Consider the following 56,769-nt stretch of genomic DNA (forward strand, 5'->3'; position numbering starts at 1 on the left):
GTCGGCTCGTCCGCCGGCGCGACGGGCCGGAACGCCCGGACGGGCTCCGCCGGCGGCGGTGCCCCGCCGCCGGGACGCAGGGCCTGGGTGGGGTCCCCGGCGTCGACAGGGCCGGGACCCGGTGGGGTCACCTCCCCGGGCCGGAACGCCCGGGTGACCTCCTCGGCGGCGCCGGTACGCAGGGCCTGCGTCCGCTCTCCGGGCCCGACGTCCCCGGACCGGAATGCCCGGGTCACCTCCTCCGAGCCACCGCCGTCGGGGCGAAACGCCCGGGTGACCTCGTCGGGGCCGACGCCACCGGGACGAAACGGCTCGGGCTGCGGCGCGGGCGGGAACGCACCGGCGGGCGGGAACGCCACCGTCGACGGCTCAGCGGGTGCGGCCGGGTGGAAGGCATGCGGCGGTTGCTCGGTGGCCGGGTCCGAGGCCGGACGTCGCCGAGGGAAGGGCTGGCCACCCCCGGCGAACCGGGATGGCGGGGCGGCGCGCTCAGCGGGGCGACGGGGCTCCCCGATCGGCCGGGCAGCTCGGCTCCGGCCGGACGCCGGCTCGAAGAAGGAGGCGGGCGGGGTGGGCGGCGCCGGAGGCTCGGGGGCCCGGCCGTTCCCGCCCCCGCCCGCTGCCACCTCGCCGATGGGGGGCGCATCGGGCGTACGCCGCCGGGAGACGTTCAGCCACGCCGATCCGGACGGTGCGGCGTCGGCGCGGGTCGCCTCGGCGTCGTCCGGCCCTCCGGCCACGGCGGGACCCGGTCGGCCGGACACGCCCCCGGCCCGGTACGGCCCGCCGGCGGCGGGCTCGCCCGCGCTGCCCGGCGACCGGTACGACGGCCCGGGCGGGACCGGCGCGGGCGGGACCGAGTTGGGCAGTACCGGCTCCGGCGGGGCGGTGGTCAGCGGGGCGGTGGTCAGCGGGGCGGTGGGCGCCTCGGCGGCAGCGGACAGCTCGGCCGTGGGGCGGCCCGGTGGTGGTCCCGCGACCGACGGCTCCGGCAGGCTCGACGCCGGCGACGTGGGGGCGTCCCGGCCGGGCACCACCGCGGTGGCCCTGGTCCTGGCGACGTTCTCCGCGCGTTCCAGGCGGGCCCGGGCGCCCATGGTGCGGCCGGGCAGCCGCACGTCGCCCCGGGACAGCTGGGAGACGAACCAGGCGGGAAGATACCCCTCGATGGGCAGGCCCGGGTTGACCGCCAGCCACCACTCGTGGTTGGGCCAGTCGACGGCGAGATCGGCGTACGCACTGCGGCGGTTGGCCGCCGGGTTCCCGCCCAGGCAGGCCTGCAACGCGGCGGGCGAGGTGAACGCCAGCACGTGCGTACGCCCGCCCGTGGTCCAGGTCCCCCAGCCCATCGGGGCCTGCCCGGCCAGCGCCTGCGTGGAGACCGGCAGCAGCAGCTCGGTGCGGGCCAGCACGCGGAAGTAGAGCTCTTGGTCGTTGGCGCGGAGCGCATCCCGCATCGCCGCTTCGGCCTCGGTAGCCGGCTCCCAGTCGGTCACGGCCACCTCTCCTCCCGTGAACAGGCCATAGGCATCGCGTACAACCTACAAGGTGGTAACAAGATCACAATGGCTGGCCGGTGACGCCCCGCCGGACGATCCGGGTGGGACTAACATCCTGTTCCGGAGCCGACACGATACGGAGGCGATCGATGCCCCGGCCCACCGCGCGACCGGTCCTCGCCGCCGCGGCGGCGGCCCTGTTGGTCATGCTGCCCGCCACTCCCACGCGCGTGGCCGACCCGTGGCCCCCGATTAACCGGCCGGGCACGGTCGACCCGGTGGGCGAGGGAGGCGGACCGCGCGTGGCCGAGCCGGCGGGCGCGGCGAACAGGATCGACCTGGCGGGCCTCCGAGGAGCGGCGGTGCCGGGGTGTGCCACCCCGCTCGCGCCCGTCCGGCCCATCGCGGCCACCCCCTGGCCCCAGCGCCGGTACGCCCCCGAGCGGCTCGCCGCCCTGGCAACGGGGGCCGGGATCACCGTCGCCGTGATCGACTCCGGGGTGGACCGGGGGCACCCGCAACTGGCCGGCCGGGTCCTCGACGGAGCCGACTTCCTCGACCCGGGGGGCGACGGCAGCCGGGACTGCGCCGGGCACGGCACCGGCGTGGCGAGCGTCATCGCCGCCGTGCCGCGTGCCGGCGTCGCGTTCCAGGGGCTCGCCCCCCGCGCCCGGATCCTGCCGGTGCGGGTCAGCGAGCAGCAGGTCGTCGAGGGAGGCGAAGCGGGGCGGACGGTCGGCGCGACGGACTTCGCCCGGGCGATCCGCTGGGCGGCCGACCACGACGCCGACGTGCTCAATCTCTCCCTCGTGCTGTACGTCGACCACCCCGCCGTCCGGGCGGCGGTCCGCTACGCGGTGGACCGGGACGTGGTCGTGGTGGCCGCCGCCGGCAACCTGCACGACGGCGGGAACCCCCGCCCGTACCCGGCCGCGTACGACGGGGTGCTCGGCGTGGGCGCGATCGGCCCCGACGGTCGACGGGCCGACTTCTCGCAGGCCGGCCCGTACGTCGACTTGGTCGCCCCCGGCGGCGAGGTGCTGACGGCGGGGCCCGGGCAGGGCCACCGCCGGGCCGAGGGCACCAGCTACGCCGCCCCGTTCGTGGCGGCCACCGCGGCGCTCGTCCGGGAGTACCGGCCGGAACTGACCGCCGCCCAGGTGACGCAGCGGATCGTCGCGACGGCCGATCCGGCCCCCGGTGACGGCTCGGGCGACGGGTACGGCGCCGGGGTGCTCAACCCGTACCGGGCGGTGACCGAGACCGGCGCGGGCCCGGCGGGCCGGAAGCGTGGCGTCGGGGCGCTGCCGGCGGACCGGACCGATCCCGCCCTGCTCGCCCGGCAGGCCCGACGCGCGGCGGCCCGGGACCGGGCGCTGGCCGTCGTCGCCGTCACCGGCGCCGCCGGGGCGGGCGTGGTGCTGCTTGCCGTGGTGCTCCCCCGGGCCGCGCGCCGACGCTGGCGGCCGGCGCCCTGACCCCCGCCCGGCACCCCGTCGAACCGGAGCGCCGCAGGACAGCCCGGACATCCCCGGCGGCACCCGACTTCCGCCGGACGCCGCCGGGGACGGCTCACTGGAACAGGTTGACGTTCCGCTTCTCGGTGTCGAGGTAGTCGGACGCGGAGTCGTCGACGGCGAGCTTGATGTCGCGCAACATCGCCTGGAGGTCCTGCGAGGCGGACCGCCACCGGGTCTGGCGCTGCTCGTACGCCTGCCGGGCCTCGCCGTCCCAGCCCGCCACCAGCGGCGCGGCGTCCCGTTCGAGCTGCCCGAGTTGGTCGTCCAGCGTCTTCAGCGCCCGTTGGATGTCCGCGCCGGCCTGATGCAGGGCGGCGAAGTTGACGACCAGCACACCGTGGTCCATCGGATGATCCCCTTTCCGGGAAGGTGCTACAGCGGCAACTGGATGCCGCGGTTGGTGCCGGCGACCCGGCTGGCGGCCTCGTTGTCGGAGGCGTCGTACTGCTGGCCGGCGGTGCGGATGGCGGACGCGGTCTCCCGCAGCGCCCGCTGCAACGCCGCCTGGTCCTGCGACCACTGCCGCTTCACCTGCTCGAACGAGCGCCCACCGGCACCCCGCCAGGCCTGCTGCAACACCTCCAGCTCGGCCAGCAGGCCGGTCAGCATGGCCTGCAGGGACTGGTCCACCTGCTCGAACTTCGCGGCGGTCTGCTGCATCACCGCGGCTTCTGCCTGGGTCTGGGACACCCGGACGTCACCTCGTCTCCTCGATGGGTGGCTGGCCGTCGGCCGCGCCCGTGGCGGACGCGCCGCTCGCCCGCCGGCGGGCGGCGCCGGTGCGGGTGAGGACTCAGCGAACTCGTCGCTGACGGTAGCCGCACGGTGGCTGTTGTGCTACCCCGCCGCGCTCCCCTGTGGACAACCGCGGGTCTCCCGCGCCGGGCCGGAGTCATACGATGACGCTGCGGCACCGACCGCACCGACGCCGCGACTCCGCCCGGCGTCGCCGGGCGAGCGCTGGGGAGGCGCGGTGACGGCCAGCACGACCATGACCACCGCTGTGGACCAGCCGGCGCACCGGCAGCCGCTGCCCCCACAGTGGATACCTGCCCCGCGACCGTCGGCCGGGCGGCGGGCCGGCCAGGTGGTCGCCTCACAGGTGGCGGTGGCGCTGGTCGCCGCCGGGTTCGGCCGGGGCACGGCGGCGACCGGGGTCGCCGTGCTGCTGGCCGCGGCGCTGCTGGCGGGCTCGTGGGTGCGGATCCGGGGCCGCTGGCTGGTCAGCTGGTTCGGCGTCGCCGTCGGCCATCTCCGCCGACGACGCGCCCCGGCGCCCACCGCCGGCCCGGACGGCCTGCTGGCACTGCTCTCCCCCGGCGCGGCGGTGCGCGCGGCGGAGCTGGGCGGCGGCCCGGCCGCGGTAATCGACGACGCAGGCGGGCTGACCGCCGTGTTGGAGATCGGCGACCCGGGCGACCTGCTCGGCGACGGCCCCCGCGGCCTCCCCGCGCCGTCGACGCTGCTGCCGCCGGCCTCGCCGGAGCTGCCCCCGGTCCGGCTCCAGCTGCTGTTCACCGGCTCACCCGCGCCGGCCGCCACGTCCGGCGGCGGCACGGTGGCGACGTCGTACCGGCAGCTCACCGAGGGACGACTGGCGGGGCGGGACCGGGCACTGCTCGCGGTCCGGGTACTGCGCGTCGTCGGGTGGACCGACGAGGACCTCCGGATCGCCCTCTCCGGCGTGGTCCGGCGGATCGTCCGCCGGCTCGGGCCGGTGACCGTCCGCCCGCTCGGCGCGCACGCCACACTGCGCGTACTCGCGGACCTGGCCCACCGCGACGACGGCGACCCCGTGCTGGAGTCCTGGCCGGCGGTGCGCACCGGGGCGCTGTGGCAGACCACGTTCCGGGTGTGCCGCGTGCCGGACGTGCGCACCGACGGCGGGCGACGGCTGGTCCACCGGCTGCTCGTCCTGCCGGCGGCGGCGACCACGGTCTCGCTCTGCGTCGGCCCCCACACGGGCGTCGACGGCGCGGGGCCGCCGGCCGAGCTGACCGTACGGCTGGCAGCCTGGACGCTCGGCGAGCTGTCCGTGGCGGCGCAGGCCCTGCGGGGGCTGGTGGACTCGGCCGGCGGCGACGTGGACCGGCTCGACGGCCAACAGCTTCCGGCGCTGGCCGGCACGTTGCCGCTCGCCCCGGCGGTCCCGGGCAGCCCGGTCGACGCCGCCGCCGTGGACGCGCTGGAGCTGCCGGTCGGCGAGGCCGGGCTGATGGTGGGCGCCAACCGGCGCGGCGAGGCCGTGACGATCCGCCTGTTCCGGCCGGAGGGCACCCGGTTGATGCTGGTCGGCGGGGTCCGGGCCGCCCAGTTGGTGGCCCTGCGGGCGATGGCACTGGGCGCCCGGGTGGCGGTGCAGACGACCCGGCCGCGGGCGTGGGAGCGGTTCGTCCGGGGCGTCGGCACACCCGACGGGTCGATCCCGGTGCTGCCCACCGGCCGGCCGCTGGGCGGCGGCCCCGCCTCTGCGCTGCGGCCGTTGCTGCTCGTGGTGGACGCCGGGCCGGTGCCCCCGTCCGCCGGGCCGGTGCCGGCCTGGCAGTCCACCCTGGTGGTTCGGGACGACCTCACCCCGGCCGACGCCGACCCGTTGAGCCGGGCGGACCTGGTGGTGCTGCAACCGCTGAGCCCTGCCGAGGCCGCGCTCGCCGGGGCCGCGCTCGGCCTCGGCGGATCGGCGGACTGGCTGACCCGGATCCGGGAGGACATGGTGGCGGTGGTGAACCGGCGGGCGCTGCGTTGGGCGCTGCTCTCGCCCACCCCGATCGAGTCGCAACTGGTCGGCCGGCCGGGACGGGGCTGAACCGGCGTGGTCCACCCGGCCGGTCGCGGGTTCCGTCGGTGGCGGGTCCGTGGCACCATCCGTGGCCATGGGTTTCCTGAAGGGACTACTGATCCGGCTGGGCAGCACGGCACTGGCCTTCTGGCTGGCCACCCTGCTCATCCCGGGCATCACGCTCGACACGGGCTCGGCCACCGAGGCGGTCGTCACGCTGGTCCTCGTCGCCGTGATCTTCGGCGTCGTGAACGCCGTGCTCCAGCCGGTCATCAAGACCGTCGGCTGCGGCTTCTACCTGCTGACCCTCGGCCTGATCGCGCTGGTGGTGAACGGCCTGCTCTTCCTGCTGTCGAGCTGGATCGCGGGCGAGGCCGGGCTGCCGTTCCACGTGGACGGCTTCTGGCCGGCGGCGGTGCTCGGCGCGCTCCTCGTCGGCGTCGTCACCTGGCTCCTGGGCGTCCTGCTCGACCGCGACTGAGCGTCGCCGGTGAGGCCAGTCGGCGGGAATTGGCTGGCGAGGGGCCACAGCCGCGGGGTTAGCGTCGGGGCGTGATCACCTTGACCCGCGACGACGGTTACCTGCTCAGCACCGACCCGGCCCGGCTCGACCTCGACCTGGTGCACCGCTGGCTCTGCACCGACGCGTACTGGGCGCTCGGGCGGGACCGGGAGACCGTGGGGCGGGCGTTCGCCGGCTCGCTGCCGTTCGGTGTGTACCGCCCCGGGGACGGTCGCCAGGTCGCCGTGGCCCGGGTGGTCACCGACGGGGCGACTTTCGCCTGGCTCTGCGACGTGTACGTGGACCGGGTCGCCCGGGGGCACGGGCTGGGCACCTGGCTGGCCGGCGCGGTCCGCGACCACCTGGCCGAGCTCGGCGTACGACGGATCGTGCTGGCCACCGCCGACGCGCACGAGGTGTACGCGAAGGTCGGCTTCACCCCGGTCGACCCGGGCCGGTGGATGGAGTACGACGCGCGGGTGAGCCAGCTCACTGGAAAGGAACCCAGGGCCGGTTCACCCCTTACGGTGGACAGGTGACCCCGCTCCGCCTCGGATACCTCTACGGCCTCGGCGCGTACCTGCTCTGGGGATTCTTCCCGCTCTACTTCAAGCTGCTCCAGCCGGCCGGGCCGTTGGAGATCCTGGCGCACCGGATCGTCTGGTCGGTGGTGTTCGTGACGCTGCTGCTCGCCGCGTTGCGCAACGTCGGCTTCCTGCGCGCGCTGGCCCGCCGCCCCCGGGCCCTGGCCGGGATCGTCGCCGCAGCAGCGCTGATCGCCCTCAACTGGGGCACCTACATCTACCTGGTCAACTCCGAGCGGGTGGTGGAGACCGCGCTCGGCTACTTCATCAACCCGCTGGTGTCGGTGCTGCTCGGGGTGACCGTGCTGCGCGAGCGGCTGCGCCCCGCCCAGTGGCTGGCGCTGGGCATCGGCGCGGCGGCGGTGGGCGTGCTCACCGTCGACTACGGCCGGCTGCCCTGGCTGGCGCTCACCCTGGCGGTCAGCTTCGCCGCCTACGGGCTGGTCAAGAAGCGGCTCGGGCTGCCGGCGGCGGAGGGTCTATTCGTGGAGTCGGCGGTGCTGGCCCTGCCCGCCCTCGGCTACCTCGGCTGGCTCGCCGCCACCGGCGGCCCCGCGTTCGGGCACGTCTCCGCCGGGCACACCGCGCTGCTGGTGTCCGCCGGGGCGGCGACCGCCATCCCGCTGCTGTTCTTCGCCGGCGCGGCCAACCGGCTGCCGCTCACCGCGCTGGGCATGCTCCAGTACGTCGCGCCGATCCTCCAGCTCGGCTGCGGCGTGCTGATCTTCCACGAGCCGATGCCCCCGGCCCGTCTGGCCGGCTTCGCCCTGGTCTGGCTGGCCCTGGTGGTCTTCACCACGGACGCCCTCCGCCATGCCCGCCGTTCCCGCCGCGCCGCGACCCCCGCCGGTCTTGCACTTGCCGCCCCCGGTTCGCCGCGTTAGTCGGATTCGCCCCGGCCCCAACTGCAAAAGCGCGGGGGTGGGGTTGGGGGTCAGCGGGTGTCGTAGGCGAGGATCGGGGTGCCGTCGGCGCGGAGGAGTTCCAGGCGGACCAGTTCGCCGCCGGTGAAGTGGGTGGCACCGGTGAACCGCAGGTCGTCGCCGGGGGCGGCCAGCCAGGAGCCGATCTGCTCCGTCGCGCCGTCCGGGCCGTGCGCCACCAGCCGGAAGGTGTACGCCTCCCGGTGTCCGTCCCGCCGGTCGTACCCGCAGCGCATGGTGACCTCGGTGCCCCACGGGGTGCCGGTCAGCCCGATCTCGGCGTGCACCGGCACCGCGCCGGCGACCGTCCGCATGGCAGCCATCGGCACCCGCGGGGTCGGCGTCGGGGTGACCTCGGCGGCCGGCCGGGTGGTGGCCGAGCCGAGCCCGGCGAGCAGCGCCAGCACGGCGGCGGCCAGCGCGGTCACGACGTACCGGCGGCCGGCGGCCCGGCGATCGCGGCGGCGGCGGTCCCGCGCGGCGGCGAGCAGCCTGTCCACCCGGGAGGTTTCGGCCGCCGGCTCCAGCGACGGCACCATCCCCGCCGGATCGAGCCGGCCGAGCAGCCCGGGCAGCGCGGCGAGCTCGGCCACCGACTCCCGGCAGGCGGCGCAGCCGGCCAGGTGCCGCTCGTAGGCGGCCCGTTCGGCGGGGGCCAGCGCACCCAGCAGGTACGCGCCGTCGTCGTGGGCGAACTCGCAGCGGGTCAACGGGTCACCCCCATCTCGGCCAGCGCCGACCGTAGTGAGCGCAGCGCGTAGTGGGTGCGGGACTTGACCGTCCCGGGTGGCACGCCCAGCCGCGCCGCCGCCTCGGCCACCGAGCGTCCCTGGTAGAAGCACTCGATCAGCACCTCCCGGTGGGTCGGGCTGAGCCGGTTCAACGCCTCGGCCACCGTCCACGCCTCCACCGCCCGCTCCGCCTCGTCTACCGCCTCCGAGGGCTCCGGCAGCTCGTCGGTGTAGACCTCGCCGACCCGGGTGGAGCGCCGCCGCCAGGCGTCGATGGCCAGGTTCCGGGCGGTGGTGAACAGCCAGGCCCGCACCGAGCCGCGCGTCGGGTCGAGCGCTTCCGGGTGCCGCCAGGCCCGCAGCAGCGTCTCCTGCACCAGGTCCTCGGCCCGGGTCCGGTCGCCGTTGACCAGCCGCAGGGCGTGCGCGTGGAGCGCGTCGGCGTGCGCGTCGTGCAGGGCGCGCAGCAGTCGGGCGTCGTGGTCGCTGATGGCGGCCTCCTCGGGCGTCGGGGAGTCCAGCGGTCGCGCCGCCGGTGGCCCGGCGACGCCTTCGCCCGAAAGTACGTCCGGCGGCCCCGATCGGTTCATCCCGCAGGCCGACGGGCGCACCCGGCGCAGGTGTTCACGCCCGGTTCACGTTCGGGCCGGCCCGCGCTCACCGCGTCCTCCTAGCGTCCGCCGGGTACGCACGTCGGACGGTTGATCCCGGCGTGCCCCGCACTTCCCTCCAGGAGGCACTCCCGATGAGCGACCGTCCCCGGCTGCTTCCCCTGCTGGGCGCCGCGCGCCACGGCAGCCGTGACGCCATGACCTGTCTGTACCGGTGCGGCAACGCCTGTGACCACCCGGTGCCCAACTCCTCGGGCAACCCGTACTTCGGCGACGTGGTCGACGCCGAGGTGTCCCGCCGCGGCGTGGTCCGGGCCGGCGCGGTGGGTGCGCTCGTCCTCGGCTTCGGCGGCGCCGCCGCCGGTGCGCTGGCCGGGGCGGGCGCCGCGTCCGCCGCGCCGGCCGCCCCGGTCGTGCCGGAGGCCACCGGGTTCGGCCGCCCGCCGGGCGGCGTGGGCAGCGGCGCGCTGACCTTCAAGCCGATCCCGCCGAACAAGCTCGACACGCTGGTGGTCCCCAACGGGTACGACCACGCCGTGGTGATCCGCTGGGGCGACCCGGTGGTGCCGGGCGCGCCGGAGTTCGACCCGTACCGGCAGACCGCCGCCAAGCAGGCAAAGCAGTTCGGCTACAACAACGACTTCGTCGGCGTGCTGCCGCTGGACAAGCGGGGCCGGCGGGCGCTGCTCGTGGTCAACCACGAGTACACCAACGAGGACCTGATGTTCCCCGGCTTCACCGGCCTGGACGCGCTCACCGTCGAGCAGGTGAGGGTCGCCATGGCGGCGCACGGGATGAGCGTGGTCGAGCTGGAGCGGGTCGACGGCACCGGGCAGTGGCGGCCGGTCGGGGACGGTCGGCGGCCGTACAACCGGCGGGTCACCGCGCTGGCCACCAGGTTCGAGCTGACCGGCCCGGCCGCCGGCTCGGCGTGGCTGAGGACCGCCGCCGACCCGAAGGGCCGCACGGTCGTCGGCACGCTGAACAACTGCGCGGGCGGCGTCACCCCGTGGGGCACCGTGCTCTCCGGCGAGGAGAACTTCAACCAGTACTTCGTCGGCGGCGACGGCGTGCCGGAGGAGCTGAGGCCGAGGCTGGCCCGGTACGGCATCAACACCACCGACCGGTATCCGAGCGGCAACCGCAGGTGGGACCGCGCCGACGAACGCTTCGACCTGGCGAAGCACCCCAACGAGGCACACCGGTTCGGGTGGGTCGTCGAGATCGACCCGTTCGACCCGGAGAGCCGGCCGCGCAAGCACACCGCACTGGGCCGGTTCAAGCACGAGGGCGCGAACGTCATCGTGGCGCGCGACGGCCGGGTGGTCGCGTACATGGGCGACGACGAGCGGTTCGACTACCTGTACAAGTTCGTCTCGGACAGGAAGTTCATGGCCGGCGACTCGTCGGTGGCCCGCAGGCACAACCTGACCCTGCTGGAGTCCGGCACCCTGTACGTGGCCCAGCTCGAAGGCAACTCGGCCGCCGAGATCGACGGGTCGGGCGCGCTGCCCGCCGACGGGGCGTTCAACGGCCGGGGCCGCTGGATCAGGCTGGTCAGCGGCAACCGGTCGTACGTCGACGGAATGACCGCCGCAGACGTGCTCACCTTCACCCGGCTGGCCGGGGACAAGGTCGGTGCGACGAAGATGGACCGCCCGGAGGACGTCGAGCCGAGCCTGCTCACCGGCAAGGTGTACGTGGCGCTGACCAACAACACCGACCGCGGCAAGGCGGGCAAGGCTGCGGCCGACGAGGCCAACCCGCGCAACCTCAACAAGCACGGCCAGGTGCTGGAGCTGGTCGAGGACGGCAACAACAACGCGGCGGAGACGTTCGCCTGGTCGCTGCCGATCGTCTGCGGCGATCCGGCCGACCCGTCCACCCACTTCGCCGGGTACGACAAGGCGAAGGTCTCCCCGATCTCCTGCCCGGACAACGTCGCCTTCGACGCCACGGGCAACCTCTGGATCTCCACCGACGGCAACGCGCTGGGCAGCAACGACGGCCTGTTCGCCACTGCCGTCGAGGGCCCGGAGCGGGGGCACCTCAAGCAGTTCCTGACCGTGCCGCTCGGCGCGGAGACCTGCGGACCGTTCATCACCGGCGACAACCGGTCGGTGTTCGTGGCGGTGCAGCACCCGGGTGAGATCACCGGAGCCTCGGTGGAGAACCCGGCCTCCACCTGGCCGGACGGCGACTACGCCAAGCCCGGCGTGGTGGTCACCTGGCGGCTGGACGGCGGCCCGATCGGCAGCTGACCGGCGACGGCGCGCACGGCGGCCCCCTCCCACCCGGGAGGGGGTCCTGTCGTCTCAGCCCTCGGCGACGGCGGCGTCGGCGACGGCGCGGGCGACGGTGAGCAACTTGGCCCGGACCACCCGGGCGGAGGTCATCATCTCGCTGGCCGGCAGCGCACAGGCCAGCACCATCCGGCGTTCCAGGTCCTTGTCCGGGGTGACCAGCACCGCGGCGCACGCCACGCCCTGCCGGAACTGGCTCAGTTCGAGCTGCATCCCGCGCCGGTCGCCGGCCGCCAGGTCCGCCTCGAACGCCTCGGGGCTGGTCAGGGTGGCGTTGGTGAACGGGCGCATGCCGTACTCCCGCAGGTAGCGGAAGCGCTGCTCGGCCGTGAGGGTGGCCAGCAGGGCCTTGCCGAGCGCGGTGGCGTGCGCCCCCTCGTCGAAGCCCGGGACCATGTCCTCGAGGTACGGCGAGCGGTGCCCCTCGGCGACGGCGGTGATCGCCACCTGGCCGCCGACGAACCGGCCCAGGTAGTGGCTGTAGCCGGTGTCCAGGGCCGCCCGCCGCAGGCACTCGCCGACCGGCGCCGGCCCCCGGAACGCGGTGACCAGCTCGCGGTACCGGTCGGCGATCTCCAGCCCGACGATGTACGTGCCGTCCTCCCGGCGGATCACATAGCCCTCGTACGCCAGGGTGCGGACCAGGTGGTAGGTGGTGGCCACGGTCAGCTCGCAGCGCCGCGCGATCTGCTTGACGGTCAACCCCTTCGGGGCACGACCGACCGATTCGAGCACGCGTAGGGCGCGGGACACACTCCGGATGAGATCCGAAGGTTCCGCCAAGGGGTCGCGCACAACCACCTCCGCCACCGGGGAGTTACACCATATGAAATCCAGGCGTCCGGCGAAATGCCTGTTCGGATCGACGATGCCAGATCATCTTAAACGGTCAGTGCCCTGAGCGACACGGTGAGTTGTCCGAGGTGGGCTCGCGTAGGTTTGCGGGACCATGACCCGTACCGCCCTGCACCCCGCGTCACCGGCCGCCGCCCGCCGTCCCCTCCGGGCCGGCGCGGGGGCGGTCGCCACCACCGTCGCCTGCGTCCTGCCCGTCTTCCTGGTCGGCGGCCTTGCCGTGCAGATGGGTGCGGACCTGGGCTTCTCCCCGACCGGGCTGGGCCTGGTCGTGTCCGTGTACTTCGGCGTCAGCGCGCTCGCCTCGGTGCCCTCCGGTGCCCTCGTGGAGCGGCTCGGCCCGGCCGTGGTGGCCCGCGCCGGCATCCTGCTCTCCGCCGGGTCCATGCTGGCCGTGGCGGTGCTGGCCCGGTCGTACCCGATGCTGGTCGTGCTGCTGGCGCTCGGCGCCGCCGCCAACGCCCTGGGACAGCTCGCCAGCAACGCGGCGCTGGTCCGGCACGTACCGCCGCACCGGCAGGGGCTGTCGTTCGGGGTGAAGCAGGCGGCCGTCCCGCTCTCCACCCTGCTGGCCGGCCTGGCGGTGCCGGCCGTCGCGGTGACCGCCGGCTGGCGGTGGGCCTTCGTGGCGGGCACGGTCGCCGCGCTGTCCGCGCTGCCGCTCGTACCGGCGCGGGAGGCCCGCCCGGGACGGCCGACCGGCGACCGGCGGGCCGGTGGGGCGACGGGGGCCCTGATAGTGGTCGGGGTCGCCGCGACGCTGGCGGCGGCCGCCGCGAACGCGCTGGGCACCTTCCTGGTCGACTCGGCCGTCGGCCGTGGGCTCTCGCCGAGCCTGGCCGGGCTGACCCTGACCCTCGGCAGCGTGGTCTGCGTGGCCGCCCGGATCGGCCTCGGCGCCCTCGCCGACCGCCGGGACGGCGGCCACGTGGCGGTCATCGCCGGCATGCTCGTCGTCGGCGCACTGGGGCTGGTGCTGCTGGCGCTGACCGGGCCGGTGCCGCTCGTGGCGGGCGTGGTGCTCGGCTTCGGCCTGGGCTGGGCCTGGCCCGGGCTGATGACCTTCGCGGTGGCCCGGCTGCATCCGCAGGCCCCGGCCGCCGCCACCTCGATCACCCAGACCGGGGTGTACGCCGGTGGCTGCCTCGGCCCGCTGGCGCTCGGCGCGACCGCCACCGCCTTCGGCTACCCGTCGATGTGGCTCGCGGCGGCGACGGCCATGCTCGGTTCGGCCGCCCTGATGCTCACGGCGGCCCGCATGCTGCGCGCCCGCTGACGGGGGTCAGCTCGTGCGGTCGGCGATGAAGTCGCAGAGCGATTCGAGGGCCCGGCGGGTCGCCCCGCCCGGGAGCGGGGCGAGCTGCCCGCGCGCGTCCTCGGCGTAGCTGCGGACCGTCTCCCGGGCCCGCTTCAGGGCGGGGGACTCGCGGAGCAGACCGAGGGCCTCGGCGTGCAGGTCGTTGTCCACGAGCGGGCCGGTGGCCAGGATCTCCCGCAGCCGCACCGAGGCGGCGTCGGAGTCGTCCGAGGCGAGCGCGTAGAGCACCGGCAGCGTCGGCACCCCCTCGCGCAGGTCCGTGCCGGGGGTCTTGCCCGACTGCTCCGACTCGCTGGCGATGTCCAGCAGGTCGTCGGAGAGCTGGAAGGCCACGCCGATGGTCTCGCCGTACTTGGCCAGGGCCTCGGTGTGCGCAGCGGGAGCCTGGCCGAACATGCCGCCGAACCGGGCCGAGGTGGCGATCAGCGAGCCGGTCTTCCCCGCGATCACGTGCAGGTAGTGGTCGACCGGGTCCTGCCCGTCGCGGGGACCGACCGTCTCGGCGATCTGGCCGTGCACCAGCCGGGCGAACGTGCGGGCCTGGAGGCGCACCGCCTCGGTGCCGAGGTCGGCGGCGAGGTCCGCGGCGCGGGCGAACAGGTAGTCGCCGACCAGGATCGCCACCGAGTTCGTCCAGCGCGAGTTGGCGCTCGGCGCGCCCCGGCGCACGGCGGCCTCGTCCATCACGTCGTCGTGGTAAAGGGTCGCCAGGTGGGTGAGTTCCATCACCACGGCGGCGGGGACGACCTGCGGGCCCGTCGGGTCGCCGAACTGGGCGCCCAGGGCGACCAACAGCGGGCGGAACCGCTTCCCGCCGGCGTCCACCAGGTGCCGGGCGGCCTCGGTCACCAACGGGTCGGCGCTCGCCACCGAGGCCCGCAGCTCCGCCTCGACGGACTCCAGCAGGCCCAGCACGGACGCCTCGACGCAGGGATCGGCCAACTGCAGGCCGAGCGCGCCGAACTGACCAATGCTCGCCCGACTCCGCCGAGCGGAGCCGGTGGCACCTGAACGCTCGCCAGCCGAAATCACCACGCTATCCACCATGCCACACCCGTTCGACCTGCTCCGGACGGGGGATACGGCGACGGGGCCGGCACACGGTCGTGTGCCGGCCCCGTCGCCGGGAAAGGTCGGTCATCGTACGAATTCAGCCGCACCGTTTGCGAGATCGAGCAGCGGGCCCGGGACGACGCCCAGCACCAGGGTGGCCAGCACGCCGATCATGAGGGCCGCCGAGGTGAGCCCGCCCGGCGTGGTGACCGTCGGGGTGGACTCGCCCGGCTCGGACAGCCACATCATCACCACGACCCGCAGGTACGGGAACGCCAGCACCATGCTGGTCAGCACGCCGGCCACCACCAGCCACGCGTGGCCGGCGTCCAGCGCCGGGGCGAAGATGGCGAACTTGCTCATGAACCCGCTGGTCAGCGGGATGCCGGCGAAGGCCAGCAGGAGGAAGGTGAAGATCGCCGCGAAGAACGGCGAGCGCCGGCCCAGCCCGGCCCAGCGGGACAGGTGGGTGGCCTCCCCGTCGGCGTCCCGGACCAGGGTCACCACCGCGAACGCGGCGAGCACCGAGAACCCGTACGCGACCAGGTAGAACATCGTGCCGGAGAGCCCGTCCTTGCTCGGCGCGAGCACCCCGACGAGCAGGTACCCGGCGTTCGCGATCGACGAGTACGCCAGCAGCCGCTTGATGTCGGTCTGGGTCACCGCCAGCACCGCGCCGACCAGCATGGTCAGCACCGCGATCGCGCCGAGGACCGGGGTGAAGTCCCACGCCGCCCCGGAGAACGCCACGTGGAACACCCGCAGCAGGGCGCCGAACGCGGCGACCTTGGTGCAGGCCGCCATGAAGCCGGTGACCGGCGTCGGGGCGCCCTGGTACACGTCCGGGGTCCAGACGTGGAACGGCGCGGCGGCGGCCTTGAACAGCAGCCCGATGGCGAGCAGCGCCATGCCGGCGAAGAGCAGCACCTTGCTGGCCGGGGACCCGCTCACCGCGGCGTGGATGGTGGCGAAGTCGACGCCCGCCGGCCGGCCCGGGATGCCCGAGGTGAACCCGTACACCAGGGCCACGCCGAAGAGGAAGAACGCCGAGGCGTACGCGCCGAGCAGGAAGTACTTCATGGCCGCCTCCTGGCTCAGCAGCCGCCGGCGGCGGGCCAGCGCGCAGAGCAGGTAGAGCGGCAGCGAGAAGACCTCAAGGGCGATGAACATGGTCAGCAGGTCGTTCGCCGCCACGAAGATCAGCATGCCGCCGATCGCGAAGCTGGTCAGCGGGTAGACCTCGGTCGCCCCGTTGCTGCCCTCGGCCTGCCGCCGGTCATCGGGCGACTCGGCGGTGACCGCAGCCTGGGCGACGAACGCCCCGCCCCGCTCCACCGAACGCTCACCGATCAGCAGCAGCGCCATCGCGGCGAGGACCAGGATCGCGCCCTGGAGGAACAGCGTGGGCCCGTCCACGGCGATCGCCCCGCCCGCCGTGATCAGCCGCTCGTCGGCGTTCACCATCACCATCACCAGGGCGGCGAGCACCGCCAGCAGGCCCAGGGACAGTTGCACCAGGTGACGCTGCCTGCGGGGCACGAAGGCCTCGACCAGCACGCCCAGCAGGGCGGCACCGAGCATGATCAGGATCGGAGCGAGCGCCGTGTAGTCGATCGACGGCAACTTCAGCTCGGTCATTTCGCGGCCTCCTGGACGCTGCCGACCTCAGGGGCGGGATCGGTCCTGCCGACGTCCTCCATGGTGGCCCGGACGGCGGGGTTGATGACATCGGTGACCGGCTTGGGGTAGAAGCCGAGCAGCACGATCAGCGCGATCAGCGGCGCGACCACGAACTTCTCGCGCAGGCTGAGGTCGCGGCGCATCGGCTCGATCTCGACCAGGGCCGGATTGAGGGTGCCCTGGGTGGTGCGCTGCACCATCCACAGCACGTACGCGGCGGCCAGGATGATGCCGAGCGTGGAGATCACCGCCACCGGCTTGTTCACCGTGAAGGTACCGATCAGCACCAGGAACTCGGAGACGAACGGTGCGGTGCCGGGCAGCGCCAGCGAGGCCAGACCGGCGAAGAAGAGCACCCCGGCCAGCAGCGGCACCAGCTTGCCCGCGCCGCCGAAGTCGCTGATCAGTGCCGATCCGCGCCGGGCCACCAGCATCCCCACCACCAGGAAGAGCAGCCCGGTGGCGAGGCCGTGGTTGAGCATGTAGAGCACCGCGCCGGTGCCGGCCTGGGTGGTGAAGGCGAAGATGCCGACCCCGATGAACCCGAAGTGCGCGATCGAGGTGTACGACACCAGCCGCTTCAGGTCGTTCTGGCCGACCGCGAGCAGCGCCGCGTAGATGATGCCGATCACCCCGAGCGCCAGCGCCCAGGGGGCGAACCACTTCGACGCCTCCGGGAACAGCGGCAGGCAGTACCGCAGGATGCCGAAGGTGCCGACCTTGTCCAGCACGCCGACCAGCAGCGCGGCGGCCCCGGCCGGGGCCGCGCCACCGGCGTCCGGAAGCCAGGTGTGGAACGGGAAGAACGGCGCCTTGATCGCGAAGGCGAGGAAGAACCCGAGGAACAGCCAGCGCCCCGTGCCGGTGGAGATGTCCACCTGGGTCAGCGCCTGCCAGTCGAAGGTCTTCCCACCGACGACCCAGAGGCCGATCACCGCGGCCAGCATGAACAGGCCGCCGACCAGCGAGTAGAGGAAGAACTTCACGGCCGCGTACTGCCGCTGGTGCCCGCCGTAGCTGCCGATGAGGAAGTACATCGGCACGAGCATGACCTCGAAGAACACGTAGAACAGGAAGACGTCGGCGGCGGCGAAGACGCCGATCATCGTGCTCTCGAGGATGAGCAGCAGGGCGAAGTAGACCGGCACCGAGCGCTTCGACGACTCGGCGTCGTGCCAGGACGCCAGGATCACCAGCGGCACCAGCACCGCGATCAGCATCAGCATCACCAGCGCGATGCCGTCGGCGGCGAAGGTGAACCGGGCGTCCCACTGCGGGATCCAGGTGTACGACTCGCGGAACTGGAGCCGGTCACCGCCGGTCTTGAAGCTGACCCACATGACCACCGACAGCACCAGCACCAGCAGCGACCACCCGAGGGCCACCTGCTTGGCCAGGTCCGGCCGGCGGCGCGGCAGGACGGCCACGACCAGCGCGCCGACCAGCGGCGCCACGGTCAGCACCGAGAGGAACGGGAAGTTGGACATTATGCGGCCTTACCTCCGTCGTCACTGCGTGGTCCGCCGGCGGGGGCGGCCGTAGAGAGGTCGATCACGCCAGCCACCCCGCCTGCACGGCCATGAACGCCGCCACCACCAGCAGCGCGCCGGCCAGGATGGACGTCGCGTACGACCGGACGAATCCGGTCTGCAGCCGCCGGAGCCGGCCCGAGCCCCCGCCCACCGCGGCGGCCAGGCCGTTGACCAGCCCGTCGACGCCCCGGTTGTCGAGGAAGACCAGCGCCCGGGTGAGGAAGATCCCCGGCTTCTCGAAGACCGCCTCGTTGACGGCGTCCGTGTAGAGGTTGCGCCGGGCGGCGGTGACCAGCACACCCGCCGGCTGCGGCTCGGTGGCCGTGCCGTTGCGGAACAGGAACCAGGCCAGCCCCGCCCCGGCGACCGTGACCAGCAGCGAGAGCGCCGTGATCATCCAGTGCGCGAGGACGGCCTCGTGCTGGCCCGCCTCGTGGCCGCCCAGCCCGGCGGTCGCCTCCAGCCACTGTGGCACGGACGTGGAGAGCAGGAAGCCGGCGCCGACCGAGCCCAGGGCGAGCAGGATCAGCGGGATCGTCATCAGCTTGGGCGACTCGTGCGGGTGCTCGATGTCCTCGGTCCACCGCTTCGGGCCGTGGAAGGTGAGCACGAACAGCCGGGTCATGTAGAACGCGGTGAGCCCGGCCCCGAGCAGCGCGGCCCCGCCGAAGAGCCAGGCCGTCCAGTCCTCCCGCTCGAAGGCGGCCACGATGATCGGCTCCTTCGAGAAGAAGCCGGAGAACGGGAACATGCCGATGATGGCGAGCCAGCCCATCATGAACGTGAGCCAGGTGACCTTCATGTGCTTGGCCAGCCCGCCGAATCGGCGGATGTCCACCTGGTCGTTCATGCCGTGCATGACCGAGCCGGCGCCGAGGAACATGTTGGCCTTGAAGAAGCCGTGCGCCAGCAGGTGCACGATGGCCAGCGCGTACGCCCCGCCGCCGAGGCCGACGCCGACGAACATGTAGCCGATCTGGCTCACCGTCGACCAGGCCAGCACCCGCTTGATGTCGTCCTTGGCCGCGCCGATGATGCAGCCGATCAGCAGGGTCAGCGCGCCGACGCTGACCACCACGAGCTGGAGCGTCGAGTTGGCCGAGAAGATCGGGTTGGACCGGGCGATCAGGTAGACGCCCGCGGTGACCATGGTGGCGGCGTGGATGAGCGCCGACACCGGGGTCGGGCCCTCCATCGCGTCCGGCAGCCACGCCTGGAGCGGGAACTGGCCGGACTTGCCGGTCGCCCCGAGCAGCAGCAGCAGGCCGAGCACCAGCACGGTGGTCGCGGTCAGCGAGCCGACCCCGTTGAACACCTCGTCGTACTGGGTGGTGCCGAGGGTGGCGAACATGATGAAGATGCCGATGGCCAAGCCGGCGTCGCCGACCCGGTTCATCAGGAACGCCTTCTTGCCGGCGGTGGCCGCGCTCGGCCGGCCGTACCAGAAGGAGATCAGCAGGTACGACGCCAGGCCGACGCCCTCCCAGCCGAAGTACAGCATCACGTAGTTGTTGCCGAGCACCAGCAGGAGCATCGCGGCGACGAACAGGTTGAAGTAGGCGAAGAACCGCCGCCGGCCCTCGTCGTGCGCCATGTACTCGACCGCGTACAGGTGGATCAGGAAGCCCACCCCGGTGATGAGCAGGACGAACACTGCGGCCAGCGGGTCGAACAGCAGACCGAAGTCCACCTTGAAGTCACCGACGGCGATGAAGTCCCACAGGCTCCGCTCGACCGACTTGTTCTCCAGGCCACGTAGCTGGAAGAAGTAGGTCAGGCCGAGCACGAAGGACGCGCCGACCGCGGCCACTCCGAGCCAGTGTCCCCAGCGGTCGGCCCGCCGGCCCAGCAGCAGCAGGATCACCGCACTGGCCAGCGGGATCGCCACCAGCAGCCAGACGCTGCCGAGCAGCCCACTCGCCGAAGCGTAGGCGACGGCGCCTGCCGGCTCGGCCGGGGCGTTCATCAGAATCTCTCCCACTGCTGGCCCCTCTAGTACTTGAGCAGGTTGGCGTCGTCGACGCTCGCGGAGCGCCGGGTCCGGAAGATGGACATGATGATCGCGAGGCCGACCACGACCTCGGCCGCGGCCACCACCATGACGAAGAACGACATGATCTGGCCGTTCAGGTCACCGTTGATCCGGCTGAAGGTGACGAGGGTCAGGTTGGCCGCGTTCAACATCAGCTCGACGCACATGAACAGCACGATCGCGTTGCGCCGGATGAGCACCCCCGCCGCGCCGATGGTGAACAGCACCGCGGCGAGCACCAGGTAGAAGTCCGGGGTCATTTGTCCGTCCCCTTCAGCGAGGTGTCCTCGTCAGTCAGCTCCCGCACCGGCAGGATCGGCGAGATGCCGCGCTCGGTCAGCCGGCCGTCGGGCAGGCGGGCCGGGGTGGCCACCGAGGAGGAGGTGGCGAAGACGCCCGGGCCGGGCTTCGGTCCGGGGTAGTTACCCGGGGCGAATCGGGCCTTCATCGTGGCGACCTGGTCCATCTTGTCTTCCTTGCGCCGCTCGACGTGCGCCAGCACCATCGCGCCGACCGCGGCCGTGATCAGCAGCGCCGAGGTCAGCTCGAAGGCGAAGACGTACTTGGTGAACAGCAGCCGGGCGATGCCCTGCACGTTCCCCTCGGCGTTGGCCTGTTCCAGGCCCACCGCCTGGACGCCGTGCAGCGCCCGGTACAGGCCGCCGCCGACCAGGCCGGCGAAGCCGAGCCCGAGCAGTACCGCGGCGACCCGCTGGCCGCGCAGCGTCTCGATCAGTGAGTCCGAGGCGTCCCGGCCGACCAGCATCAGCACGAACAGGAAGAGCATCATGATCGCGCCGGTGTAGACGATGATCTGCACCATGCCGATGAACGGCCCGGCCTGCAGGACGTAGAACACGCCCAGGCAGAGCATGGTCAGCACCAGCCAGAGCGCCGAGTGCACGGCGTTGCGCGCGGCGACCATGCCGATCGCGCCGATCAGCGCCAGCGGGGCGAGGATCCAGAAGGTGACCTCCTCGCCGCCGGACACCCCGCCCGCCGCGGCGAGCACCGTCTGCGTGGTCATGCCTTGTCCCCCTTCCCCGCCGCCGCCCGCTGGGCGTGCTGCTCGGCGCCGGGGAAGGTCACCCCGGGGTGCTCCTGGACCTGGTACCGGCCCGGGCTGTTGGTCGCGTGCTCCGCACCGGCCGAGGTGCCCGGGTTGGTCAGCGCGCCGACGTAGTAGTCCTTCTCGCTGTCCCCGAGCCGCATCGGGTGCGGCGGCTGCTCCATGCCCGGCAGCAGCGGCGCGAGCAACTGCTCCTTCGTGAAGATGAGGTCCTGCCGGTTGTCCCGGGCCAGCTCGTACTCGTTGCTCATGGTGAGCGACCGGGTCGGGCAGGCCTCGATGCACAGCCCGCAGAAGATGCAGCGGGCATAGTTGATCTGGTAGACCGACGCGTTCCGCTCACCGGGCGAGAGACGGTTCTCCTCGGTGTTGTCCCCGCCCTCGACGTAGATCGCGTCGGCCGGGCAGGCCCAGGCGCACAGCTCGCAGCCGATGCACTTCTCCAGACCGTCCGGGTGCCGGTTCAGCACGTGCCGCCCGTGGTAGCGCGGCGCCGGGACCGGCGGCTTGAACGGGTAGTCGGTCGTGACGACCTTCTTGAACATGTGCGAGAAGGTGACTCCGAAGCCCTTGAACGTTCCGGTGATCGCGCCCACGTCACACCTCCCTGGAGTCCGAGCCGGCGGCGACGTTGGCCGGCTCCCGCTCGGCGACCACACGCTTGGTGCGCGGGCTCGGTGGCACTTGCAGGTCCATCGGTGGCAGCGGGAAGCTGCCGTGCGGACGGCTGTTGGCCTGCTCCTGGAGCGACGGCTTCGGCTTCGGCTTGCGGCTCGGCCAGAGCAGCGTCGCCAGCAGCAGCACGCCCGCGCCGATCGCGGTGGCGAGCAGCCGGTCCCTGGTCTGCCAGTCCTCGATCGACCGCAGGCCGGCCAGAACCAGGATCCAGACCAGGTTGATCGGCAGCAGCACCTTCCAGCCGAAGCGCATGAACTGGTCGTACCGGAGCCGGGGCAGGGTGCCGCGGAGCCAGACGAACACGAAGACCAGGGCGATCACCTTGCCGAAGAACCACAGCATCGGCCACCAACCGGAGTTGGCGCCCTCCCACAGCGTGATCGGCCACGGGGCCCGCCAGCCGCCGAGGAACAGCGTCGTGGTGACCGCGGACATGGTCACCATCGCGACGTACTCGCTGAGCATGAAGAGCGCGAACTTCAGCGAGCTGTACTCGGTCATGTAACCGGCGACCAGCTCCGACTCGGCCTCGGGGAGGTCGAACGGCGCCCGGTTGGTCTCACCGACGGTCGAGATGAAGAAGATGATGAAGCTCGGCAGCAGCAGGATCGCGTACCAGCCCGGGGCCGGGACCTCGGTGCCGAAGATGGTCAGCTGGGTGGCGTCCCCCTGGGCGGCGACGATCCCGCTGGTGGACATCGTGCCGGCGGTCATGAACACCGCCACGATGCTCAGCCCCATGGCGACCTCGTAGGAGATCATCTGGGCGGTGGAGCGCAGGCCGCCGAGCAGCGGGTACGTCGAGCCGGAGGCCCAACCGCCGAGCACGATGCCGTAGATGCCCATCGACGAGCAGGCCAGCAGCACCAGCACCGCCACCGGCACGTCGGTGACCTGGAGCGGCGTGTGGTGGCCGAAGATGCTCACCATCGGGCCGAACGGCACCACCGACAGGGCGGTGACCGCGCAGACCACCGAGATGGTCGGCGCGAAGAAGAAGACGACCTTGTCCGCCGCCTTGGGGAGGATGTCCTCCTTGAAGGCCATCTTCAGGCCGTCGGCCAGGGTCTGGAGCAGGCCGAACGGGCCGGCCTGGTTGGGGCCGGGCCGCACCGCCATGCGGCCGACGACCCGCCGTTCGAACCAGACACCGAGCAGCGTGGCCAGCACGGCGACGACGAAGGCGAAGGCGACCTTGATCAGGACCAGCCACCACGGGTCCTTGCCGAAGTCGGCCAGCGTCGGGTCCTGGGCCAGGTAGACCGCGTTCACTGGGAAACACCCCCGGTGTTGAGGAGCGGACCCGGGTGGCCGGCCGCGTCCGCGGCGACCGCCGGGGTGGCCTGCTCCGTGGCGGCGACCGCCGCGGAGATCCGTACCACCGTGCCGGACGTCGCGCCGAGGCCGCGCCGCACGGTGGAGCCGGGTGAGTTGGTCGGCAGCCAGACGACGCCGTCGGGCATCTCGGTGATCTCCGCCGGCAGGGTGATCGCCCCGCGGTCGGTGCCCACCGTGACCGGGTCACCGTCGGCGACGCCGAGCGCCTCCGCGGTGCCCTTGCCCACCCGCGCCACCGGCGGACGGGCGGTGCCGCTCAGGTGCTCGTCACCGTCGGTGAGGCTGCCCAGGTCGATGAGCTGGTGCCAGGTGGAGAGGACGGCCTCGCCGGCACCGGGCTGCGGCACCGGGGCCGGCTCCACCGACGGCGCGGACGGCCGGTCGGCCCGGGTCGGCGACAGGCTACCCAGCTCCCGCCGGACGCTGAGCACGTCGCCCGTGCCGATCTGCACGTCGAGCAGCGCGGCGAGCGCGTCCAGCACCCGCCCGTCGGTCATCGCGGCGGTGTGCAGCACCGCGTCGAAGGGACGCAGCCGGCCCTCCCAGTCCAGGAAGCTGCCGGCCTTCTCGACCACCGGGGCCACCGGAAGGACCACGTCGGCCCGGCGGGCCACCGCGCTGTTGCGCAGCTCCAGGCTGACCAGGAACGGCACCGCGTCGAGGGCCTGCTCGGCCAACCGGGGGTCGGCCAGGTCGGCCGGGTCGACCCCGGCCACCACCAGCGCGCCGAGCTGGCCGTTCGCGGCGGCGGCGACGATGCCGTCGGTGTCCCGGCCGGCCTGGCTCGGGATCACCCCGGCCGCGATGTCCCACGCCTCGCCCAGTTCGGCCCGGGCCGCCGGCTCGGTGACCGGACGGCCGCCGGGCAGCAGGTTGGGCAGGCAGCCCGCGTCGACGGCACCCCGGTCGCCCGCGCGCCGCGGCACCCAGGCCAGCTTCGCGCCGGTACGCCGGGCGACGTCCGCCGCCGCCGACAGGCCGCCGGGCACCTCGCCCAGCCGCTCGCCGACGATCAGGATCGCGCCCGGGGCGCTGAGCGCCTCGGCCACCGTCGCGTGCTCGGCGAGGACGCTCGCCTCCTCGCCCGGCACCACCCGGGCCAGCTTGGCCCCGAGCTTCTCCAGGCCGCGGGTGGCGAACGGGGCGAGGGCGTACACCGTGAGCTTCTTCTTCAGGTACGCCTTGCGCAGCCGCAGGAAGAGGATCGGGCACTCCTCCTCCGGCTCCAGGCCGACCAGCACCACGGCGGGCGCGTTCTCCACGTCGGCGTAGGTGACGTCGGTGCGCCCGGCGACCGTGCTGGCCAGGAAGTCGGACTCCTCGCGGGAGACCGGCCGGGCCCGGAAGTCGATGTCGTTGGTGTTCAGCGCGACCCGGGCGAACTTCGCGTACGCGTACGCGTCCTCGACGGTCAGTCGGCCGCCGGTCAGCACCGCCGTGCCCCGGCCGCCGTCCCGGGCGGCCCGCAGCCCCTCGGCGGCGACGGTCAGCGCCTCGCTCCACGACGCCTCGCGCAGCTCACCGGTTGCGGAGTCGCGGACCAGCGGGGTGGTGAGCCGGTCGAAGGCGCGGGCGTACTGGAAGCCCCAGCGCCCCTTGTCGCAGTTCCACTCCTCGTTGACCTGCGGGTCGTCGCCGGCCAGCCGGCGGGTCACCTTGCCGCGCCGCCAGTCCGTGCGCTGGGCGCAGCCGGCCGAGCAGTGCTCGCACACGCTCGGGCTGGAGACCAGGTCGAACGGGCGGGCCCGGAAGCGGTACTGCGCGCCGGTCAGCGCGCCCACCGGGCAGATCTGCACGGTGTTGCCGGAGAAGTACGAGTTGAACGGGACGTCGCCCGCGTCGCCCTCCTCGCCGTACGCCTCGTCCCGGTAGATGTTGATCTCCTCGGCGGACGACCGGCCCATCAGGTCGATGAACTTGTCGCCGGCGATCTCCTCGGAGAACCGGGTGCACCGCTGGCAGAGCACACAGCGCTCGCGGTCGAGCAGCACCTGGGTGCTGATCGCCATCGGCTTCTCGTACTCCCGCTTGTGCTCGTGGAACCGGGAGTCCGTGCGGCCGGTGGACATCGCCTGGTTCTGCAGCGGGCACTCGCCACCCTTGTCGCACATCGGGCAGTCGAGCGGGTGGTTGAGCAGCAGCAGCTCCATGACCCCCTCCTGCGCCTTCTTGGCGACGCCGGAGGTGAGCTGGGTGCGGACCACCATGCCCTCGGCGACGGTCTGGGTGCAGGAGGCCACCGGCTTGCGCTGGCCCTCCACCTCGACCAGGCACTGCCGGCACGCGCCGGCCGGGGCCAGCAGCGGATGGTCGCAGAAGCGCGGGATCTCGGTGCCCAACTGCTCGGCGACCCGGATCAGCAGCGCGCCCTTGGGCGCGGTGACCTCGATGCCGTCGATCGTGAGGGTGACGGTCTCGGTCTGCTTGGCTACGTCGGTCACAGTGCTTGCCTTTCGCTCGCGACTGCGGGGCTCGCTCCGCCCACTCCTCGCGCTCGCATCAGTGCGCTCCCACCAGCTGCTTGTCCGACAGCTTCGGCGCGATACGTCCCTCGATGTAGTCGAGGTAGTCCTGCTTGAAGTACTTCAGCGACGAGGTCACCGAACTGGTCGCACCGTCACCCAGGCCGCAGAACGAGCGGCCGAGGATGTTGTCGCAGGTGTCCAGCAGGGTGTCCAGGTCCTCGTGGGTGCCCTGGCCGGCGAGGATCCGCCGGTAGACCCGGACCATCCAGTAGTTGCCCTCGCGGCACGGGGTGCACTTGCCGCACGACTCGTGGTGGTAGAACTCCAGCCACCGGTACGTCGCGTACACCGGGCAGTCCTGGTCGGAGAAGATCTGGGTGGCCGTGGTGCCCAGGATCGAGCCGGCCGCCGCCACCCCCTCGAAGTCCAGCGGCACGTCCAGGTGCTCGGCGGTGAGCAGCGGGGTGGACGAGCCGCCCGGGGTCCAGAACCGCAGGTTGTGCCCCGGCTGCATCCCGCCGGCCAGCTCCAGGAGCTCGCGCAGCGTGACGCCCATCGTGCACTCGTACTGGCCCGGTTCGGCGACCCGGCCGGAGAGCGAGTAGATCATCGGCCCGGCGGACTTCTCCGTGCCCATGGACTTCCACCAGTCGGCCCCGCCCAGCACGATGTACGGCACGCTGGCGATGGTGCCGACGTTGTTGACCACCGTGGGGCTGGCGTACAGGCCGTGGGTCGCCGGAAACGGCGGGCGCAGCCGGGGCTGGCCCCGGAACCCTTCCAGCGAGTCCAGCAGCGCCGTCTCCTCGCCGCAGATGTACGCCCCGGCACCCGAGTGCACCACCAGCTCCAGGTCGAACCCGGAGCCGAGTATGTTCTTGCCGAGGTAGCCCTTGGCGTACGCCTCCCGTACGGCGTTGCGCAGCCGGCGGGCGGCGTGCACCGCCTCGCCGCGGATGTAGATGTAGGCCCGGCTGGCCCGGATCGCGTACGACCCGATGATCACGCCCTCGACCAGCGAGTGCGGGTCGTGGGTCATCAGCGGCAGGTCCTTGCAGGTGCCCGGCTCGCCCTCGTCGGCGTTCACCACCAGGTAGTGCGGCTTGCCGTCGCCCTGCGGGATGAACCCCCACTTCAGGCCGGTCGGGAAGCCCGCGCCGCCGCGACCGCGCAGCCCGGAGTCCTTGACGAGCTGGATCAGGTCGTCCGGGTGGGCCTTGAGCGCCTTGCGCAGGGCGGCGTAGCCGTCCAGCCTCTCGTACGTGCCGATCCGCCAGGCGTCCGGCGACAGCCAGCGCTTGGTGAGCACGGGGGTGAGCTTGGCCAGGGTCTCCGGCCGAGGAGTGGTCACTTCTTGGTTCCCCCTTCGCTCGCGACTGTGCGGGTCTCAGCCCACGACTGCGGGGCTCGCTCCGCTCGCTCCTCGCGCGCGACCGCGCTGTTCTCAGCCCGCGACTGCGGGGCTCGCTCCGCTCGCTCCTCGCGCGGGCGATCGGGGCTCGCAAGCCCACTCCCCGCACCCGCGGACGCCGCCGCCTCCTTGAGCGAGCGCTCCTGCGCGCCGGCCTCGTCGCCGGCGGGCTTGCCGTCACCGGCCGGCGTGTTCGCGGCGACGCCGGCGGCCTCGGCCTCCCGCGCGTCGCGCGGTGCCGGGGGCGTCGGGTCGGCCGGAAGCTTGGTGCCGGGCGCGTCCGGCACGGCCGTCCGGGCGTCCGGCTGCCGGGTCTCCGCGGCCCGCACCTCGGGCGACTTGGCGTCCGGCGCCTTCACGTCGGGAGCGGTGCTGCCGGTCGCCGTGGTGGCGGGGGCCGGCTTCGCCTGCTCCGCGGCCTTCGCCCTCGCCGCGGCGGCGTCCGCCTCCGCCTTGCTGCGGATCGGCGTGTTCGGGTCGTAGCCCGGCACCGAGATGCCGTGCTGCTCGGCCAGCCGCAGGCCGCGCAGGGTGGGCTCGCCCGGGCCGCCGTCGGCGACCGCGCCCTCGCGCTCGTCGGCGAAGCCGGCGAGCTGCACCGCCATCTCCTTCAGCGTGCAGAGCCGCGCGCCCCGGGTCGGCATCGGCCGGCCGCCGGAACGCAGCTCCTCGACCACCCCGAGGGCGGTCTGCGGGTCGACGCCGTCGAAGAAGTCGTAGTTGACGGTCATCACCGGGCCGTAGTCGCAGGCCGCCAGGCACTCGGCGTGCTCCAGGGTGACCTTGCCGTCAGCGGTGGTCTCGTCGTGGCCGACGCCGAGGTGCTCGGCCAGGGTGTCGTAGACCTCCTGGCCGCCGAGCACGTTGCACATCGTGTTGGTGCAGACGCTGACCAGGTAGTCGCCGGTCGGCTTGCGCTTGTACATCGTGTAGAAGGTGGCCACCGCGCCGACCTGGGCCTTGTTCAGGCCGAGCACGTCGGCGCAGAACTCGACGCCGGCCGGGGAGACGTACCCCTCCTCCGACTGCACCAGGTGCAGCAGCGGCAGCAGCGCCGAGCGGGCCCGGTCGGCCGGGTACCGGGCGACGATCTCCCGCGCCCGCTCACGAGTCGTTTCGGTGAAGCTCATCGGTCACATCCACCCATCACGGGGTCCAGCGAGGCGCCGCCGGCGATCACGTCGGCGATCAGGCCGCCCTCGGACATCGCCGGGAGGGCCTGGAGGTTGACGAAGCTCGGCTCCCGGTAGTGCACCCGGTACGGGCGGGTGCCACCGTCGGAGACGGCATGCACGCCCAGCTCGCCGCGGGGCGACTCGATGCCGACGTACACCTGGCCCGGCGGCACCCGGAAGCCCTCGGTGACCAGCTTGAAGTGGTGGATCAGCGACTCCATCGACTGACCCATGATCTTCGCGACGTGCTCCAGCGAGTTGCCCATGCCGTCGACGCCGATGGCGAGCTGCGCCGGCCAGGCGATCTTGCGGTCGGCGACCATCACCGGGCCCGGCTTCAACCGGCCCACCGCCTGCTCGACGAGCTTGAGCGACTCCCGGATCTCGGCGAGCCGGACCAGGTAGCGGCCCCAGACGTCGCCGTCGGTGTGGGTCGGCACGTCGAACTCGTACGTCTCGTAGCCGCAGTACGGCATGGTCTTGCGCAGGTCCCAGGCGAGGCCGGCGGAGCGGAGCACCGGGCCGGTGACGCCCAGCGCGAGGCAGCCGGTCGCGTCGAGCACCGCGACGTTCGTGGTGCGCTCGATCCAGATCGGCTGGCCGGAGAGGAGATCCTCGTACTCCTTGAGCCTCTTCGGCATCATCTTGAGGAACCTGTGGATCTTGGCGATCGCCTCGTCCGGCACGTCCTGCGCCACGCCGCCCGGCCGGACGTACGCGTGGTTCATCCGCAGCCCGGTGATGCTCTCGAAGATGTCGAGGATGTACTCCCGCTCGCGGAAGCCGTACAGCATCATGTTAATCGCGCCCAGCTCCATGGCCGTGGTGGCCACCCAGACCAGGTGCGAGGCGATCCGGTTCAGCTCCATCATCAGGACCCGGATCGTGGTGGCCCGCTCGGTGATGTCGTCGGTGATGCCGAGCAGCTTCTCCACCGCGAGGCTGTACGCCGTCTCGTTGAACAGCGGCGCGAGGTAGTCCATCCGGGTCACGAAGGTCGTGCCCTGCACCCAGTTGCGGTATTCCAGGTTCTTCTCGATGCCGGTGTGCAGGTACCCGATGACCGACCGCGCCTCGCGGACGGTCTCGCCCTCCAGCTCCAGGATCAGCCGGAGCACGCCGTGGGTGGACGGGTGCTGCGGACCCATGTTCACGACGATCCGCTCGTCGTTGATCGGGTCCGTGCCGGAGACGATCTGGTCCCAGTCCCCACCGGTGACGGTGAAGACCCGGCCCTCGGTGGTCTCGCGCTCGGTCGCGTAGTTCGACGTCGTCACTGGTACGACCTCCGTCGGTCCGGCGGCGGGATCTCCGCGCCCTTGTACTCGACGGGGACGCCGCCGAGCGGATAGTCCTTGCGCTGGGGGTGCCCCTCCCAGTCGTCCGGCATGAGGATCCGGGTCAGGTTGGGGTGGCCGTCGAAGATGATGCCGAACATGTCGTACGCCTCCCGCTCCTGCCAGTCGGCGGTCGGGTAGACGCTGGTGACGCTCGGCAGGTGCGGGTCCTCGGCGGACACCGCAGCCTCCAGCCGCACCCGGCGGCGGTACGTCATCGAGGTGAGCTGGTAGACCACGTGCAGCCGGCGCTCGTGCGCACCGAGGTAGTCCACCCCGGACACCGAGGAGCACAGCTCGAAGCGCAGCGCGAGGTCGTCCCGCATCACCTGGCAGACCTCGGCGATCCGCTCCGGGCGGACGTGCAGGGTCAGCTCGCCCCGGTCGACCACGATCCTCTCGATCGCGTCGCCGAACGCCGGGTATGCCTCCTCCAGCGCGTCGCGGACCTCGTCGAAGTAGCCCCCGTACGGCCGGGGGGTCTCCTCGACCGGCTGGCGCGGGCGGACCAGGCCACCGAAGCCGGAGACGTCGCCCGAGCCGTGGATGCCGAACATGCCGCGCCCGGCCGGGCCGGCCGGCGGGTGCTCGGCGGGCGCGCCGCTGCTGGCCCCGGCCGGCGTCACCGGCACCGGCAGGCCGCCGGTGTTCGAAGCTGCGCTCACTTGATGCCCCCGTGCGGGTGGAGGTGGTTCTCGGCCTTCATCCAGTTCTCGATCCGCAGCTGCTCCTCGCGCCCCTCGCGGACCGCCTTGGTCCACTCGGCGCGGCGGGCCTTGTCGCTGCGGTACGACGACGGCATCGAGCCGTACGGGACGACCGGCAGGTCGCCGCGCTCCCGGCGGGCCTCCAGCATCTTGCGGCCGTTCGGGCCCAGCGGCTCGTGCATGACCTTCTCGCGGAGCTTGAGAATCGCGTCGATGAGCATCTCCGGCCGGGGCGGGCAGCCCGGGAGGTACATGTCGACGGGCACGATGTGGTCGACACCCTGCACGATGGCGTAGTTGTTGAACATGCCGCCGCTGCTGGCGCAGACGCCCATCGAGAGCACCCAGCGGGGCTCGGCCATCTGGTCGTAGATCTGGCGCAGGACCGGTGCCATCTTCTGGCTCACCCGGCCGGCCACGATCATCAGGTCCGCCTGCCGGGGCGAGGCGCGGAACACCTCCATGCCCCAGCGGCCCAGGTCGTAGTGCGGGCCACCGGCGGCCATCATCTCGATGGCGCAGCAGGCCAGGCCGAAGGTGGCGCCCCAGAAGGACGTCTTCCGCGACCAGTTGACCAGCGACTCCACGGAGGTGAGCAGAACGCCCGCGGGAAGCTTCTCCTCGATACCCATCTGCGTGTCTCCCTCAGTCCCAGTCCAGGCCGCCGCGCCGCCACACGTAGGCGTATGCGACGAAGACCGCGACGATGAACAGGACCATCTCCACGAAGCCGAAGATCGGCAGGGCGTCGAACGAGACCGCCCAGGGGTAGAGGAAGATGATCTCGATGTCGAAGACGATGAAGAGCATCGCCGTCAGGTAGAACTTGATCGGGAACCGGCCGCCCCCGACGGGCTGCGGGCTGGGCTCGATGCCGCACTCGTACGCCTCGAGTTTGGCCTTGTTGTACCGGCGCGGGCCGGCGAAGCGGGCGGCGGCCACGGAGAACAGCGCGAACGCCGCGGCGAGGGCGAACAGCCCGATGATGGGTGCGTAAGGCGAGAGCGTCATTGTGGTCTCCTGCTCGTCCTTCCCTGCCCTCGGCGGTGGTTGGCCAAAATCACACTATTCACGTCCCTCACGACGGCTGTCGGCGGGGTCGATCCCTGTCCGGCCTGCGGTCCTCGTCGACCGCCCGGCCGGAGCCCCGCACTCGTCGGCGACCTGCGGGCTCACGCGCACTCCTCGCGCTACACGGCTGGCGCCGCCTTCGTCATCGCGTTGATGACCCGGTCCATCGCGTCCCCGCCGCGCGGGTCGGTCAGGTTGGCCAGCAGCTTGAGCACGAACCGCATGAGGGCTGGATGCGGCATGCCGTGCTTGGTGGCCATCCGCATGATCTCCGGACGGCCGATCAGCTTCACGAAGATCCCGCCGAGCCGGTAGTAGCCGCCGAACCGGGCCTTCAGTTCCTGCGGGTACGCCATCAGCGCCCGCTCCCGCTCGGCGCCCGCCGGCCGGGCGAGGGCCTGCACCGCGATCTCCGCGGCCAGCTCTCCGGACTCCATCGCGTACGCGATGCCCTCGCCGTTGAACGGGTTGACCATGCCGCCGGAGTCGCCGACCAGCATGACGCCGCGGGTGTAGTGCGGCACGCGGTTGAAGCCCATCGGCAGCGCCGCGCCGAGGATCGGCCCCTCGGCGTTCGCCTCGTCGGTCATCCCCCAGTCCTCGGGGGTGTTGGCCAGCCAGTCGGTGAGCAGCCGCCGGTAGTTGGTCTTGCCGAAAGCGGTCGAGGAGTTGAGCACGCCGAGGCCGACGTTGACCCGCCCGTCGCCGAGACCGAAGATCCAGCCGTACCCGGGGAGCAGGTTGTCGCCGCTGGCCTTGCTGCGCAGCTCCAGCCACGACTCCAGGTAGTCGTCGTCGTGCTTGGCCGGCGAGCGGTAGTACCGCCGGACGGCCACCCCGATCGGCCGGTCCTCCCGCTTGGCCAGCCCGAGGGCGAGCGGGAATCGGCCGGAGACGCCGTCCGCGGCGACCACCAGCGGGGCGCGGAAGGTGGCGGGCTCCTTGTCCTGGCCGACCTCGGCCTCCACCCCGACCACCCGGTTGTCGGCGTCGAGCACCGGACCGACCACGTTGACGTTGGTGCGCAGCTTCGCCCCGGCCGAGACGGCACGCTGGGCGAGCAGGTCGTCGAAGTCGAGCCGGGTGCGGACCAGGCCGTAGTTGGGGAAGCTGGCCAGGTCCGGCCAGTCCAGCTCCAGGCGGACGCCACCGCCGATCACCCGCAGGCCCCGGTTGTGCAGCCAGCCCGCCTCGGGCGAGGTGTCCACGCCCATCCGGATGAGCTGCCGGACCGCGCGCGGGGTCAGCCCGTCGCCGCAGACCTTCTCCCGGGGGAACTCGGTCTTCTCCAGCAGCAGCACCCGCACACCGTGCTGCGCCAGGTGGTACGCCGTCGCCGAGCCACCAGGACCGGCGCCCACGACGATCACGTCGGCGTCGTTCTCCACCGCGGTCATCTGCGCCTCCTCCCGAGTGCTCGTGAAATCCTTCACAAGCCAGTCGGGTGGAGTCTATGACCGGCGTTACGCCCCTGCCGGGTTAGGTGGCCCTAACTTGCCGAGGTGGGAGCCGCCGGGATCCACAAAGGGGTCAAAGCGGCGCGGAGGTGGGCTCGTCCAGACCCGCATCGACCCGGATGGCCTCCGGCAGGTGGTCACGCAGGGCGCCGCCGGCCGCGCGGTCCAGGGCCGCCAGCACCTCCGCCACCACCTGACGGACGTCGGCCGGGTCGGCCCCCGCCAACTCCCTGAGCTGGGCGACGAGTTCTGCGGCGTCCTCGCTCGGCGTCGCGCGCGCCGGCTCTGCTCCCGTCACGGAGCAAGCCTATCGGGCAAAGTGGACTATTTCCGCGCATTAGGTAAACGCGACACGACCGGCACGACTCAGTCGCGAACCGCACGGTGCAGGGCGACCACGCCGCCGGTGAGGTTGCGCCAGGCCACCCCGCCCCAGCCGGCCGCGCCGATCCGCGCCGCCAGAGCCGGCTGGTCCGGCCAGGCCCGGATCGACTCGGCGAGGTAGACGTACGCGTCCGGGTTGCTGGACACCGTGCGGGCCACCCCCGGCAGGAAACGCATCAGGGCGGACAGGTAGACCGTGCGGAACGCCGGGTTGACCGGGGTGCTGAACTCGCAGACCACCAGCCGGCCGCCGGGCCGGGTGACCCGGGCCAGCTCACGCAGGGCCGCGTCGGTCTCCGACACGTTGCGCAGCGCGAAGGAGATGGTCACCGCGTCGAAGCTGGCGTCCGCGAAGGGCAGCCGCAGCGCGTCCCCGGCCAGCAGCGGCACCATGGGGCGGGACCGCTTGCCGGCGTGCAGCATGCCGAGAGAGAGGTCAGCGCCGACCGCGTACGCGCCGGACTGGGCCAGTTCCTCGGTCGAGACGCCGGTGCCCGCGCCGACGTCCAGCACCCGGTCGCCGGGGCCGAGCCCGAGTGCCGCCCGGGTGGCCCGCCGCCAGAACCGGTCCTGCCCGAAGGAGAGGACGGTGTTGGTCAGGTCGTAGCGGGCGGCCACGCCGTCGAACATCGCGGCGACCTCGTGCGGCTGCTTGTCCAGGCCGGCGCGCTGGCCCTGCGGGGTAAGGCTCACCCCTCCACTCTGCCAGCCGACGCCCCACCCACCGATGCCGGGGCGGCGCGCGGCGGGGGTACGCGGACGGGCGGGGTGGTCACCCACCCCGCCCGTCCCGGCGCGTCGCGTCAGTCGTTCCCGACGGTCAGCTGTTCGACCTCTCGTCCCCCGGGGTCACCAGCAGCACCCGGCGGCGGCGGGAGAGCACCAGCAGCGCCCCTCCGGCCAGCAGCACGGCGCCGCCGATGCCACCGATCAGCCCGGCCTGCACGCCGGTCACCGGGAGCCCGCCGCCGCCACCGCCGGTGCCCGGCGAGGTGGTCGCACTCGGCTCGGCGGACGGGCCCGGGGTCGGGGTGCCGGTCGGGGTGGGGGTGGGGGTCGGGGTGGGCTGGGCGGACAGGTCCACGAAGACGTCGAAGACGGCCTGGTTGTCGACCTCGTCCGTCTCGGTGAAGGCGCGACGCTGGGCCGCCGAGGCGACCTGCGGCTCCGACTCGGGAGCGCCCTGCGCCTCGTCCAGCCCGTACGCGAAGAGTTCACCGATGCGCAGCACCGGCTGGTCGGCGTCGTCGGCGACCTTCACCCGCACGTCGTCGGTGTAGTACTCGCCCGGCCGGATCACCGCGCCGGCGTCCTCGCAGAACGCCTGGGCCGGGCCGTCGGTCTCCTGCTCGACGCAGTTCTCGGGCAGCTTCGCGAAGCTGACCTTGGCCGGCAGCGTGATGGCGTAGAAGACGCCGGTCGCCCGGCGGCTGCCGTCGTTGTAGATCGCCCAGTCCAGCGGGGCGGTCGCGCCGCGCGGGATCGGCTTCAGGTCCGGCTCGTTGCTCTGCGCGCCGTCGACCACCACGTTGGCGTACCCGTCCTGCACCCAGGAGGTGAGGTCGTAGCCGGGCCGGGTGACGGTGATGTCGACGGTCTCGCTGTTGTCGTCCGTGTCCGGGTCGGCGGTCGACGAGGCGACCGTCACCTTCAGCGCGCCGCCCTTGCCCCGGCCGCCGGTGCTGAACAGCGGGATGCCGAAGTCCTCGCTGGTGCCGCCGGCCAGGTCGCCGAGCAGGCAGGTGAAGGCGGTGCCGGAGACCTCGCAGCCGTCGGGGACCACGAAGCCGACCCGCTTGGTCAGGCCCTTCGTCTCCACGGTGACCCGGACGTCGCGGGCCGCGACCGAGCTGCGGGTGTTGTCGACGGTGAACTTGAACGGCTTGGCCTTGGCCGCCTCGACGCCCCTGGCCAGGTTCTGGCTGAGCGGGACCAGCGCCAGGTCGGCCTGGTCGGCCGCCTGGGCCGGGGCCGCCACGGTGGCCAGGCCGCCGGCGGCCAGCAGCGCCACGGCGCCGACACGGGCCAGGGCCGAACGGTGGAACGAGGTCATTGATCCCCCGGGGTTAGGGAAGAAGGAGGAGGTTTTTTTGCGGAGCCGGGCGGACGTTATCCCAGGTAGATCGAATGCGCCAGGAGCCGGCACGGCAATTCATCCGTCCGGCCCCACCCGTCAAGACGGTGGGGGCGGGATGGTCGACCATCCCGCCCCCACCGCCGTGCTCTATGTGAACGGTCCCCACGGACCGATGGAGGACTGGGCCTCGGACCACGTCGCGGGGGACGTTAGCGACCCGCGTTGGCCTGCGCGACCCTTTCGGACGACGAGACGCACACCAGGTCCGACAGGCCGAGCAGAACTGTCCGGACCGCCGATCGGCTCACCGGCCGACCGGCCAGCGAGCACTCGCCCAGCGTGTCCGCCGGTGCGCGGTGGGTCAGTTGACCTCGACCAGCGGCAGCGGCCGGCCCGCCCCGCCGCCCGGCATGGCGATCGACGAGAAGTGCGAGACCACCCGGTCGTCGGTCGGGTCGTCGGCCGGGGTGCGGTGCACCGCGAGCCGGCGGTAGAGGGTGTCCCGCTGGGCCGGGATGCGGTCGGCCGAGCGGATCATGCCGATCAGCTCGTGCAGGTTGGAGCGGTGCCGGGCACCGGCCGAGGAGATGACGTTCTCCTCCAGCATGATCGAGCCGAGGTCGTCCACCCCCATGTGCAGGGCGAGCTGGCCGACGTCCTTGCCGGTGGTCAGCCAGGACGCCTGGAGGTGCGGGACGGTCTCGAAGAACAGCCGGGCCACCGCGACCAGCCGCAGGTACTCCAGCGTGGTGGCCTGCGTGCGGCCCTTGAGGTGGTTGTTCTCCGGCTGGTACGTCCACGGGATGAACGCCCGGAACCCGCCGGTGCGGTCCTGCACGTCACGGATCATCCGCAGGTGCTCGATCCGCTCGGTGTTGGTCTCGCCGGTGCCCATCATCATCGTCGCGGTCGACTCCAGGCCCTGCCGGTGGGCCAGCTCCATGACCTCCAGCCAGCGCGCGCCGGACTCCTTGAGCGGCGCGATGGCCTTGCGCGGCCGGTCCGGCAGCATCTCGGCGCCGGCGCCGGCGATCGAGTCCAGCCCGGCCACCTTGATCCGGGCGATGGCCTCGTCGAGGCCGACGCCGGAGACCTTGGCCATGTGCAGGATCTCGCTCGGCCCGATCGAGTGGATGGCGAGCTGCGGGTACGCCTTCTTCACCGAGGAGAACAGCTCCTCGTAGTACTCCACCCCGTAGTCGGGGTGGTGGCCGCCCTGGAGCATGACCTGGGTGGCACCCAGCTCGACCGCCTCGCCGCAGCGGCGCAGGATCTCCTCGGTCGGGTGGGTCCACCCCTCCTTGTGCTTGGGGGCGCGGTAGAAGGCGCAGAACTTGCACGCCGTCACGCAGACGTTCGTGTAGTTGATGTTGCGGTCGATCAGGTACGTGACGATGTCGTCGGGGTAGCGCCGCCGACGCACCGCGTCGGCCGCCTCGCCGAGGGCGTGGAAGGGCGCCTCGGTGTAGATCAGCAGGGCCTCCTCGGGCGTGATCCGCCCGCCGTCCGCGCCGCGCTGCAGGATGTCGTCGATCTCCCGGCTCACACTCACGCCCCCGAGCCTACGTCGCCCCGCCCCCGGCCGGCCGGACCGGACTCCTGTCGACCACGACACAGCCTGCCCCGGGCAGCCGCAAGCGCGGGGGACTTACCGGGGATAAATCGATCAATTAGCATGCGTGAATGATCACGGACCCGACTCCCCCCGCCCCTCGCCCACTGCCCCGCCGGGCGCTGCTCGGCCTCGTACCCATCGCGGCCACCGCGCTGGCCCTGGTAACGGTGAGCCAGCCGGCACAGGCGGCGACGACCCCGACCCCGGAGTGTCTCGCCGACCTGATCACGGCCTGATGGCCACCATCCCCTGGCTCGCCGACGTGCTCCGCGGCGCCGGCGTCACCGTGGTCGAACACGGCAACTGGCTCGGCCGGGTCGCCGGCAGCTCGTTCGCCCCGATCGGCGTGCTCTGGCACCACACCGCGGCCACCTCCAGCGCCGCCAACCCGCACCCCGCCCTGAACATCTGCATCAACGGCCGGTCCGACCTGCCCGGCCCGCTCTGTCAGGCGCTGGTCGACTACAACGGCGTCTTCCACGTCATCTCGGGCGGGCGGGCCAACCACGCCGGCGTCAGCCGGGGCAGCGGCCCCATCCCGGCCGGCGACGGCAACACCCTGATGGTCGGTTGGGAGATCGACTACAACGGGGTCAACCAGGCCATGACCAACGCCCAGTACTCGGCCTCGGTGCTCGCGACCGCCGCCGTGCTGCGCCGGCTCGGCCGGGATGCCAGCTACGCCCGGGGCCACCGGGAGACCAGCACCAGCGGCAAGATCGACCCCTCCTTCATCGACCTCGACTCGATGCGCGCCGACGTGGCCCGCCAGCTCGCCGGCAACCCACCCCTCGACCTCACGGAGAACGACATGAGGCTGATCCAGTCCACCAACCGGGGCATCGCCCTGGTCGGCCCCGGCTACTTCCGCCAGCTCAGCAACAACGAGGAGGTGACGGCCGCCGTCGCGCTGGTCGGCAACCCCCTGATCGGCAACGACCGCCAGTTCGACCTCTGGCGCAGCATCGCCTACGACGGCCAGGTCAAGGCCCCGTCGGCCTGACACCGACGATGAACACATACTCCCGCCGCCAGGCGCTCGCCCTGGCATCCGGCGGAGCCGCCCTGGTCGCCACTGGCGTCGGGCTGTCCCAGGCGGCCTCCGGCGAGCCTGCCCAGGCCGCCTGCTCGTCGATCCCACCGAACGCCGACGACGCCGTCCTGACCGCCGTCTACCAGGTCGCCACCGGGCTGTCGGTCAACGATCGGGTGCTGCTCGCCGGCTTCGAGGCCGGCTGGGTGGAGTCGCGGATGAACAACCTGCCCTGTGGCGACTCCGACTCGCTGGGCGTGTTCCAGCAGCGTCCCTCCCAGGGCTGGGGCACCCCCGCGCAGATCATGAACGTGGCGTACGCGGCCAACTCGTTCTTCGTCCGGGCCGTCCCGCTGGCCGCCGCCAATCCCGGCTGGTCGGCCGGGCGGGTGGCGCAGGGCGTGCAGCGCTCCGCCTTCCCGGACCGCTACGACGCCGCGCAGGCCACCGCGCAGGCGCTCATCGCCCGGGCCCGCGGGCTGACCCCACCCCCGTTCGACCTCTGGAAGGACGACATGAGGCTGATCCAGTCACCCGGCCGGGGCATCGCCCTGGTCGGTGCCGGCTACTTCCGCCAGCTCCGCAACGACGAGGAGGTGCACGCCGCCGTCGCGCTGGTCGGCAACCCCCTGGTCGGCAACGACCGCCAGTTCGACCTCTGGCGCAGCATCGCCTTCGACGGCCAGGTCAAGGCCCCGAGCTGACGACCGCGCGGGTGGCGGGGCCCGGGAAGGATGGCGGGATGCTGTTGCTCGTACCCGCCGACCCGCTCCGGCCCCGCCGGCCGGAACCGCACTTCGCGCCGGAGGCGACGGCCGCCCGGGAGGCTGGCGTGCCGGTCACGGTCGTCGACCACGACGCGCTCGCCCGGGGCGACGCCGACGCCGCCCTGCGACAACTGCCCGAGGAGACCGAGGCGGTCTACCGCGGCTGGATGCTCCGCTCCGAGCGGTACGCCGCCTTCGCGGACGCGCTGGCCACGCGGGGCGTCACGCTGCGTACCGGCGCCGAGCAGTACCGGCGGGCGCACGAACTGCCCGGCTGGTACCCGGAGCTGAGGTCCGTGACGCCGGCCACGACGTGGACCGTGGGGGACGGGCGGGACGCGTTCGACCGGGCCCGCACCACGCTGGGCAGCGGCCCGGCCGTGCTCCGCGACTACTGCAAGTCGATGAAGCGCCACTGGGACGAGGCGGCCTTCATACCCGATCTGGCCGACCCCGAGGCCGCCTGGGCGGTGGCCCGCCGGTTCCGGCAGCTCCGCGAGGACGACTTCGTGGGCGGTTTCGTGCTGCGCCGCTTCGAGCTGTTCACCTCGGCGGAGGTGCGGACCTGGTGGCGGGACGGCCGGTGCGTGCTGGTCGGCCCACACCCGGACACCCCGGACCGACCCCCCACCGTCAACCCCGACCTGACCACCGTCACGCCGCTGGTGGCCGGCCTGGGACTGCCCTTCGTCACGGTCGACCTGGCGCTGCGCGACGACGGGGTGTGGCGGGTGATCGAGCTGGGGGACGGCCAGGTGAGCGACCGGCCCACCACCGTCGACCCGGCACGCCTGCTCACCCCGCTGCTGGCCTAGCTTGCGATGCAGACCTACCAGCCCACCTGGTTGCGGCCTCACGACCCGGCGGACTCGCCCAGTCCGATCCCGTCGGTGATCGCCCGCTTCGGCCAGTACAAGCGCGCGGAGCGGCCGTCACTCACGAAGCGGAGCGGGAGGCTTCCCGCTACACCCACGTCCGCCACGGCGACTGATCGGCCCTGCGTGCCGTCAGGCGTCGTAGTCGACCGTGAGGGTGTCGGTGGTCGGGCTGGACTGGCAGGTCAGGACGTATCCGGCGGCCACCTCGTCCGGCTCCAGCGCGTAGTTGCGGGCCATCGTCACCTCGCCGTCGACGACCTTCGCCCGGCACGTCGAGCAGACCCCGCCCTTGCACGCGTACGGCAGCTCGCCGCGCACCCGCAGCGCCGCGTCGAGCACCCGCTCCTCACGGCCCATCGTGAAGGACGACGACCGGCCGTCGAGCACGATCGTCACCTCCGCCCCGGCGGCGGGACGGTCGGCCGGGCGGCGCGGCGGCGCGGGGGCCTCGGCGACGTGGAACAGCTCCGTGTGCACCGCCGACTCCGGCACGCCGCGCTCCGCCAGCACCGCCTTCGCGTCGACCACCATCCCGTACGGGCCACAGAGGAACCACTCCTCGATCGCGTCGCCCGGCACGATGGTCTCCAGCAGCCAACCCAGCCGCCCGGTGTCGATCCGGCCCGACAGCAGCGGCGACTCGCCCCGCTCGCGGGAGAGCACATGCACCAGGTGCAGCCGGGTCGGGTACCGGTCCTTCAGGTCCGCCAACTCCTCGGCGAACATCACCGAGTTCGCCGAGCGGTTGCCGTACACCAGGGTGAAGGTGCTGGCCGGCTCGACGGCCAGGGCGGTGGCGACCAGCGCGAGCACCGGGGTGATGCCGGAGCCGGCGACCACCGCGCCGTAGCGGCGGGCCCGGTCCGGCGCGAACGCCGTGGTGAAGTGCCCGAGCGGGGGCAGCACCTCGACGGTGTCACCACCGCGCAGGGCACCGCAGGCGTACGCGGAGAACGCGCCGCCGGGGATCTCCCGCACCCCGATCCGCAGCCGGCCGTGCCGGGCCAGGTCGTCGGGTGTCGAGCAGATCGAGTACGACCGCCGCACGTCCTCGCCGTCCTCCGCGACGCGCCGCACGGTGAGGTGCTGGCCGGCGCGGAACGCGAAGGTCTCCCGAAGCTCCTCGGGCACGGCGAAGGTGACCGCCACGGCGTCGGCGGTGAGCCGGTCGACGGCGGCGACGGGCAGCGGGTGGAAGGCCGGCCGGCGACGGACGGGGCGGGTGATCGTGACAGTCACAGCGCCTTCAGGTGGTCGAAGGGTTCGGAGCAGGAACGGCAGCGCCAGAGCGCCTTGCACGCGGTGGAGCCGAACCGGCTGATCTGCTCGGTCTCCGGGGAGCCGCAGCGCGGGCAGCGGACGGCGAGGGTCAGCGGCACGACCGGACCGGACCGGACCGGGGCCGGCGGTGCGATGCCCGCGTCGGCGAGCTTCGCCCGACCGGTATCGGAGATCCAGTCGGTGCTCCACGCCGGGCTGTAGACGGTGCGGACCTCGGCGTCGGGGTGGCCGGCGGCGACGAGCGCCCGGCGGATGTCGGCGCGGATCACGTCCATCGCCGGGCAGCCGGTGTAGGTGGGGGTGATGGTCACGGCCACCCGGCCGGTGGCCGGGTCCTCGTCGACCGCCCGCAGGATGCCGAGCTCGTCGATGGTGATCACCCGGATCTCCGGGTCCAGCACCGCCGCCACGGCCTCCCTCGGACTCACCACTGTGCCCCCGGGTGGGCGCGGTGCAGCACCTGCATCTCGGTGAGCAGGTACGACAGGTGCTCGGTGTGCAGGCCGTCCCGTCCGCCGGCCGGTGCCCAGCCGTCCGCCGGCCGGGACAGCGTGGCCTCGGCGAGCACCGGGTCCACGGCGGCGTCGAACTCGGCGCGCAGGGTGGTCGGGTCGACCGGCGCGCCCGGGAACGGCGCGAACAGCTCGTGGACGTACGGCCAGACCTGGTCGACGGCGGCCTGCATCCGGCGGTGCGACTCGGCGGTGCCGTCGCCGAGCCGCCGCACCCAGAGCGAGGCGTGGTCGAGGTGGTACGCGGACTCCTTGCGCGCCTTCGCCCCGATCGCGGCGAGCCGCTCGTCGGCGCAGCCGGCCAGCGCGGCGTACAACGGGAGCTGGTACGCCGACAGGAAGAACAGCTTCGCCACGGTCACCGCGAAGTCGCCGTTGGGCAGCTCGACCAGCAGGCAGTTGCGGAACTCCCGGTCGTCGCGCAGGTACGCCAGCGCGTCCTCGTCCCGGCCGGCGCTCTCCAGTTCGCCCGCGTACGTGAGCAGCAGCCGGGCCGCGCCGAGCTGGTCGAGGGCGACGTTGGCCAGCGCGATGTCCTCCTCCATCTCGGGGGCGTGGGTGGTCCACTCCCCGAGCCGCTGCGCGGCGACCAGCGCGTCGTCGCCGAGGGCGAGGGCGAAGTCGAAGGGGCCGTTCACAGGTGGGCCACCCCGTCCGGGACCTCGTAGAAGGTGGGGTGGCGGTAGACCTTGTCGGCCGCCGGGTCGAAGAAGGCGTCCTTCTCGTCCGGGCTGGACGCGGTGATCGCACCGGCCGGCACCACCCAGATGGAGACGCCCTCCTGGCGGCGGGTGTACAGGTCCCGGGCGTTGTGCAGGGCCAGTTCGGCGTCGGGGGCGTGCAGGCTGCCGACGTGGGTGTGCGCCAGCCCGCGCCGGGCCCGCACGAACACCTCCCAGAGCGGGGACTGCTCGGTCATGCGGCTACCTTCTCCTTCTTCTCCGCCTGCTTCGCGGCGTACGCCGTGGCAGCCTCGCGCACCCAGGCACCGTCGGCGTGGGCGTGGCGACGGTGCTCCATCCGCTGCCGGTTGCACGGCCCCTGGCCCTTGATCACCCGCATCAGCTCGTCGTAGTCGGGCTGGGTGTAGTCGTACGCCTGCCGCTCGTCGTTCCAGCGCAGGGCGGGGTCGGGCAGGGTGAGGCCGAGGATCTCGGCCTGCTGCACGCACATGTCGACGAAGCGCTGCCGCAGCTCGTCGTTGGAGAACCGCTTGATCTTCCACGCCATCGACTGCGCGGAGTGGGTGGAGTCGCCGTCCGGCGGGCCGAACATGGCCAGCGACGGGTACCACCAGCGGTCGACCGCGTCCTGCGCCATCGCCTTCTGGTCGGGGGTGCCGTGGGCCAGGACGTGCAGGATCTCGTAGCCCTGCCGCTGGTGGAACGACTCCTCCTTGCAGACCCGGATCATCGCGCGGGCGTACGGCCCGTAGGAGCAGCGGCAGAGCGGGACCTGGTTGACGATCGCCGCGCCGTCCACCAGCCAGCCGACCACGCCCACGTCCGCCCAGGTCAGGGTCGGGTAGTTGAAGATCGAGCTGTACTTCTGCCGCCCGTCGAGGAGGAGCCGCACCAGCTCGTCCCGGCTGATGCCGAGGGTCTCCGCGGCGGCGTACAGGTAGAGGCCGTGCCCGGCCTCGTCCTGCACCTTGGCCAGCAGGATCGCCTTGCGCTTGAGCGAGGGCGCCCGGCTGATCCAGTTCCCCTCCGGCTGCATCCCGATGATCTCGGAGTGCGCGTGCTGGGCGATCTGCCGGATCAGCGTCTTCCGGTACGCCTCGGGCATCCAGTCACGGGGCTCGATCTTCTGGTCGGCGTCGATCACGTCGGCGAAGTACGCCTCCAGGTCGGTGTCCGGGCCGGGGGCGCCACCGCGCCGCCGGGCCGCCGCCTCCCGCAGCGCCGCCTCCGCCGCCTCCACCTCGCCGAGCAGGCTGCCGCCGGGCGCGTCGTCCGGGGCGGGGAAGTCGTTGCCATACATGACAGCAAGTGTTACAGCTCGCGACTTCTGACACCAGAGGGTGTCATAGGTTTCCGAGGACACCTTCCGTCACGAACAGTCACTTTCGGTGTCGGCGCAGGCCGGGTCGAGCTATGACATGGGTCACTGAACGAAGGTGAAAGCCACCAAGAACGGCAAAGCGGGCCATTATCCCGCCTTCATAGCAACCTGACAGGCGTCGGATCCTGGCGTCAGGGCCGTCCGGACGTAGACTTTGCCGGTCACACCGATCGGCTGCCGACGATTGCCAGCGCCAGACGGAGGCCGCTTCCCCCGGCCTCGGCGATCACGCCGACCCTTTCGGAAAACGACCGGGCCCCCCGGCCCTGACATCTGGAGCTCATCCACTCATGCGACCTCGCGTGGCCATGGTGCTCGCCGTCGTGGCGGTCCTCCTCGGCAGCGCCATGCTGGTTCCCGCCGCTTACGCCCGGCTCTCCGACGACGACACCGGCGGATCCGGCGGGGGCGCGGAGAGCGTGGCGGCCCCCGAGCCGACCGCCCCACCGCCGCCGACCCTGGCCGCCGGCCCGGTCTCGATGAACTTCTCCGGCGAGTTCTTCTCCTGGGCCCTGATGGACCGGACCACCGGCACCATCTCCGGCTCGAAGAACCTGGCCTCGACCAATTCGACCGAGTCGATGATCAAGTCCTGGTTCGCCGCCGACTACCTGCGGCAGCTCGGCGACAAGCCGCTGCCCGCCGAGCGAAGGAAGCAGATCACCACGGCGATCCGGGACAGCAACGACGACGCGGCCAACGCGCTGTACGCGGCAGTCGGCAAGGCCGCGACGATCAAGCGGATGGTCAGCACCTGTGGGCTGACCGACACCAAGTCCGGCAACGTGCCCGGCTACGTCGGCTGGTGGAGCTTCACCCGGATGTCCCCCCGTGACGCAGCCCGGCTCGGCGACTGCGTCGCCGACGGCACGGCCGCCGGCCCCAAGTGGACGTCTTACCTGCTGGACGAGATGAGCAAGGTCCGCGGCAGCGTCAAGGAGCAGAAGGCCCGCTCCGGCGGCGGCAAGTGGGGGATCCTCGACGGCCTGCCGGCCGAGATCAAGGCGCAGGGCCCGGTCAGTATCAAGAACGGCTGGACGCCGTTGAACTACGACGGGAACTGGCACGTCAACTGCCTCGCGGTCACCGAGAAGTGGAGCCTCGCCGTCATGCTGCGCTACCCACAGAAGAGCGGTCTGTCCTACGGCGCGAAGGTCTGCGCCGGCGTGGCGACCCAGTTGGTCACCCCGCAGCCGGGCGCCGCGCTCAAGGTGCCGCAGCAGCCGGTCGGGAAGCTCTGATGGCGGGCAGCCGCCGGGCCCACGGCGGGGACGCATCTCCGCTGCGGCTGATCGTGATCGCCGTCGTCCTGATCGGGCTCGTGCTGGTGTCGCTGCGGCTGATGCCCGGCTCCCCGCTGGCCTCGGCCGCCGCCGCCAAGTGGGGTGACCCGTCCGCCCCGGTCGACCGCGCGGCCACCGCCCCGCCGGACCGCAGCTCGCGCCCCAGCCCCACCACCAGCCCGTCGCCGTCGCTGGAGCCGCTGCCGTTCGCGGACAAGCAGATCGACCTCGACATCGAGGGCTGGTACGCCTGGAGCGTGCTGGACACCCGGACCGGGAAGATCATCGGCTCGAAGAACATGGACGAGACCAACACCACCGCGTCGCTGATCAAGGCCTGGATCGTCGCCGACTACCTGCGCCTGGCCGACAAGGCCGGGCAGACGCCGAGCGACGCGAAGCTCGCCGACGCCACCCGGATCATCCGGGACAGCGACAACACCCGGGCCGAGCAGTTCTACAACTCCGTCGGCCGGTCCGCGTCGATCAAGCGGCTGATCTCCATCTGCAAGACCACCGACAGCAGCGTGGCCGCCGACGGGGGCTGGAGCCGGACCGCCCTCTCCCCCCGGGACACCGCGCGACTCGGCGCGTGCATCTCCGACGGTCGCGCGGCCGGCCCGGAGTGGACGAAGTGGCTGATCAACGAGATGCGGCTCGTCCGGGGCGCCGGTGACTTCGGCATCCGCAAGGCGTTCCCGGAGGCGGAACGGAAGAAGATCGCCATCAAGAACGGCTGGATCGACCGGACCAAGGAGCAGGAGATGCACATCAACTGCCTGGCCATCGGCGACAACTGGACGATGGGCGTGATGGTCCGCTATCCGATCAACATGGGCTACGAGTACGGCATGAAGAACTGCCAGAAGATCACCGAGGCGGTACTGCGCTCGACCACCTGACGGCGGGCCCCTGAGGCCGGCCCGATCCGGGCCGGCCGCGCCGTCAGCCGGCGAAGAACTCCGGGCCGCCCTCGGGCAGGGGCGGGGCCTCGCCGATCTCGGCCGCCCGGCGGGCGAACTCCCGCAGCCCGGCCACCTGCCGCTCGCCGAGTGAGAAGTCCAGCGCCCGGAAGTACGTCGCCAGGGTCTCGGCGTCGAACGGCTCCCAGCGGGCGGCGGCCTCGGCCACCTGGTCAAGCTCCGCCAGGCAGAGGTCACGCGAGCGCAGGAACGCCTCGTGCACCTCCTTCACGAGGCCGGGATGGGCGGCGGCGAAGTCCCGGCGTACCGCCCAGACGGCGAAGACCATCGGCAGGCCGGTCCAGTCCCGCCAGGCCTGGCCGAGGTCGGTGACCTCAAGGCCGCGCCGGGGCGCCTCGTAGAGCGCCCGCAGCGCCACGTCGCCGATCAGCACCCCGGCGTCCGCCTCCAGCAGCATCTGGGTCAGGTCGGGCGGGCAGCGGAAGTACTCGGGGTGCACGCCGTACCGCTCGCCGAGCAGCAGCCGGGCCAGCAGCACGCCCGTGCGGGAGGTCGAGCCGAGCGCCACCCGACCGTGGTCCAGCTCGGCCAGCGGCCGGGTCGACACCACGTTGACCGAGAGCACCGGGCCGTCGCTGCCCACCGCGAGGCCGGGCAGCAGCAGCAGCTCGTCGGCGTGGCGCAGGTACTCGACGTGCGAGATCGGCCCGATGTCCAGGTCTCCGGCGACGAGCGCGGCGCTGAGCCGGTCCGGCGAGTCCTTGTGCAGGTCGACGTCGATCAGGGCACCGGAGCGCATCAGACCCCAGTAGATCGGCAGACAGTTCAGGAACTGGATGTGTCCGACCCGGGGGCGGGCGATGCGGTCAGCCATGCTGCGACCGTATCCCCGCGGCCCGTCCGAGGCTCAGCGGGCGGCTCCCGAAGTGGCCAATTCCGCATCCGGGCCCCGGAGACCGCCCCGCCTGTTGATCCGCATCGACCTTGGACGCCGCTTCGACGTGGCTGAGTATGTCCACGACGGGGCAGCGGGACGGGGCGTAGACTGGTCGCCCCCGCCGACGGCCGCGGTGTCGAACACCGCAGCGGACGTCCCCGCGCCGGCCTTTGTGCCGGAAACGCAAGCGGCAGCGTTTGTTTCCCGCGCCGAGGAGTACGTCGGATGACCCTGCACGCCCCCGTTTCACTCGACACCGAACTGACCGCCGAACGGGCCCACCTGGACGCGTCCCGCGCCGCGCTGGCCCGCATGCGCGGACGGACCGAGGCCCTCTTCGCCACCGGCCACAACGTCGCCGGGGACGCGTACACGGCCGAGATGCTGGGGCGCACCCTGTCCCGCCGCGTCGCCGAACTGGCCGACCAACCCGACACCCCGCTGTTCTTCGGCCGGCTCACGTTCGGCGACGAGGAACACCACGTCGGCCGCCGCCACGTCACCGACGACCTCGGCGAGCCCATGGTGCTGGACTGGCGGGCACCGGTGTCCCGGGCGTTCTACCGGGCCAGCGCCCGCGACCCGCAGGGCGTCACCGTGCGCCGCCGCTTCGGCTTCGACCGGGGCGCGCTCACCAGCTTCGAGGACGAGCGGCTGGACCGGGGCGAGGAGCTGGGCACGGCCAGCCGCATCCTCACCGCCGAGATCGAGCGCCCCCGCGTCGGGCCGATGCGGGACATCGTCGCCACCATCCAGCCGGAGCAGGACGAACTGGTCCGCGCCGACCTGGCCGACTCGATCTGCGTGCAGGGGGCGCCGGGCACCGGGAAGACGGCGGTCGGCCTGCACCGGGCGGCGTACCTGCTCTACCTGCACCGGGAACGGCTGCGCCGCTCCGGGGTGCTGATCGTGGGGCCGAACCGGGCGTTCCTGTCGTACATCGCGGCGGTGCTGCCGGCGCTCGGCGAGGTCGAGGTCGAGCAGGCGACCGTGGAGGACCTGATCGCCCGGGTGCCGGTGCGGGCGGTCGAGGACCCGGCGGTGGCGACCCTCAAGCACGATCCCCGGATGGCCGAGGTGCTGCGCCGGGCAGTCGAGTCGCGGATCGCCGCGCCGACCGAGCCGATCATGGTCTCTGACGGGTCGTTCCGCTGGCGGATCGGCCTCGACCCGCTGCACCGGCTGGTCGAGGAGACCCGCCGGGAGGGGCTGCCGTACGCCACCGGGCGGGAGCGGGTCCGGGCGCGGGTGGTCGGCCTGCTGCAACGCCAGGCCGAGGCCCGCCGGGCCGAGTCGCCGGGCGACGCCTGGCTGCGCCGGATGGGAAGGTGCCGCCCGGTCGCCGACTTCCTGGACGCGGCCTGGCCGGCGCTCACCCCGGAGGGGCTGGTGCACTCCCTGCTCGCCGACCCGGCGGCGCTCGCGGCGGCGGCCGACGGCGTGCTCACCGATGCCGAGCAGGCGCTGCTGACCTGGGCGAAACCGGCCCGCACCCCGAAGGCTGCGAAGTGGACGGCCGCCGACGCGGTGCTCGTCGACGAGGCCGCCGGGCTGCTGGAGCGCCCCGCCGGCTTCGGGCACGTGGTGGTCGACGAGGCGCAGGACCTGTCCCCCATGCAGTGCCGGGCCCTCGCCCGGCGCAGCGAGCACGGGTCGGTCACCCTGCTCGGCGACCTGGCGCAGGGCACCGCCCCGTGGGCCGCCCGCGACTGGCGGGATTCCCTGGCCCACCTGGGCAAGCCGGACGCGGTGGTGGTGCCGCTGAGCATCGGCTTCCGGGTCCCCGCCGCAGTGGTGGCGTTCGCCAACCGGCTGCTGCCGGCGCTGGAGGTGGACGTGCCCCCGGCGGAGTCGCTGCGCCGCGACGGCGCGCTGGACGTGCGTACGGTGGACGACCTGGCGGGGGCGACGGTGGCCGAGGTGCGGGCGGCGCTGACGCACGACGGCTCGGTCGGCGTGATCGCCGCCGACGACGCGGTGGCCGGGCTGCGCGCGGCGCTGGCCGGCGCGGGGATCGACACCGCGACCGCCGATGACGTGGAGACCGCCGCGCGGGTCACCGTCGTCCCCGCGACGCTGGTCAAGGGCCTGGAGTACGACCACGTGGTGGTCGTCGAGCCGGCCGCGATCGTGGCCGCCGAGCCGCGCGGCCTGCACCGGCTGTACGTGGTGCTCACCCGGGCGGTCTCCCGCCTCGCGGTGCTGCACACGGCTCCCCTTCCCGCCCCGCTGGGGTGAAGGAAGGGCGTCTTCAACGGTTGAACCGTCCAGCGCGATCGGCGACTACGACACCGGGCTGTGTCCCGCCGCCCGGCGGGCCGGCGCTGGTCCGCCCCCCTGCCTCGCTGACCACGCCGGGCCCGCTACAGCCTGGCCCGGTGGCGCGCGGGCAGCACACCACAGGGCGGCGGCAACCGTCCGGCGGCCAACTCGAAGGAGCCGCGCGGAGGCCGGACGGTCGACGCCACCCGGGGCAGTTCGTCCCAATTCCGCCCACCCGGCCCGGCTGCGGTGCCAGGATGCGGGCAGGGCGTGCCGCCGGGGCCGCCTCCTGCGAGAGGGGTCAGCGTGAGCACCGTCCCGCCGGGCACGCCGTGCTGGGCCGACCTGGCCACCCCGGACCTGGCGGGCGCGCGGCGCTTCTACCCGGAGCTGTTCGGCTGGACCGGCCGGATCGCCCCGCAGCCGGAGGCGGCCGGCTACACCACCTTCCTCTCCGACGGCCGGTCGGTGGCGGGCGCCGGGCCACCGGCCACCCCGGACCAGGTGCCGATCTGGTCGACGTACGTGGCCACCGACGACGCGGACCTGGTCACCACCCGGGTGGAGGCGGCCGGGGGGCAGGTGCTGGTCACCCCGTTCGACGTGTTCGACCAGGGCCGGATGGCAGTCTTCGCCGACCCGGCCGGCGCGGTGTTCAGCGTCTGGCAGCCGATGGCTCACCCAGGGGCGGAGCTGTTCAACGTCCCGGGGGCGATGAGCTGGAACGAGCTGGTCACCCCGGACCCGGAGGGCGCGAAGGTCTTCTACGAGCTGGTCTTCGGCTGGCATCCGGAGGAGCAGCCGACGGAACCCGTCACGTACACCGGGTGGCGGCTCGGCGGGCGGATCGTGGCCGGGATGATCCCGCCGTTGGGCGACGGCTTTCCGGCCGACCTGCCGGCGTACTGGACCGTCTACTTCGCCGTGGCGGACGCCGACGCCACCGCCGCCCGGGCCGCCGAGCTGGGCGGCACGATCCTGGTCCCGCCCCGCGACATCCCCCAGGGTCGGCTCGCCGCCCTCCGCGACCCGCAGGGCGCCCTCTTCTCCGTCATCGCCCTCGCCGACTGAGCCCGGCAACGCGGGGCCCGGCCGGCGGGGAACGCCCGACAGGAACCCCGCGTCAGCGGGGGCGGACGGGGACCACCAGGGGGCCGTGCTCCCCGGGGAGGACGCGGACGGAGGCCCGGTAGTGGGTCGCCAGGAGGTCTTCGGTGAGCACGTCACGGGGCGGCCCGGCCGCGGCGACCCGACCGGCGGCCAGCAGGACCATCCGGTCGGCGTACTCGCCGGCCAGGGAGAGGTCGTGCATGGTGGCGAGGACGGTGAGGCCGTGCTCGCGGCGGAGCTGGTCGATCAGCTCCAGCACCTCCTGCTGGTGGCCGATGTCCAGGGCGCTCGTCGGCTCGTCGAGCAGCAGCAGGGTGGCCCCCTGGGCGAGCGCCCGGGCCAGGAAGACCCGCTGCCGCTCGCCCCCGGAGAGGGTGGCCAGCTCACGGCGGTCGAAGCCGTCCAGGTCGAGGCGGTCCAGCACGTCCCGCACAGCGGCCAGGTCGGCGGCGGACTCCCGGCCCAGCGACGGGATGTACGGGGTCCGGCCGAGCAGCACGTAGTCGAAGACCGACATGCCGGCCGGGACCACCGGGGACTGGGCGACGGTGGCCACCACCCGGGCGCGGTCGCGGCGGCGCAGCGCCTCGCTCGGCGTACCGAACAGGGAGATGGCCCCCGGCGCGGGCAGCAGGCCGCCGACGGCGCGCAGCAGGGTCGACTTGCCGGCGCCGTTCGGGCCGATGACGGTGACCCACCCGCCCGGCTCGACGCGCAGGTCGACGCCCCGCAGGACCGGTGTGCCGTCCAGGGTGACGTGCAGGTCCCGCACCTCGACGGCGGGTGCGCCGGGCGGGGCGGAGGCGCTCACGTGAGCACCCGGCGGGCGGTGCGCAGGACCAGCACGAAGAACGGGCCGCCGAGCAGCGCGGTGACCACGCCGATCGGGATCTCGGCGGGGGCGGCGGCGGTCCGGGCGACCACGTCGGTCAGCGCCAGGAACGCCCCGCCGAAGAGCAGGGACAGCGGCAGGACGACCCGGTAGCTGGACCCGGCGAGCAGGCGCACGGTGTGCGGGACGATGATCCCGACGAAGCCGATCAGCCCGGACGCGGAGACCGCGGCGGCGGTGCCGAGCGAGGCGGCGGCGATCAGCAGGTACCGGGAGCGCTGCGGGTGCAGGCCGAGGCCCCTGGCCTCGTCGTCGCCGACGGACAGCACGTCCAGCTCGCGGCGGTGCAGCAGCACCACGACCGTGGTGAGCAGGAAGTACGGCAGAACCAGCCGGACGTCGTGCCAGCCGGCGGTGGCGAGCCGGCCGAGCAGCCACGAGTAGACCTGCTGGATGGTGTCGGAGTTGCGCTGGAGCAGGTACGTCTGCCCGGCGGAGAGGAACGCGGACACGGCCACCCCGGCCAGGATCAGCGTCGCCGTCGAGCGTCCCCGCCCGCCGGCCGCCCCGAGCAGGTAGGTCATGGCGACCGCGCCGAGCGAGCCGACGAACGCGGCCAGCGGGATGGTGACCGGCAGCCCGGTCAGCGCGCCGCCCGCCCCGGCGCCGAGGGCGATCACGGCGGTGACCGCGAGCCCGGCCCCGGCCGCCACCCCGAGCAGGTACGGGTCGGCCAGCGGGTTGCGGAAGACACCCTGGTAGCAGCCGCCGGCCAGGGCGAGCAGACCGCCGACCAGCAGCCCGAGCACCACCCGGGGCAGCCGCAGCTCGGTGACGATGGCGATCTCGCGCTCGGTCAGGCCGCTGTCCAGGCGCACCCCGGGCAGCAGGTTGAGCAGCTCGGCGGCGACGCTGCCGGGGGGCAGGCTGACCGGGCCGAGGGAAACCCCGGCGACGAGCGCGACCAGCACGGCCACCACCCCCGCGGCCAGCCAGCCGGGCCGCAGCCCGGCCGGCCGGCTCACGGGGGTGGGGGTCGGTGCCTTCCGCACGGCGGTGGGCGCGGTCAACGCCCGTTGCCCAGGGTCACGCCGGCACCTTGGCCACGGCGTCGACGACGGAGCGGAGCAGGTCGACGACCCGCGGGCCCCAGCGCGAGGCGACGTCGTCGTCGAGCGCGACGACCTGGTTGTTCTTGACCGCGGTGACGCCGGCCCAGCCGCTGCGCGCCTTGACCGTCTCGGGGCTCTGCTTGCAGCACTTGGTGTCGGCCAGGAAGACGAAGTCGGGGTTCGCCTTGACGATGACCTCCTGGGAGAGCTGCGGGTAGCCGCCGTTGCGGCCGTCGGCGTCCGACGGGTCGGCGATGTTCTCCAGGCCGGCGAGGGCGTAGATCGAGCCGATGAAGGTCTTGCTGGTCGCGCTGTACAGCTCCGGGCCCAGCTCGTGGTAGTAGGTCAGCTTCGTCGACCGCTGCGGCAGGTCCTTGGTCAGCTTGGCGATGTCGTCCTTCATCCGCCGGACCACGTCGGCCGCCTCGGTGGGATGGCCGGTGAGCGTGCCGAGGTCGGTGAGCTGCCGGTAGGTGTCCTCCAGCGTGACGGCCGCCGGGGTGAGCAGCACCGGGATCTTCAGCGTGGTGAGCTGCTCGACGATCTTGTTCATGTTGTCGGAGAGCACCACCAGGTCGGGGGCCTTGCCGGCGATCGCCTCGGCGTTCGGCTGGAAGCTGGACAGGTCGCTCTTCGGCGCCTCCGGCGGGTGGTTCGACTGGTCGTCGACGGCGGTGACCTGCCCGCCGGCGCCGACGGCGAAGAGCATCTCGGTCGAGGTCGGCGAGAGCGAGACGATCTTCTCCGGACGCTTCTCCAGCGTCAGCTTGCCGACGGTGGCGGGGAACGCGGCGGTCGCCGGGCTGCCGCCCGCGGCGGGGGTGTCGTCGGAGCTCTTCTCGGCGCAGGCGCCGAGCGCGAGCGCGGCCACCGCGAGGGTCGCGGCGAAGAGCCGTGGGGTACGTCGGAACACAGGTCCTCCTGTCGGTCGAGGAGCGTGGTGCTTCGCCGACAGGAGCCGTGGTGCGGATGCCCGTCCGCGAGGCGCCCTTCCTCGAAGGCGCGTATCGCGACCGCGCCGCAGGCGACCTGGCTCGCCACACACGGCAGCGCCGGCCGACCGGCCGACGCCGGGAAGGAGCCGGCCGTCGTGGCCGGACCCACGCCCGCCCCGGAAGGGGCGGGACGCCACGGGTGGGGCATCACAGTTGCGGGACAGCGCCGGGTTCACACCGGTTTCGCTGCGGAATGGTCGGTGCCACGGTAGCGCACGCTCGGGGCGCACCCTGGCCGAGCAAGGGGTCATCTCTCTGCGCACACACCCCGTCACGGGGCGGGGCCCGGAACGGACCCCACCCCGCAGGACGGTCAGGCGCAGTACTGCGCCTGCTTGTTGATCACCCGGTACGGGCAGTCGGCGTACTCGGAGAGCAGCAGCACCGCCTCCTTGTTCCGCGCGGTCTGGGCGGGGATGACCTCGTCGGGCGGGTAGAAGCCGCCGCCGATGCCGGACGAGCCGGGGTACATCTCGAAGGTGTACGCCCAGATACCGTGCGTCGCCCACATCCAGTCGAGGCTGTCGCCGTCGGTGATGTAGAGGTCGCTCGACTGCTCCGGGGTGTACCCGTTGGTGGCCGCCATCTGCTGGCCGAGGGTGGCGAAGGTGTTGTACTGGTCGGCGGTCATCCCGGTGGTGGTGTTCGCCGTGGTGTAGCCGAACGGCCAGAGCACGAGCTGCGAGTACGTGTGCCAGTCGATGTTGGCCTTGATCTGCTGCACTCCGCCGACGACCCGGCTGTTGACGAAGTCGCGCAGCGCCCGCGTCTCCGGGGCGGAGAAGGCCGACGGGCCGCGGTAGGTCAACGACGACGCGGAGCCGGACGAGCCGCCGCAGCAGCCCCACTTGTAGCCCCAGTTCCGGTTCAGGTCGGTGCCGACCGCCGTCGAGCCGCTGTTCGGCTGCCGGTTCTTGCGCCAGGACCGGTACGACCCGGTGGCGATGTCGTACTCGCTGCCGTCGGGGTTGACGGTGGGGACGATCCAGATCTCCCGGGAGTTGACGATGTTGGTGACCCGGGAGTCGGTGCCGTAGCTGTCGGTGAACAGGTTGAGCAGGTAGATCGCCATCTCGACGGTCAGGTGCTCGCGGGCGTGCTGCTGGGAGTTGAACAGGATCTCCGGCTCGGCCTCGTCGGTGGCGACGTTGTCGGAGATCTTCACCGCCATCAGGTCCCGGCCCTCGTGCGACTGGCCGATGCTGGTCTTGCGCGCGATGGTCGGGTGGTCGGCGACCACCTTGTTGACCGCGGCGGTCAGCTCGGCGTAATCATGGTAGTTCGAGTCGGCGGACGGGAAGCCCAGGGTGCCGATCTCCCCTGCGGGGGCGGCCGGGACCACCTCCTTCTCGAGCCGGAAGCCGAGCCGCCGGATCGCCGCCGCCTCGTCCGTGGTGGCCGAGACGTGCAGGACGCCGTGCTCGCTGGAGTCGATGGCGGCACCGGTGCGGGCCACCGCGTTGCGGTCGGCCAGGGTGCGCGGGCCGAGCACCCGGTACTCGGCGGCGGCCGGCTCGGCGGTGCTCTCCGGGGCCGGTCGCGCGGAGACGGGGCCGGTGGCGACGGTGAGGGCCAGGCCGGCGGCGGTGGCGAGCACCAGCGCGCGACGCAGGCGGGCGGGGGTACGGAAGCCCATGGACAACCTCCTCAGGGCACGGGGAGATCCCGTTCTGTGTCGCACACTTCACCACCCGTCACATGGTCATATCAATATGTTTCGCTTCTTTCCCCATCCCGACCTGATCCTCACATCGGCAACGGTTTTCCATCCTTCAGCATCTGGCGAAACTTCCCTCCAAGCGGGATAGTGACCGGCAAGCATGCCCCCCGACCCGCCTCACTTCGCGGAGATCCCATGGTCAGCAGAGCCCTGCGCGCGGTCGCCCTTGCCGGCGTCGCCGCGCTCGCCCTCGGCGGCGCGGCCGTTCCCGCCCCCGCCAGCGCCCGTCCCCCCACCGTCGAGCACGACGAGGAGATCACTTTCCAGGAGTGGTCCCGCTACCCCGACTGGCGCTCCGGCGACCACCGGGGCACCCGGGCCGTCCCCGGTCACCGCACCGGGATCACCATCGACCGGCCCGCCGGCACCACCGAGTTCGCCGACGAGCACAGCGGCACCACCGCCACCTGGGAGTACGCCACCTGGACCTCGCCGCGCACCAAGGTCGGCTTCGACGCCACCGAGCTGGTCGCCTCGTGGAACGCCGAGACCCCGGCGGGCACCTGGATCCAGGTCGAACTCCAGGGCACCTACAACACCGGTGACCAGACCCCGTGGTACGTCATGAGCCGCTGGGCCTCCGGCGACCAGGACATCAAGCGGGCCACCCTGGACGGTCAGGGCGACCCGTGGTCGAGCGTGTGGACCGACACGTTCTCGATCGACGACGCCGAGGCCGGGGTCCTGCTTCGGTCGTACCAGCTGCGGGTCGGCCTCTACCGCAAGCCCGGCCTGAAGGCGTCGCCCCAGGTCCGGATGCTCGGCGCGATGAGCTCCAACGTCCCGGACCGGTTCACCGTCACCCCGAGCCGGGGCGGGATCGCCTGGGGCACCGAGCTGGCCGTCCCGGCCCGCTCCCAGATGATCCACCGGGGCAACTACCCCGAGTGGGGCGGCGGCGGCCAGGTCTGGTGCAGCCCGACGTCCACCACGATGGTGCTGGAGTACTACGGCAAGCTGCCGTCGGCGCAGGACCTGTCCTGGATCACCCCCGGCTACACGGACCCGCAGGTGGCCCACGCAGCCCGGATGACCTGGGACTACGAGTACGAGGGCTCGGGCAACTGGCCGTTCAACACCGCGTACGCGGGTAGCTTCTCCGGCATCGACGCCCGGGTGACCCGGCTGCACTCCCTCGACGAGGTGGAGCGGTTCATCAAGGCCGGCATCCCGGTGATCACCTCGCAGTCCTTCCTCGACACCGAGCTGGACGGGTCGAACTACGGCACCGCCGGCCACCTCTTCGTGGTCGTCGGCTTCACCGCCGACGGCGACGTGATCGTCAACGACCCGGCGTCGTCGACGAACGCGGAGGTGCGCAACGTGTACAAGCGGGAGCAGTTCGAGCAGATCTGGCAGCGCACCAAGCGCTACCGGGCCAACGGCACGGTGGCCAGCGGATCCGGCGGCATCGCGTACCTGGTCAAGCCGGCGAACCGGCCCTGGCCGGTGGTCCGGGGCTCGACCAACTGGTAGGAGAACGGCACCGGGCCCGGCTCGTCCCCAGGGACGAGCCGGGCCCGGCTCGCGCTCAGGCCCGGCTCGCGCTCAGGCCCGGCTCGCGCTCAGGCCCGGCTCGCGCTCAGGGGCGCTGGTCGCCGGGGCCGCCCTCGGCGGGCTGGTCGTCGCCGGCCAGCGCGGAGCGCAGCCGCTCCTTCTCGGCCCGACGCCGCTCGGCGGCCTCCGCCATCTCCCCGGCCATCTCGTCCCGCCAGCCCTTGAGCAGGAAGAACGAGAGCGTGGCGGAGAACGCCAGCGCCAGCATCAGCTGCAGGAAGATGTTCATCCCGACCGGCCAGAGCGCCACGAAGACCACCACGAACAGCCCGATCCGGCCCAGCGTGTACTTGACCGCCGCGCTCACGTTCGCACTCCGTTCTCCGCCGGCTCGCCGGCGGGAGGGTTCAGCCGCCGGCTCGCCCGGGCGGGAGGGTTGTTCAGCCCGTCCGCCGGGCCAGCCAGTGGACGCCAGGAAACCACACCACCGCGTACACCACGGTGAACGCGGTGGCCGCGAGCCCGCCGGACACCAGGGGCGGCAGCCCGTCGGTCAGGCCGGCCACCAGCAGGCCGCCGACCACGGCGAGCGCGGCCGCCGCCAGCGCGGCCACCACCCGGGCAGCGCCGAACTCCCAGGCCCGGAAGTCCTCCCAGTACAGCCAGGCGGGCAGGATGATCGCCAGCCAGCCGTTGGCCCGGCCGAAGTCGCCCGCGCCGACCGTGGCAAAGCCCCAGTCGAGCAGCAGCAGGGCGAGCAGGCCGATCACCATGCCGGCGAGGCTCACCCCGAGCAGGTCGCCGAGCGCGACGACGCGCCCCTGGGCATCGCGCCGGGGGAACCCGCCCTGGTCCGG

53 protein-coding genes and 1 pseudogene (1 of these 54 running past the window's edge) are annotated in these 56,769 nt (G+C 72.8%); 16 read left to right on the forward strand and 38 right to left on the reverse strand.

Annotated features, from left to right (window positions below):
- The coding region (locus ABT023_RS09105; RefSeq protein WP_350883355.1) for an SseB family protein at positions 1–1,496 on the reverse strand (1,496 nt) is incomplete at its 3' end.
- A gap of 152 nt (positions 1,497–1,648) precedes the next feature.
- On the opposite strand from ABT023_RS09105, the gene mycP reads away from it, so the two are divergent.
- The gene (mycP, locus tag ABT023_RS09110) at positions 1,649–2,977 is read left to right on the forward strand and encodes a type VII secretion-associated serine protease mycosin (RefSeq protein ID WP_502890624.1); all 1,329 of its coding nucleotides are present in this window, start codon (positions 1,649–1,651) and stop codon (positions 2,975–2,977) included.
- 94 nt (positions 2,978–3,071) lie between these two features.
- Here mycP and ABT023_RS09115 read toward each other — a convergent pair whose 3' ends face one another.
- Positions 3,072–3,365, reverse strand: coding sequence for a WXG100 family type VII secretion target (locus ABT023_RS09115; RefSeq protein WP_350883357.1), 294 nt, complete (start codon positions 3,363–3,365; stop codon positions 3,072–3,074).
- A 26-nt stretch (positions 3,366–3,391) separates the two neighbouring features.
- Positions 3,392–3,709: a WXG100 family type VII secretion target gene (locus ABT023_RS09120; RefSeq protein WP_350883359.1), complete on the reverse strand. Its 318-nt coding sequence runs from the start codon at positions 3,707–3,709 to the stop codon at positions 3,392–3,394.
- A 283-nt stretch (positions 3,710–3,992) separates the two neighbouring features.
- Here ABT023_RS09120 and eccE point away from each other — a divergent pair, with 283 nt between their 5' ends.
- From eccE to rarD, 4 genes are all read left to right on the forward strand, one after another.
- Positions 3,993–5,825, forward strand: a complete 1,833-nt coding sequence (eccE, locus tag ABT023_RS09125; RefSeq protein ID WP_350883361.1) for a type VII secretion protein EccE — start codon at positions 3,993–3,995, stop codon at positions 5,823–5,825.
- 67 nt (positions 5,826–5,892) lie between these two features.
- Positions 5,893–6,279, forward strand: a complete 387-nt coding sequence (locus ABT023_RS09130) for a phage holin family protein (protein ID WP_350883363.1) — start codon at positions 5,893–5,895, stop codon at positions 6,277–6,279.
- A 71-nt stretch (positions 6,280–6,350) separates the two neighbouring features.
- The gene (locus ABT023_RS09135; protein ID WP_350883365.1) at positions 6,351–6,839 is read left to right on the forward strand and encodes a GNAT family N-acetyltransferase; all 489 of its coding nucleotides are present in this window, start codon (positions 6,351–6,353) and stop codon (positions 6,837–6,839) included.
- Entirely contained in the window at positions 6,836–7,768 is a 933-nt protein-coding gene (rarD, locus tag ABT023_RS09140; protein WP_350883367.1) for an EamA family transporter RarD, read from the forward strand. The genes ABT023_RS09135 and rarD overlap by 4 nt, the downstream gene beginning before the upstream one ends.
- A 50-nt stretch (positions 7,769–7,818) precedes the next feature.
- Here rarD and ABT023_RS09145 read toward each other — a convergent pair whose 3' ends face one another.
- Together ABT023_RS09145 and ABT023_RS09150 are read right to left on the reverse strand one after the other, a co-directional pair.
- A complete protein-coding gene (locus ABT023_RS09145; protein ID WP_350883369.1) occupies positions 7,819–8,517 on the reverse strand; it encodes an anti-sigma factor family protein in 699 nt (232 codons plus the stop codon).
- On the reverse strand, positions 8,514–9,008 hold the full coding sequence (locus tag ABT023_RS09150) for a sigma-70 family RNA polymerase sigma factor (protein ID WP_350883669.1): 495 nt from the start codon (positions 9,006–9,008) through the stop codon (positions 8,514–8,516). The genes ABT023_RS09145 and ABT023_RS09150 overlap by 4 nt, the downstream gene beginning before the upstream one ends.
- Before the next feature lie 275 nt (positions 9,009–9,283).
- Between ABT023_RS09150 and ABT023_RS09155 the strand changes: the two genes are divergently transcribed.
- Positions 9,284–11,410 carry a PhoX family protein gene (locus tag ABT023_RS09155; protein ID WP_350883371.1) on the forward strand — a complete coding sequence of 709 codons (2,127 nt, stop codon included), beginning with the start codon at positions 9,284–9,286 and terminating at the stop codon, positions 11,408–11,410.
- A 54-nt stretch (positions 11,411–11,464) separates the two neighbouring features.
- Here the strand turns inward: ABT023_RS09155 and ABT023_RS09160 are convergent, their stop codons facing one another.
- Positions 11,465–12,247, reverse strand: a complete 783-nt coding sequence (locus ABT023_RS09160) for an IclR family transcriptional regulator (protein ID WP_350883671.1) — start codon at positions 12,245–12,247, stop codon at positions 11,465–11,467.
- A 154-nt stretch (positions 12,248–12,401) separates the two neighbouring features.
- Here ABT023_RS09160 and ABT023_RS09165 point away from each other — a divergent pair, with 154 nt between their 5' ends.
- Positions 12,402–13,583, forward strand: coding sequence for an MFS transporter (locus ABT023_RS09165; RefSeq protein WP_350883373.1), 1,182 nt, complete (start codon positions 12,402–12,404; stop codon positions 13,581–13,583).
- Between the two features lie 6 nt (positions 13,584–13,589).
- Here ABT023_RS09165 and ABT023_RS09170 read toward each other — a convergent pair whose 3' ends face one another.
- From ABT023_RS09170 to mqnC, 20 genes are all read right to left on the reverse strand, one after another.
- Positions 13,590–14,672, reverse strand: a complete 1,083-nt coding sequence (locus ABT023_RS09170) for a polyprenyl synthetase family protein (protein WP_350883375.1) — start codon at positions 14,670–14,672, stop codon at positions 13,590–13,592.
- Between the two features lie 90 nt (positions 14,673–14,762).
- Positions 14,763–16,316 carry an NADH-quinone oxidoreductase subunit NuoN gene (gene nuoN / locus ABT023_RS09175; RefSeq protein WP_350883377.1) on the reverse strand — a complete coding sequence of 518 codons (1,554 nt, stop codon included), beginning with the start codon at positions 16,314–16,316 and terminating at the stop codon, positions 14,763–14,765.
- Positions 16,313–17,845 carry an NADH-quinone oxidoreductase subunit M gene (locus ABT023_RS09180; RefSeq protein WP_350883379.1) on the reverse strand — a complete coding sequence of 511 codons (1,533 nt, stop codon included), beginning with the start codon at positions 17,843–17,845 and terminating at the stop codon, positions 16,313–16,315. Before ABT023_RS09180 ends, nuoN begins: the two co-directional genes overlap by 4 nt.
- Positions 17,846–17,909: 64 nt before the next feature.
- Positions 17,910–19,856, reverse strand: coding sequence for an NADH-quinone oxidoreductase subunit L (gene nuoL / locus ABT023_RS09185; RefSeq protein ID WP_350883672.1), 1,947 nt, complete (start codon positions 19,854–19,856; stop codon positions 17,910–17,912).
- Between the two features lie 26 nt (positions 19,857–19,882).
- Positions 19,883–20,182, reverse strand: coding sequence for an NADH-quinone oxidoreductase subunit NuoK (gene nuoK / locus ABT023_RS09190; protein WP_350883381.1), 300 nt, complete (start codon positions 20,180–20,182; stop codon positions 19,883–19,885).
- Positions 20,179–20,949, reverse strand: coding sequence for an NADH-quinone oxidoreductase subunit J (locus ABT023_RS09195; protein ID WP_350883383.1), 771 nt, complete (start codon positions 20,947–20,949; stop codon positions 20,179–20,181). The genes nuoK and ABT023_RS09195 overlap by 4 nt, the downstream gene beginning before the upstream one ends.
- Positions 20,946–21,587, reverse strand: coding sequence for an NADH-quinone oxidoreductase subunit NuoI (nuoI, locus tag ABT023_RS09200; RefSeq protein WP_350883384.1), 642 nt, complete (start codon positions 21,585–21,587; stop codon positions 20,946–20,948). The genes ABT023_RS09195 and nuoI overlap by 4 nt, the downstream gene beginning before the upstream one ends.
- Position 21,588: 1 nt before the next feature.
- Positions 21,589–22,941 (reverse strand): NADH-quinone oxidoreductase subunit NuoH, encoded by a 1,353-nt coding sequence (gene nuoH, locus ABT023_RS09205; RefSeq protein WP_350883386.1) that lies wholly within the window; start codon positions 22,939–22,941, stop codon positions 21,589–21,591.
- On the reverse strand, positions 22,938–25,448 hold the full coding sequence (locus ABT023_RS09210) for an NADH-quinone oxidoreductase subunit G (RefSeq protein WP_350883388.1): 2,511 nt from the start codon (positions 25,446–25,448) through the stop codon (positions 22,938–22,940). The genes nuoH and ABT023_RS09210 overlap by 4 nt, the downstream gene beginning before the upstream one ends.
- A 58-nt stretch (positions 25,449–25,506) precedes the next feature.
- Positions 25,507–26,823 (reverse strand): NADH-quinone oxidoreductase subunit NuoF, encoded by a 1,317-nt coding sequence (gene nuoF / locus ABT023_RS09215; RefSeq protein ID WP_350883390.1) that lies wholly within the window; start codon positions 26,821–26,823, stop codon positions 25,507–25,509.
- On the reverse strand, positions 26,820–28,013 hold the full coding sequence (gene nuoE, locus ABT023_RS09220) for an NADH-quinone oxidoreductase subunit NuoE (RefSeq protein WP_350883392.1): 1,194 nt from the start codon (positions 28,011–28,013) through the stop codon (positions 26,820–26,822). The genes nuoF and nuoE overlap by 4 nt, the downstream gene beginning before the upstream one ends.
- Complete coding sequence (locus tag ABT023_RS09225; protein WP_350883394.1) at positions 28,010–29,335, reverse strand: NADH-quinone oxidoreductase subunit D; 1,326 nt, start codon at positions 29,333–29,335, stop codon at positions 28,010–28,012. The genes nuoE and ABT023_RS09225 overlap by 4 nt, the downstream gene beginning before the upstream one ends.
- Positions 29,332–30,060 carry an NADH-quinone oxidoreductase subunit C gene (locus ABT023_RS09230; protein WP_350883396.1) on the reverse strand — a complete coding sequence of 243 codons (729 nt, stop codon included), beginning with the start codon at positions 30,058–30,060 and terminating at the stop codon, positions 29,332–29,334. The genes ABT023_RS09225 and ABT023_RS09230 overlap by 4 nt, the downstream gene beginning before the upstream one ends.
- Entirely contained in the window at positions 30,057–30,734 is a 678-nt protein-coding gene (locus ABT023_RS09235; RefSeq protein WP_350883398.1) for a NuoB/complex I 20 kDa subunit family protein, read from the reverse strand. The genes ABT023_RS09230 and ABT023_RS09235 overlap by 4 nt, the downstream gene beginning before the upstream one ends.
- 13 nt (positions 30,735–30,747) lie before the next feature.
- Positions 30,748–31,113, reverse strand: a complete 366-nt coding sequence (locus tag ABT023_RS09240; protein WP_091593239.1) for an NADH-quinone oxidoreductase subunit A — start codon at positions 31,111–31,113, stop codon at positions 30,748–30,750.
- Between the two features lie 179 nt (positions 31,114–31,292).
- Positions 31,293–32,570 (reverse strand): geranylgeranyl reductase family protein, encoded by a 1,278-nt coding sequence (locus ABT023_RS09245; RefSeq protein ID WP_350883400.1) that lies wholly within the window; start codon positions 32,568–32,570, stop codon positions 31,293–31,295.
- A gap of 133 nt (positions 32,571–32,703) precedes the next feature.
- A complete protein-coding gene (locus tag ABT023_RS09250; RefSeq protein WP_350883402.1) occupies positions 32,704–32,928 on the reverse strand; it encodes a DUF2267 domain-containing protein in 225 nt (74 codons plus the stop codon).
- A 68-nt stretch (positions 32,929–32,996) separates the two neighbouring features.
- Positions 32,997–33,707: a demethylmenaquinone methyltransferase gene (locus tag ABT023_RS09255; RefSeq protein ID WP_350883404.1), complete on the reverse strand. Its 711-nt coding sequence runs from the start codon at positions 33,705–33,707 to the stop codon at positions 32,997–32,999.
- A 127-nt stretch (positions 33,708–33,834) separates the two neighbouring features.
- The gene (locus tag ABT023_RS09260; RefSeq protein WP_350883406.1) at positions 33,835–35,067 is read right to left on the reverse strand and encodes an LPXTG cell wall anchor domain-containing protein; all 1,233 of its coding nucleotides are present in this window, start codon (positions 35,065–35,067) and stop codon (positions 33,835–33,837) included.
- A gap of 385 nt (positions 35,068–35,452) precedes the next feature.
- A complete protein-coding gene (gene mqnC, locus ABT023_RS09265; protein ID WP_350883408.1) occupies positions 35,453–36,643 on the reverse strand; it encodes a cyclic dehypoxanthinyl futalosine synthase in 1,191 nt (396 codons plus the stop codon).
- A gap of 131 nt (positions 36,644–36,774) precedes the next feature.
- Here mqnC and ABT023_RS09270 point away from each other — a divergent pair, with 131 nt between their 5' ends.
- Genes ABT023_RS09270 through ABT023_RS09285 form a run of 4 tightly spaced genes read left to right on the forward strand, consistent with a single transcriptional unit; the run spans position 36,775 to position 39,321 of the window.
- Positions 36,775–36,942 carry a hypothetical protein gene (locus tag ABT023_RS09270; protein WP_350883411.1) on the forward strand — a complete coding sequence of 56 codons (168 nt, stop codon included), beginning with the start codon at positions 36,775–36,777 and terminating at the stop codon, positions 36,940–36,942.
- Positions 36,942–37,709, forward strand: a complete 768-nt coding sequence (locus tag ABT023_RS09275) for a peptidoglycan recognition protein family protein (RefSeq protein ID WP_350883413.1) — start codon at positions 36,942–36,944, stop codon at positions 37,707–37,709. The genes ABT023_RS09270 and ABT023_RS09275 overlap by 1 nt, the downstream gene beginning before the upstream one ends.
- Before the next feature lie 8 nt (positions 37,710–37,717).
- Positions 37,718–38,443 carry a hypothetical protein gene (locus ABT023_RS29075; RefSeq protein ID WP_502890625.1) on the forward strand — a complete coding sequence of 242 codons (726 nt, stop codon included), beginning with the start codon at positions 37,718–37,720 and terminating at the stop codon, positions 38,441–38,443.
- A gap of 38 nt (positions 38,444–38,481) precedes the next feature.
- Entirely contained in the window at positions 38,482–39,321 is an 840-nt protein-coding gene (locus tag ABT023_RS09285) for an ATP-grasp domain-containing protein (protein ID WP_350883415.1), read from the forward strand.
- 192 nt (positions 39,322–39,513) lie between these two features.
- Here ABT023_RS09285 and paaE read toward each other — a convergent pair whose 3' ends face one another.
- The 5 genes from paaE to paaA are packed head-to-tail and all read right to left on the reverse strand — an operon-like array spanning position 39,514 to position 43,160.
- The gene (gene paaE, locus ABT023_RS09290) at positions 39,514–40,623 is read right to left on the reverse strand and encodes a 1,2-phenylacetyl-CoA epoxidase subunit PaaE (protein ID WP_350883417.1); all 1,110 of its coding nucleotides are present in this window, start codon (positions 40,621–40,623) and stop codon (positions 39,514–39,516) included.
- On the reverse strand, positions 40,620–41,096 hold the full coding sequence (gene paaD, locus ABT023_RS09295) for a 1,2-phenylacetyl-CoA epoxidase subunit PaaD (RefSeq protein ID WP_350883419.1): 477 nt from the start codon (positions 41,094–41,096) through the stop codon (positions 40,620–40,622). The genes paaE and paaD overlap by 4 nt, the downstream gene beginning before the upstream one ends.
- Positions 41,090–41,815, reverse strand: coding sequence for a 1,2-phenylacetyl-CoA epoxidase subunit PaaC (gene paaC, locus ABT023_RS09300; protein ID WP_350883421.1), 726 nt, complete (start codon positions 41,813–41,815; stop codon positions 41,090–41,092). Before paaC ends, paaD begins: the two co-directional genes overlap by 7 nt.
- Positions 41,812–42,096, reverse strand: a complete 285-nt coding sequence (gene paaB, locus ABT023_RS09305) for a 1,2-phenylacetyl-CoA epoxidase subunit PaaB (RefSeq protein WP_350883423.1) — start codon at positions 42,094–42,096, stop codon at positions 41,812–41,814. Before paaB ends, paaC begins: the two co-directional genes overlap by 4 nt.
- On the reverse strand, positions 42,093–43,160 hold the full coding sequence (gene paaA, locus ABT023_RS09310) for a 1,2-phenylacetyl-CoA epoxidase subunit PaaA (protein ID WP_350883425.1): 1,068 nt from the start codon (positions 43,158–43,160) through the stop codon (positions 42,093–42,095). The genes paaB and paaA overlap by 4 nt, the downstream gene beginning before the upstream one ends.
- A 371-nt stretch (positions 43,161–43,531) precedes the next feature.
- Between paaA and ABT023_RS09315 the strand changes: the two genes are divergently transcribed.
- Both ABT023_RS09315 and ABT023_RS09320 read left to right on the forward strand, forming a co-directional pair.
- Positions 43,532–44,482, forward strand: a complete 951-nt coding sequence (locus ABT023_RS09315) for a serine hydrolase (RefSeq protein ID WP_350883427.1) — start codon at positions 43,532–43,534, stop codon at positions 44,480–44,482.
- Complete coding sequence (locus ABT023_RS09320; protein WP_350883429.1) at positions 44,482–45,426, forward strand: serine hydrolase; 945 nt, start codon at positions 44,482–44,484, stop codon at positions 45,424–45,426. Before ABT023_RS09315 ends, ABT023_RS09320 begins: the two co-directional genes overlap by 1 nt.
- 43 nt (positions 45,427–45,469) lie before the next feature.
- Here ABT023_RS09320 and ABT023_RS09325 read toward each other — a convergent pair whose 3' ends face one another.
- Positions 45,470–46,321: a menaquinone biosynthetic enzyme MqnA/MqnD family protein gene (locus ABT023_RS09325; RefSeq protein WP_350883431.1), complete on the reverse strand. Its 852-nt coding sequence runs from the start codon at positions 46,319–46,321 to the stop codon at positions 45,470–45,472.
- 288 nt (positions 46,322–46,609) lie between these two features.
- Between ABT023_RS09325 and ABT023_RS09330 the strand changes: the two genes are divergently transcribed.
- On the forward strand, positions 46,610–48,622 hold the full coding sequence (locus tag ABT023_RS09330; RefSeq protein WP_350883433.1) for a HelD family protein: 2,013 nt from the start codon (positions 46,610–46,612) through the stop codon (positions 48,620–48,622).
- A 330-nt stretch (positions 48,623–48,952) separates the two neighbouring features.
- Positions 48,953–49,717, forward strand: coding sequence for a VOC family protein (locus tag ABT023_RS09335; protein WP_350883435.1), 765 nt, complete (start codon positions 48,953–48,955; stop codon positions 49,715–49,717).
- A gap of 52 nt (positions 49,718–49,769) precedes the next feature.
- Here ABT023_RS09335 and ABT023_RS09340 read toward each other — a convergent pair whose 3' ends face one another.
- The 4 genes and pseudogenes from ABT023_RS09340 to ABT023_RS09355 form a co-directional block, all read right to left on the reverse strand.
- Positions 49,770–50,567, reverse strand: a complete 798-nt coding sequence (locus ABT023_RS09340; protein WP_350883437.1) for an ABC transporter ATP-binding protein — start codon at positions 50,565–50,567, stop codon at positions 49,770–49,772.
- On the reverse strand, positions 50,564–51,640 hold the full coding sequence (locus tag ABT023_RS09345) for a FecCD family ABC transporter permease (RefSeq protein ID WP_350883674.1): 1,077 nt from the start codon (positions 51,638–51,640) through the stop codon (positions 50,564–50,566). Before ABT023_RS09345 ends, ABT023_RS09340 begins: the two co-directional genes overlap by 4 nt.
- A gap of 34 nt (positions 51,641–51,674) precedes the next feature.
- Positions 51,675–52,613, reverse strand: coding sequence for an ABC transporter substrate-binding protein (locus ABT023_RS09350; protein WP_350883439.1), 939 nt, complete (start codon positions 52,611–52,613; stop codon positions 51,675–51,677).
- A gap of 401 nt (positions 52,614–53,014) precedes the next feature.
- A pseudogene (locus ABT023_RS09355) lies at positions 53,015–54,331 on the reverse strand (M14 family metallopeptidase); the annotation flags it as partial.
- Between the two features lie 219 nt (positions 54,332–54,550).
- Between ABT023_RS09355 and ABT023_RS09360 the strand changes: the two are divergent.
- Entirely contained in the window at positions 54,551–55,891 is a 1,341-nt protein-coding gene (locus tag ABT023_RS09360; protein WP_350883441.1) for a C39 family peptidase, read from the forward strand.
- A gap of 106 nt (positions 55,892–55,997) precedes the next feature.
- Here the strand turns inward: ABT023_RS09360 and ABT023_RS09365 are convergent, their stop codons facing one another.
- Positions 55,998–56,279 carry a DUF4229 domain-containing protein gene (locus ABT023_RS09365; protein ID WP_350883443.1) on the reverse strand — a complete coding sequence of 94 codons (282 nt, stop codon included), beginning with the start codon at positions 56,277–56,279 and terminating at the stop codon, positions 55,998–56,000.
- A gap of 73 nt (positions 56,280–56,352) precedes the next feature.
- Positions 56,353–56,769, reverse strand: partial view of a hypothetical protein gene (locus tag ABT023_RS09370; protein WP_350883445.1) — the 3' portion only. The gene runs 18 nt beyond the window's last position; the window shows 417 of its 435 coding nt (coding positions 19–435); the start codon falls outside the window, past its right edge; its stop codon occupies positions 56,353–56,355.

The organism is Micromonospora sp. NPDC002296 (assembly GCF_040296145.1).
In the GTDB taxonomy this organism is placed as follows: Bacteria; Actinomycetota; Actinomycetes; order Mycobacteriales; family Micromonosporaceae; genus Micromonospora.

What these genes read in the sequence shown, in the direction of transcription:
- nuoN (WP_350883377.1), bottom strand. Translation starts at nt 16,316, where the DNA reads ATGACCGAGCTGAAGTTGCCGTCGATCGACTACACGGCGCTCGCTCCG.
- ABT023_RS09320 (WP_350883429.1), top strand. Translation starts at nt 44,482, where the DNA reads ATGGCGGGCAGCCGCCGGGCCCACGGCGGGGACGCATCTCCGCTGCGG.
- ABT023_RS09245 (WP_350883400.1), bottom strand. Translation starts at nt 32,570, where the DNA reads ATGACCGCGGTGGAGAACGACGCCGACGTGATCGTCGTGGGCGCCGGT.
- ABT023_RS09275 (WP_350883413.1), top strand. Translation starts at nt 36,942, where the DNA reads ATGGCCACCATCCCCTGGCTCGCCGACGTGCTCCGCGGCGCCGGCGTC.
- ABT023_RS09195 (WP_350883383.1), bottom strand. Translation starts at nt 20,949, where the DNA reads ATGACCACGCAGACGGTGCTCGCCGCGGCGGGCGGGGTGTCCGGCGGC.
- ABT023_RS09240 (WP_091593239.1), bottom strand. Translation starts at nt 31,113, where the DNA reads ATGACGCTCTCGCCTTACGCACCCATCATCGGGCTGTTCGCCCTCGCC.
- paaA (WP_350883425.1), bottom strand. Translation starts at nt 43,160, where the DNA reads ATGTATGGCAACGACTTCCCCGCCCCGGACGACGCGCCCGGCGGCAGC.
- ABT023_RS09315 (WP_350883427.1), top strand. Translation starts at nt 43,532, where the DNA reads ATGCGACCTCGCGTGGCCATGGTGCTCGCCGTCGTGGCGGTCCTCCTC.
- ABT023_RS09115 (WP_350883357.1), bottom strand. Translation starts at nt 3,365, where the DNA reads ATGGACCACGGTGTGCTGGTCGTCAACTTCGCCGCCCTGCATCAGGCC.
- ABT023_RS09360 (WP_350883441.1), top strand. Translation starts at nt 54,551, where the DNA reads ATGGTCAGCAGAGCCCTGCGCGCGGTCGCCCTTGCCGGCGTCGCCGCG.
- ABT023_RS09235 (WP_350883398.1), bottom strand. Translation starts at nt 30,734, where the DNA reads ATGGGTATCGAGGAGAAGCTTCCCGCGGGCGTTCTGCTCACCTCCGTG.
- ABT023_RS09130 (WP_350883363.1), top strand. Translation starts at nt 5,893, where the DNA reads ATGGGTTTCCTGAAGGGACTACTGATCCGGCTGGGCAGCACGGCACTG.
- ABT023_RS09270 (WP_350883411.1), top strand. Translation starts at nt 36,775, where the DNA reads ATGATCACGGACCCGACTCCCCCCGCCCCTCGCCCACTGCCCCGCCGG.
- ABT023_RS09285 (WP_350883415.1), top strand. Translation starts at nt 38,482, where the DNA reads ATGCTGTTGCTCGTACCCGCCGACCCGCTCCGGCCCCGCCGGCCGGAA.
- mycP (WP_502890624.1), top strand. Translation starts at nt 1,649, where the DNA reads ATGCCCCGGCCCACCGCGCGACCGGTCCTCGCCGCCGCGGCGGCGGCC.
- ABT023_RS09165 (WP_350883373.1), top strand. Translation starts at nt 12,402, where the DNA reads ATGACCCGTACCGCCCTGCACCCCGCGTCACCGGCCGCCGCCCGCCGT.
- ABT023_RS29075 (WP_502890625.1), top strand. Translation starts at nt 37,718, where the DNA reads ATGAACACATACTCCCGCCGCCAGGCGCTCGCCCTGGCATCCGGCGGA.
- ABT023_RS09330 (WP_350883433.1), top strand. Translation starts at nt 46,610, where the DNA reads ATGACCCTGCACGCCCCCGTTTCACTCGACACCGAACTGACCGCCGAA.
- ABT023_RS09325 (WP_350883431.1), bottom strand. Translation starts at nt 46,321, where the DNA reads ATGGCTGACCGCATCGCCCGCCCCCGGGTCGGACACATCCAGTTCCTG.
- nuoE (WP_350883392.1), bottom strand. Translation starts at nt 28,013, where the DNA reads ATGAGCTTCACCGAAACGACTCGTGAGCGGGCGCGGGAGATCGTCGCC.
- nuoL (WP_350883672.1), bottom strand. Translation starts at nt 19,856, where the DNA reads ATGAACGCCCCGGCCGAGCCGGCAGGCGCCGTCGCCTACGCTTCGGCG.
- nuoK (WP_350883381.1), bottom strand. Translation starts at nt 20,182, where the DNA reads ATGACCCCGGACTTCTACCTGGTGCTCGCCGCGGTGCTGTTCACCATC.
- paaB (WP_350883423.1), bottom strand. Translation starts at nt 42,096, where the DNA reads ATGACCGAGCAGTCCCCGCTCTGGGAGGTGTTCGTGCGGGCCCGGCGC.
- ABT023_RS09180 (WP_350883379.1), bottom strand. Translation starts at nt 17,845, where the DNA reads ATGTCCAACTTCCCGTTCCTCTCGGTGCTGACCGTGGCGCCGCTGGTC.
- ABT023_RS09155 (WP_350883371.1), top strand. Translation starts at nt 9,284, where the DNA reads ATGAGCGACCGTCCCCGGCTGCTTCCCCTGCTGGGCGCCGCGCGCCAC.
- ABT023_RS09260 (WP_350883406.1), bottom strand. Translation starts at nt 35,067, where the DNA reads ATGACCTCGTTCCACCGTTCGGCCCTGGCCCGTGTCGGCGCCGTGGCG.
- ABT023_RS09170 (WP_350883375.1), bottom strand. Translation starts at nt 14,672, where the DNA reads ATGGTGGATAGCGTGGTGATTTCGGCTGGCGAGCGTTCAGGTGCCACC.